This is a genomic window from Sphingomonas sp. GC_Shp_3 (assembly GCF_026540945.1).
In the GTDB taxonomy this organism is placed as follows: Bacteria; Pseudomonadota; Alphaproteobacteria; order Sphingomonadales; family Sphingomonadaceae; genus Sphingomonas.
Window position 1 is genome coordinate 56184 of sequence record NZ_JALNUT010000005.1, and the last position, 56508, is coordinate 112691.

The following is a 56508-nucleotide window of genomic DNA, read 5'->3' on the forward strand; positions in this document are numbered from 1 at the left end:
CGCCGCCGATTGCCAGTCGGGATCGTTGACGAGGATGACCACCGTCTTGCCCTTCACGTCGAGCCCGGCATAGTCGTTCCAGCCGCGTTCGGGCGCGTTGATGCCGTAGCCGACGAACACGACATCGCTGTCCGTGATCGCGATATGCGGCACGACCCGGTAGCTTTTCAGCACCACGTCGCTGCGGAACGCGAGCGCGAGCGGCGCACTGCCGCCGGTGATGGTGAGCGGCGAGACGTTGGTGGCGGTGATCTCGACCAGCGGCACCTTCTGGAACCAGCCGCCGTCGACGCCCGGCTTCAGCCCCGCCGCCTTGAACTGCGCGACGATGTAGGCGGTGGTCTTGTCCTCGGCCGGGGTGGTTGGCTTACGCCCTTCGTATGCGTCGGACGACAGCGTCTGCGTAACGGACTTGAGCGTATCCACCGAGATGGCGGGCGTCTGCGCAAGCGCAGGCGTGGCAAGCAGCGACAGGCCGAGCAGAGAAGCGCGCATCAACATTCCCCCGAAGTGTTATCCGGCGGTTGTGGCAGTGCGCTCGCAAGCGCGCAACCGGTGGCGATCAGAACAGCTTGATCTCGGCGAGGCGGACCTGCGCGCCGGGCGCCTTGCGGATGACGAGGCGGACCGCGGTCGTTCGGACCGGCTGGAAGGTGACCGCAGCGGTCGCGTTGGCGCGCGGTGCGCCCCGCTGCGTCGGAAGCGGTCGCCACTGGCCGTCTGCCTGGTATTCGAGGGCGTAGCTGTCGGGCGCGGCAAACGCGCCGCCGGCGAAGAACGACAGTTCCGCGCGGGTGAGCGTGACGGGCTTGCCGAAATCGACCGCAAACCATTCGTCGCGGGTCGCGCCGGTCGACTCCCAGCCGTTGGGCAGTTCGGGCATGAACCACACGCGCCCGTCGATGCCCTGATGCAGCCGTTCGGGGTCGGTGCCGCTCGATGCGGTCGGCCTGGGATAGTCGCTACGGACGAGGCTGATCGATTGCGCGCTTGGCCGGACGATCACGGGGTTCGGCGCGGCGGGAACCGGTACCACCAGCTTGCCGAGCTCCGCGCGCGACGCGACCAGTGCCCCATCGAGATAGACGCTCAAACCCGCGCGCCCACGATAATGCCGCCCGTCGGCATCGTAGAACAGCGAGAGCAGCCGCCCGTGATACGGCACGTCCTGCACCGCGAACCAGCGCAGTCGATCCCTGCTGCGGTCGTTCACCGGCAGCAGCGGGTCGATCACCACGCTGTCGTCCGCCTGCGGCTCTATCCCGGCGAGGCCGGAGATCACCAGATCGTCGAAGCCGCTGTGGAAATAATGGTGGCTGCGCGGCAGGCCGACGATCGGCTTGCCGGTGGCGGGATCGTAATCTTCCTCCAGATCGAGCTTTCCGCCCTGATAATGCATGCCCGCATATTGCCGCAGCAGCCGCAGGTAATCGCCGCGCCCGATCGCGCCGTCCGGCCCGGCGTGGAGGCGGTTGGCGAGGCCGGTCAGCACCTGTGTCGTCTGGAACGGCCAGATCGGGCCGTTCCACTGGCATTCGCGCGATCCGGTCGCCGCGTCATAGCGGTACTGACGCATGTAATATTGGTAGCTCGGCTCGGTCGTGCGCAGGCCCGCCGGGCCGCCGAGCTGATCGGCGGCAAGGATGTGTTTCCACGCGCCGTCATACTTCGGTTCCGCGCCGATCAGGCCGAACGTCCACGGCAGATACCCGACCAGTTCGCGCGCGCGGATCTGGTCCCAGTAATGCACATACTGATCGTCGACCTTGTACCGGTCGATGAAATGATCCTGCCGGTCGCTCCACAGCGCGTCGAGCACACGGCCACGCAGTCGTTCCACGCGGGCGGCGTAATCGGCCGCGGTCGCGCGGTCACCGGCGAGCGCGGCAAAGCGGCTGATCGCCAGTGCGTTGGCATATTGATAGCTGTTGATCGACGGGCGGAACGCATCGCCGCCGCGAAAGCCGTCCTTGCCGCCCGAAGCGTCGATCGAGGAGACGGTGTACTCGGTCGCGTCGAGCAGCGGCTCGATCCAGTACAGCCCCTTGGTGAAATCGAACCGATCGTCCCACAGACCATAGACGTGGCGCATCGCCGGCAACAGCGCGAGCGCGGCTTGGCTGTCGTGATCGACCAGATACCGACCCCATGCGGCATCGGCGATCGCCTCGCTGAAATGCCGGTCATTGCCGCCATCGAGATAGAGGAAGCGCAGGTAATCATCGGCAAAGCGGCGGTCGCGCAGCCAGCGCCCCTCGGCGATGTGGAAGGCGGTGGCATCGTTGAGGCTGGCATAGGGCTCGCGCTGCCAACCGACATCGTTGAGAAATTCGGTGGAAATATAGCCTTTCGCACCGAGATCGCGCTGGTGTGCGCGGAACACCTGCCAGCGGTAGTAATACACCGCGTTCAGCGTCTCGTCGGAACTGTCGAACAGCGGGATGCGATCGCGATACCAGTCGGCGTCGTTGCCGTAGCGGTGCTGGAGGATGGTGTCGCGCGCCAGGCGCGGAGTCGGCGGCGAAGGCGCCGCCGCCAGCAACAGCGGGGCTGCGCACAGCATCGCCGTGCGCACTGCCCGCAGCGACGATCCGGCACGACCGATCGCCCGGATGAGCGAGGTACGTCGGCCGGATCGCGCGAGCATCACCGGAACCCGTATCGCACGCCGAGCGCGAAGGTCCGCGCCAACAGGGTGGTAGCGAGATTGTCCGTCACCGGACCACCGGCATCGCCGAACTTGTAATAGGTCTGCTGCGTCGAGTTGGTCAGGTTGGTCGCGTCGAACGTGACGCCGAGCCGCTTGGTGAGCGCATAGGTAAGCTGCACGTCGAGGCTCTTTTCAGGCGTGCGCCACACGCCGATCGGGTTGGCGAACAGCCGCGCCTCGTTGTTGGCGAGGAACTCCTTGCGCCACACGTACGAAACGCGCGCGCCGACGGGCCCGCGATCATAGGCGAGCGTCGCGTTGTACGACAGTTTCGACACGCCGAAGAACGGCGACTGGAACTGCCCGATCAGCGTACCCTTGGCATCGAACTGCGGAATGTTCTGGCTCGAATCGAGCACGGTCAGGCTGCCAACGAAGCCGAGGCCATCGAGCGGGCCCGGCAGGTAATGCGGGAAGTAGGTGACGCCGACCTCGACCCCCTTCAACACGCCGTTGGACGCATTGAGCGGCCGCGTAATCGCGAACGTGTTCGTGGCGCCCGCGACGATGCCATTGTTGGGAATGTTCTCGATCTGCGTGACCGGCACCACCAGCCCGTCGATCTCGCGACGGAAGCCGGTGACGGTGATCGCGCTGTCGCGGTCGAAATACCATTCCAGCGCGACGTCGTAGTTCCTCGACTGCGTCGGCCGCAGGTTGGCGGTGCCGGCGGAGCCAGACCCGTAGCCGACGTTGGTGAGATCGCCGGTCAGCGTGTAGTTGGGGTTGAGATCGGTGTAGTTCGGACGGCGCAGCGTCTCGCCGAAATTGGCGCGCAGCCGTAGCTTGTTGGTGATCTCGTAGCGCAGCGTCGCGCTCGGCAGGAACTTGCTGGTGGCGACCGAGGCGTCGGTCTCCGAAAAATTGTCGAGCCGGTTGAAGAACTGCGAATTGGTGTCGACCGTGACGAAGCGGACGCCCGCCTCGATCTGGAGCGGCCGACCGAAGATCGACAGCTCGCCGTCCGCCATCGCATAGGCGGCCATCGTCACCTCGTCGGTCTGGAAGACGCGGCCGAGCGTCAACTGGTCCGAGGTCTTGAGCTTGTAGAGCGAGCGCACCGTATCGGCATTGGCGTTCAGCCAATAACCGTTGGCGAGCACCCAGCTGCTCGGCACGTCGGCGCGGCCGTCAAAGAAGCCCGAGTTGGTGAAGGTCGCCCCGTCACCCAGCGAAGACAGCGGCATGCCGAGGTTGGCGGCGTCCTGCGTGCGGGTCGACACGTCCGCCTTACGATCGTCGATGCGCCAACCACCCTTGATGCGGCGCAGGAAGCCGCTGTCCCAGGTATATTCGCCGTCCAGCGTCGCGGTGATCGCGCTGCCGTGATCGCGCTCGGCATTGTCGTACAGCTGCGCGACGTTCCAGATCGCCGGGTTGGTCAGCAGCGAATCATCGTCGAAATGGTAGGACGGGATGCCGCCGCCGTGGTTGAAATCGACGTTGATCTGCTTGGCGGTGCGCTCGGTCCGCATCGCGATAAAGGAGGTGTTGTAGGTGCTGGTCTGATACGCGATGTCGGCGACGATCTTGCCGCGACCGCCGGCCACGTCCCACTTGCCGTTCAAGGCATAGACGAAGCTGTCGGTCTTGTTCTGGGTGTAGTCGCCGCTGTTGAAGCCGTAGACGTTGTTGGCGACGCGCGACTTCACGATGTTGGTGCCATCGTACAGCGTCGGTGCCTGCGGGTTGTCCCAGAAATCGACGAAGCTGAATTGCAGGCTGTTGAAGGTATTGCCGCGGAAGCCCGAGTAGAACGCCTCGGCGGTGTAGACCGAGCTGCTGTTCGGCGCCCACTGGAACGCGATGTTGGCGGACGGCCGCTCGCGCCGGCCGTACAGGTCGGAGCTGAACACCGCGTCGCGCGACAGGACGTAGGGCGTGGACACGCCGTTCACCAGCATGGAGGAGCCGGGCGCCGTTGCCAGCCCCGCATCGGTGCCGACCTGCCATGCGCCCAGCCCCGGCGCGGTGATGAACGCGCCAGTGGTCGGGTCGGTCGCCGCCGGGAAGATGCGCTGGAACGGCACGAGACCGGTGCCCGCCGCCGGGTTGAGCGTCGCGAACGGCACCAGCGCGCCCGCCGTTGCCGTCATGTCGCGGTAGTTGGTCTTGCTGTAGCTGCCGTTCACCAGCACGCCGATATCGCCGATGCCGGTTGTCCAACGATCGCTGACCAGCAGCGCGGCGTTCGGATTATAGCTGTCGGCCTGTTCGTTGTAGATGCCACGTGCGAGACCTGAAATAGCGAAGCCGTCGAAATCGAACGGGCGGCGCGTCTTCACATCAACCTGGCCAGCAAGACCGGTCTCGATCTGGTCGGCGGCGCGCGTCTTGTAGACGTCGACCGACTTGATGAGGTTGGCCGAGATATCCTGCAACGAGAAGGACTGGCCGGCGGCGGTGAAGATGTTGCGTCCGTTCAACGTCGTCAGCGCATCCGGCAGACCGCGGATCGAGATGCCGGCCGCCTCGCCGCCGCTGCGGTTGGTCACCTGGACGCCGGTGACACGCTGAAGCGCCTCGATCACGTTGTTGTCGGGCAGCTTGCCGACATCCTCGGCGACGATCGAGTCGACGATCTGCGTCGAATTCTTGCGCACGTTAAGCGCGCCGACGATCGACGCGCGCACGCCCTTCACGACGATCTCGTCTGTCTCGGGATTGCTGGACGGGATCGCCGTGTCCGCAGGCGCGGCGGTATTGTCGCCCGAGGCGGCGGTGGTGCCGCCGTCGCTTGGCGGTGTCGACTGCGTGGTGCTCTGCGCGAACGCCGGTCCGCCCGCGAGCAGCGCCAGCACCGAAACCGTGCCAAGGATCGTGCGATTCGTAGCCATGTCACATCCCCTCTTCAGACCGTTCTATGCGGTCATTAGTCCAACAATTAATCGATAGGCATTTGCCGCTGTCGCGCGGTGTCGTCAAGCATGGCGGCGCGATTTCAAAGCGGTGTGACGCAAAAGCTACCATGCGCTCACAACATATCTTGCGAGCCCTTATAATATGTCAACTTAAGTCGGAGTAATTAGTTGTCGGTTGCAACCTTTAACAAGGCTGCGCCGTGGGCAGATACCTCGGTGGCAACCACGCCGCGCATCGGGCCGAGCGGTACGCGCGCCCAGAGATCGCGCACATTCGCAGCACCCGCGATGCCAAGCCTGTCGAGCGGCAAGGCAACGCGCCGCTCCGCCTTCGAGGTGTTGAACAGCGCGACGTAATATCCCCTGCCCGGTGCCGCCGCGCTCCAGATCCGCGTGCCGTCCTCCAGATAATGCGGGCGGTTGTCGCTGCTCGCCTGGTTGACCGCGATCACCTCCGGGTTGGTGAGCAACGCGAGCGTCGCCGCGTCGAGATGGCGCAGGTCGCCACCCATGATGAGCGGGGAACGCGCAATCGACCACAAGGTCATCAGCGTACGCTGCTCGTCGGGCGTGAAGCGCGTATCGCGCGCGCCAAGCGCGAGCCTGCCAAGCGGCAGCATGTCGCCATCCGGCCAGCGTCCGTTGCCGGCATACGGACTCCAGTTCTCCAGACGGGTGAACTGAGCCTCCAGTTGCGGCCACTCGTCCCAGAAATCGTCGGCGATGCGCCACATCTCGGCATGGCGGCGGACGTGATCGGCGCGGACCAGCGGGGTTTCGCCGGGCGACAGGCTGAGAATCATCGGCCGCCCGGATCGCTCGATCGCACGCGCGACCGCCTCGATCTCGGGCGCGTGCGCGTCGTACGGGCGGCTCATGTCGTCGACCTTGACGAAATCGACGCCCCAGCGGGCGTATTGCGCATAGACGCTGTCGTAATAGGCCTGCGCGCCGGGCTTGCGCATGTCGACACCGTACATGTCTGGGTTCCACGCGCAGATGCTGGTCACGTCGGCGATATCGCGCGCGCGATAGGGCGTGCCGAGCACCGGCAGGTTAAGCTCCACCGCGAGGCGCGGAATGCCGCGCATGACGTGGATGCCGAAGCGCAGGCCGAGCGCGTGGACCTTCGCCGCAAGCGCCGCAAACCCCTGCCCGTTCGCCGCGGACGGAAAGCGGTTGGGCGCGGGCAGCACCCGGCCGTTCGCGTCCATCGTCGGCATCGGCTTGGCGCTGTAGGCGTAGCTGCTCGCGTCCGGCTCGTACCATTGGATATCGATGGTGAAGACGTCGTAGCCGGCGGGCAGCAGCTTGGCCGCCATGATCCGCGCGGTCTCGAGCGCCTGCGCCTCGGTGATCGTGGTGGCGAAGCTGTTCCAGCTATTCCACCCCATCGGCGGGCGCGGCGCGAGCGAGGGCCTGGCCCGCTCCGCCGCACCGGCGACCGCCGGCAGCGCCGCCGCCGCAACCCCGGCGGCGAGCAGTTCGCGGCGGCCTAGCCCGCTCACGCGCGCAGCGGCCCGTTGGCGACGGGCGCGCCAAAGTCGGGCACGCCGTCCGCCGTATAGCGGAACGGCTGGACGCGGGTGTGGCGATTGGGATCGAACAGCGGATCGCCCTTGATCTCGGCGTAATCGCGCGCGTGATAGACCAGCATGTCGCGGCCGCGTTCGTCGGTGGTGAAGCTGTTGTGGCCGGGGCCGAACACCTTGTGTTCCGGCGACGACTTGAACACCGGCGCCGGCGATTTCGACCAGTTCGCCGGGTCCATGATGTCGGCATCGTCGCGGCAGGTGAGCATGCCCATGCAGTAGCGCGCATCGGTCGCGCTGGCGGAGTAGGTCATGAACAGCCGGCCATTGCGCGCCAGCACCGCCGGCGCCTCGTTGACCTTATAGCCCCGCACCTCCCAGTCGAGCGTCGGCACCGACAGCCGCACCTGTTTGGCGGCGAGCGTCAGCGGCGTCTTCAGCGGCGCAAGATACAGGTTGCTGTTGGTGTCGATGCCGGGCTCGCGCTGCGCCCAGGCGAGGTAGCGCTGCCCTTTGTGCACGAACGAGGTCGAATCGAGGGTGAAGCTGTCCCAGTCGGTCTGCAACTGGCCGAGCACTTTCCAGGTGCCGGTCATCGGGTCCAGCCCGTCGCACACAACCGCATAGGTGCGGATGTGGAACACGTCGTCGCCACCACCGCTTGGGCCAGCGGCGTAATACATCGTCCAGCGGCCATCAACGAGATGCAGTTCAGGCGCCCAGATGAAGCCTGACATCGGCCCGGTCTTCTCATGCCGCCACAGCACCCGCTCGGGCGCGGTGGCAAGGCCAGCGATCGTGCGCGAGCGGCGCAGCACCAGTCGGTCGTACTCCGGCACCGATCCGGTCATGTAGTAAGTGCCGTCCGTATGGCGGAAGACCTGCGCGTCGGCGCGGTTCCTGACCAGCGGATTGACGATCACGGGCTTCGGCGCGACGCGCGCCAGCGCTGGCGTAGCGGTGAGTGCAGCGGCGGCGGCAACGAAGCCGCGTCGATTCAGGTCGGTCATGGTTCAATCCTCCGCTTGCGGCCAGCCGTCGGCGCCCCAGCGGATCGGGGCGATCCGGAGCGTCGGGGCACCATTCTTGTCTTTGTCATAGGCGTGATAGACGACGTAATCCTTGCCGTCCGTATCATGCAGGAACCCGGGGTGGCCGGGTCCGCGGAAACGCCCCTTCTCGGGCAGGTCGGCGCGCAGGAACACGGTACCGCCGCCGTTCAGCATGCTGCTGCCGTCCTTGCCGAGATACGGCCCGGTGATCTGCTTCGCGCGGGAGACCACGGTATAGTAGGTACTGTTCACGCCCTTGCAGCAATAATCGTAGCTCGCGAACAGCCAGTAGGCGCCGCCATGCCGGATGATGAACGGCGCTTCCACCGGAGCCGGCGCGCCGGCAGGCGCAGGCCGGTGCGCGATCGCGATCGGCTGGGCGGCGGGGTGGAGCGGCTTGCCGGTCGCGGGATCGAGTTCGACCAGCTTCAACCCACTCCAGAAGCTGCCGAAGCTCAGCCATTGCCGTCCGTCAGCGTCGATCGCAAGGTTCGGATCGATCGCGTTATAGTCGTTGGTGACCATCGACATCAGCACCAGCCCCTCGTCGCGCCAGCCGTAGCCAGGCGCGGCGGGATCAAGCGTCGGGCTGGTGGCCAGTCCGATCGCCGAGCGGTTCGAGCCGAATGTCGATACCGCATAGTACAGCCGCCAGCGCCCATTCACGAACGCTATGTCGGGCGCCCACATCCCTTTCGCCCCCGGCACCGCCTTTGTCGCCCAATCGGGCAGCGCGGTGAGCGGCGGCGACGCCTTCGTCCAGTGCACCAGATCGGGCGAGGTCTTCGCCGACAGGCCAGTGCCGAACACGTAATAGGTGCCGCGTTCCTTCGCGATCACCGGATCATGCGTCGGCACCAGATCGCCGGTCAGCCGACTGTTAAGCGTGGCGCCCGTGGGTGCCGGCGACTGCTGGGCACTCGCAAGACCTGCGAGTGCCAGCGCCGCCATGCCGAGAACGGCTCTCCGCATGGTCTTCTCCTGTTGCTCGACCGTTATTGCAGGTCGAGCATCACCACCGACTTCGCCGGCAGCGCGACGCTGAGCGTCGAACCGTCGATCCGCGCGCCGGTGAAGGCCGCTGGAGCCACCGCGTTCGGCGTGTTGAAGTCGTTATACGCGTTGATCGCCCCGGCGGTGAGGATCTGGCCCGACACCGCGCTCGCCGTGACTCCGGCGAGCCCGACGCTGACCGTGATCGGCTGGTTCGGGTTGAGGTTGGACAGCGCGACATGCACCTTGCCCGCCTTGTCCCGCACCGCCGATGCGCTGATCTGCGGCATCGTCCACTTGTCCTTGCCGTACCACGGCGACTTGATGTCGAGCGGCAGCACGGTCGCGTCCATGTACGGCTTGTACATCTGGTAGACGTAATAGGTCGGCGTCTTCACCATCTTGTCGCCTTCGGTGAGGATCATCGCCTGCAGCACGTTGACCATCTGCGCGATCGCCGTCACCCGCACGCGGTCAGCATGATGCGCGAAGATGTCGAGGTTGATCGACGCCACCAGCGCATCGCGCAGCGTGTTCTGCTGGCGCAGGAAGCCGGGGTTGGTGCCCGGGTCCGCCTTGTACCAAGTGCCCCATTCGTCCACCGCCAGGAAGACGCGCTTCTTGGGATCGTATTTGTCCATCACCGCGGCGTGCTTGGAGATCAGCTCCTCCATCCGCTCGGTATCGGACAGCGTTTCCGCCCAACCCGCTTCGTCGAACTGCGTCGAGGATGCCTTGGGCGGCCAGCCGCCGCCGCCGGGCACGGTGTAGTAATGCAGCGAGACGCCGTCGATCTGCCCGGCGGCGTCGCGCATCATGGTTTCGGTCCATTTGTAATCGTCGCCATTCGCGCCCGACGCGATCTTGACGATCCTGGTGCCCTCTGGCGCGACGATGAAGGTCGCGTAACGCTTGGTCTCGTCGGCGGCATATTCGGCGCGCATGTTGCCGCCGCAGCCCCACAGTTCGTTGCCGATGCCGAACAACGGCACCTTCCACGGCGCCTTGTGGCCGTTCCTGGCGCGTTCGTCGGCAAGGCTGCCGGCCGGTGCGGTCATATATTCGACCCACTCCGCCATCTCGCGCGGGGTGCCGTTGCCGACGTTGCCGGAGATGTACGGTTCGGACCCGAGCTGGTCCATCAGGTCCATGAACTCATGCGTGCCGACCGCGTTGGGTTCAGTCACGCCGCCCCAGTGGGTGTTGACCTTGACCGGGCGCTTGGCGGGCGCGCCGATGCCTTCCCGCCAGTGATATTCGTCCGCGAAGCACCCGCCGGGCCAACGCACCACCGGCACGCCGAGCTGCTTCAGCGCACCAACCACGTCGTTGCGGAAACCGTGCGTGTTGGGGATCTTGGAGTTCGTGCCGACCCACAGGCCGCCATAGATGCCGTTGCCGAGATGCTCGGCGAACTGGGTGAAGATGCGGCGATCATAGACCGGGCCGGGCGTATCGGCATGCAGCGTCACGCTGGCGGTGCCCGCCGGCGGCGGCGTCTCGGTCAACGGCACCGGTTGTTGCGCCACGCTTCCGGTGGCGCCGGCGACCAGCGCCGCGCCGGTCAGCATCATCTGCAGGAACTTCCGCATTATCATCCTCCCAGTTTTAATCGTTAAATGCTTCTACGCTCTCGCGTCGTGCCCGCAGGAATACATCGGCGACGAGCTTGAGCGGGCGTGTGTCGATCTCGCTGCGGCCGGTTCTTACCAGTGTGGCGAAATGTGCATAGAGGCCGGAATATTCGCGGTCCTCACCGTGAACGGCGCTGCCTGGCAGCGTCAGCACCGCGCCGCCGTTAGAGAGCGTGCAGGTACCGGCATCGGTTTCAACCACAATGTCCCAGCGTTGCGGCCCCGTCTGCCGCCAGTCGAGATCGACGTGGATGGTCATGCCGGCGGTACCGCAGAAGGTGAGGTCGGCGGCGATCGGCGCGGCGCGGTTGGCGGGAATCGCGAGCGTGCCGGCGCGCAGGAAGAACGGGCGCGGCAGGATATGCGTCGCGATCGACAGCGCATTAATGCCGGGATCGAACACGCCGAGGCCACCCGGCTGCCAGATCCAGGCCTGCCCCGGATGCCAGACCCTCACGTCCTCGCGCCACACGATCGACACGCTGTCGATCCGGCGTTCCGCCAACCATGCCCGCGCCGGCGCCACCCCGGCGGCGAAGCGCGAGTGCCATGCCGCGAACAACGTTACGCCGGTCTCGGCGGCTTGCGACTCCAACGCATCGACTTCGGCGAGTGTCGCGCCTGGTGGTTTTTCTAAAAAGACGTGAATACCGTGCGCCAGCGCCTGCGTGGCAAGATCGTAGCGCACCTGCGGCGGCGTACAGAGCGCGATCGCATCCACCGCCGGCCCGTCCGCCAGCAGCGCGTCGAGGCTGGCGCGGTGCGGCACACCCGCGACGGTCTGCTCCGCGAGCGGACTCACCGTCGCGGCGAGGCTGAACGCTTCGTCGCCCAGGATCGCGGGCAGATGCTGGTCGCGCGCGATCTTGCCCATGCCGACGATGGCGATGCGGATCGGGTCCACGAGGTCAGAGCGCCTTGACGACTGCCGGCTTGGCCTCGGCGCGAGCGAGCGGGTTACGCAGCGGCAGCGTGAACGGCGCCGCCGCAATCTCGAACACGTCTCCCACTTGCGTTTGCACCCCCGCGCTGAACGACAGCGTGGCGGTGCCGAAGAAGTGCACGTGCACGTCGCCCGGGCGGCGGAACAGGTCGTATTTGAAGTGATGATGTTCGAGATTGGCGAAGCTGTGCGACATGTTCGCCTCACCCGACAGGAATGGTTGCTCCCACAGCGTTTCGCCATCGCGCACGATGCGGCTGGTGCCCTCGACGTGGTCGGGCAGCGCGCCGACCAGCAGTTCCGGGCCGAGCGAGGCCTGCCGCAGCTTGGAATGTGCCAGCCACAGGTAATTATGCCGCTCGGTTACATGATCGCTGAATTCGTTGGCGAGGCAGATGCCGAGCCGGAACGGCGTACCGTCCGGCCCGATCAGGTAGATGCCGGCAAGCTCGGGCTCCTCTCCACCATCCTTGGCGAACGCGGGCATTTCCAGCGGCGCGCCGGGCGCGACGAGTTGCGAACCGTCACCCTTGTAGAACCATTCGGGCTGCTGGCCTTCCGCGCCGCCGGCGGGCTTGCCGCCGGCAACCCCCTCCTGAAACATGCGCATCGAATCGGTAAGCGTCTCGGCAGCAGCGGCTGCCTTGTGCATCTTGTCACGTCCCTCGGCCGAACCGAGGTGGGTAAGCCCGGTGCCGGCCAGGATCATGTGTGCGCTGTCGTCATGGTCGATCGGCGCGATGATCTCGCCGGCCGCGAAGGCTGCGGCGAGGTCGACGGTGTCGCCGGTGCCCAGCGCCGCCACTGCGGCCGCCAATCCGGTGCCGCTCTCGATCGCCTGCAACGCCAGTGCGCGGATCGACGCCACCCCGTTGACGAACGCTGCGCTGTCACCATCGGCGGCGATCACCGCTCGCGTGCCGGATGGTGTACGGTGCTGCAACAGGCGAAGCGCCATGCGATTAATCCTCTCTTCGGTGCGCGCACCGGGCGCGTTCTGCCGTCAAAGTACCTCGGCGCACCCAAAACCCCGACCAGACTCCCGCCTGGTTGGCGCGGTCAGCCCGACCGCTCGTGTCCGCCGTTCGATTACTCCTACTTATTTTTGCCAGCCGGACAATGCAATCTTTCGTTTTGAAACGGCGAAACGGCTGGTACGGCTGGCAGCGGGAGATAAGGATGACCGAACAGGACCAAGGCGTGGAAGGCGCGGTCGTAGAACGCACGCCGCGCGGCACCGGGCGCCGGCTAAACGGCGCGATCGCACACAAAATCGGCATAGCGATCGTCTCGGGCGCCTATGCGCCGGGCGATATCCTGTCGAGCGAGGTCGATTTCTCCGAAGCGCTCGACGTGTCGCGCGGCGCCTACCGCGAGGCGATCCGTGCGCTTGCGGCCAAGGGGCTGGTCGAAAGCCGGCCCAAGGCGGGCACACGCGTGCTGCCGCGCGCGCGCTGGAACTTGCTCGATCCCGACGTGCTGACCTGGGCCTTCGCGGGCGAGCCGGACGCGCAGTTCGTCCGCAACCTGTTCGAACTGCGCGCGGTGGTGGAACCGGCGGCGGCAGGGTTCGCGGCGGAGCGACGCGATCGCGACGATCTGCGGATCCTCAAGGACGCGCTCGGCCGAATGCGTCGCCATTCGCTCGCCACCGCGGCGGGCCGCGCCGCCGATCGCGATTTCCATGACGCGATCCTGCGCGCCACCCGCAACGACGCGATGATGGTGCTCGCCGCCAGCATCGGCACGGCGGTAAGCTGGACGACACAGTATAAACAGCGCGCGCGCGAGCTGCCGCGCAACCCTATCCCCGATCACGCCCGCGTCTACGACGCCATCGCAGCCGGCGACCCGGCCGCCGCAAATGCCGCCATGCGCATCCTCGTCGATCTCGCGCTGGAGGATACCGCCAGCGCCATGCAGAACTTCGCTTAGCCAGTCGTTTTGATGTGGCATCAGGGCCTTGCCCTGCCAATTCTTGTCTGACTATACATTTCATGCACAAGGCGCCGCATCGCTGGCGCTCCAGGAAGGGACTCAGAGGATGCTGAATATCTGGCGCGCCGGCGTGGCGGCTCTTGCCGTGGCGACCGCCTTCACTCCCTACGCGGCCAACGCCGCCGAAGCCAAGCGTGAGGCGGCAGGCACGCTTGCCGACGGTTCCGCGGTGGAAGCGGTGACGCTCTCCAACGGTCACGGCGTATCGGCGCGCATCCTCAACTACGGCGCGACGCTTCAGTCGCTGATCGCGCCGGATCGCGACGGTAAGCTCGCCGACATCGCACTCGGCTATGACGATGCGGCCACGTATCAGAGCCACCCCAACTACTTCGGCGCAACGATCGGGCGTTATGCCAACCGCATCGCGGGCGGCAAGTTCACGCTCGACGGCAAGACCTACCAGCTGCCGCTCAACGATAAGGTCAATTCGCTGCACGGTGGCGGCAAGGGGTTCGACAAGCAGGTCTGGAAGATCGTGTCGGTCAAATCGGGGCCGACTGCCTCGGTGGTGCTCGCCTATTCGAGCCCGGATGGCGACGCCGGCTACCCTGGCGCCCTTGATGCAACCGTCACCTACGCACTCGACGAGAGTGGCGCGCTGAAGGTCAGCTACGACGCGAAGACCACCAAGCCAACCGTCGTCAACATGACCAATCACAGCTTCTTCAATCTCGCCGGTGAAGGTGCGCCGGCCGGTGCGACCTTCCATACGCTGATGATCCCCGCCAAGGCGTACACCCCGGTCGACGCGCACCTGATCCCGACCGGCGAGCGTCGACCGGTCGAGGGCACCGTGTTCGACTTCCGCGCACCCCGCGTCATCGCCGAGGGCATCCGCGACGGGCGCGACGCGCAGATCCGCTTCGGCCAAGGCTACGATCATAATTTCGCGCTCGACAAGGGCCTGACCAAGACGCCGGAACTCGCCGCACGGCTGGAAGACCCGGCCTCGGGCCGCGTTCTTGAAGTGCTGAGTACCGAGCCTGGCGTGCAGTTCTACACTGGCAACTTCCTCGATGGCACGTTCGTCGGCAAGCATGGCCACGTCTATCGAATGGGCGATTCGGTCTCGCTCGAGCCGCAGAAGTTCCCGGACTCGCCCAACCATCCCGATTTCGTGTCGGCACGTGTCGATCCCGGCAAGCCGTACCACAGCGAGATGATCTTCAAACTGTCCGTCGCACCGCGCTAACGGCAGCAGCTTCGTTCCACGTGAAACCGTCCCGTTTGCGCATTGGAGCAGGCGGGACGGTTGCGTTTTGGCGACCGCTTTACGACGGTGCGTGACGAAGCTACGCCTTTCCCCGGGGACGTTTTGGGGAGCGGGATGAAACACATAGCATGGGCGGCGTTGGCCGTAGTGTCGCTGGCATCGCAGGCTGGGGCGGCGAGCGACGCCGCTACGCATTTCGGCGCGCGCGAGGATGTTCGTCAGATCAGCATTTCGCCTGACGGCAAACGTATCGCGTATATTGCTCCAACCGGTGCGCGTGGCGACGCCATCATCATCGCCACGGTCGCAACCGGCGAGCTGACTGCGATCTCATCCTCATCAGGCAATCCCGATCGGCTGCAATCCTGCCATTGGACCACCGATACCCGACTGGTCTGCAGTATCTACATGGTGGCGACCGACGCGCAGCAGCGCGTGCTACCGTTCTCGCGTATCTTCGCGCTCGATGCCGACGGCAAGCGTGTCGTCATGCTAAGCGCGCGCACCAACGATCGATCGCTGAACTACGCGCTTGGCGGTGGCGAGGTGATCGACTGGCAGGCCGACCGAGCCGACGGCAGCGTGCTGATGACACACACCTACGTACCCGAATCGACCACGGGCAGCCTCGTCGCCAGCACACAGGAGGGGCTGGGCGTCGACCGTATCGACACGGTCACGCTTAAACGCACGATGGTCGAGCCCCCTCGCAAGGGCGCCGAGGCGTATATCAGCGACGGCCACGGCATCGTGCGGATCATGAAGCTGCGCGGCGAGAATACCGCCGGTTATATGAAGAATTCCGTCAGCGTGTTCTACCGCACGCCGAATAGCCGCCAGTGGAAACCGCTTGGCGTCGTCAAGCAGAACGACACGACCAGCATCGGGTTCGATCCGGTCGCGGTCGATCCTGACAAGAATGTCGCTTATGGGTTTGATTCAGTCGATGGTCGTACCGCGCTCTATGCGGTCGCGCTCGACGGATCGTTGAAGCGAGAGCTGGTTCTCGCCCGGCCAGATGTAGATATCGATGCCGCCATATCGGTCGGGCGACAGGATCGTCTAGTTGGCGTCAGCTTCGCCACCGACAAGCGCCAGACGGTGTATTTCGATCCAGACCTCGCCAAGCTGTCGACCGCGCTTTCAAAGGCGCTGCCGGGCCTGCCGCTCGTCAACATTGTCGATGCCACCGCCGACGAAAGCAAGCTGGTGATCTTTGCCGGCAGCGATATCGATCCCGGCCGCTATTACCTCTACGATAAAGCAACCCGCAAGCTGGCGGAGCTCCTGCCGGTACGCAAGGCACTCGCCAAGACCACGCTGGCAACGGTCAAACCGGTCAGCGTCAGCGTCGCTGATGGCACGACGATTCCCGCCTATCTGACGCTGCCGCCGGGAAGTTCCGGCAAGGGTCTGCCTTCGATCGTCATGCCGCACGGTGGGCCGGACGCGCGTGACGAATGGGGCTTCGACTGGCTGGCGCAATTTTTCGCGAACCGCGGTTATGCCGTCCTTCAGCCCAATTTTCGGGCTTCGACCGGGTACGGGATCGCCTTCTTCGAAAAGAACGGCTTTCAATCCTGGCCGATCGCGATTGGCGACGTCAACGATAGCGGGCGCTGGTTGGTCAAGCAGGGCATCGCGGATCCAGCTAAACTGGCGATCGTCGGCTGGTCATACGGTGGCTATGCGGCGCTACAATCCGCCGTGGTCGATCCGCAGTTGTTCAAGGCGATCGTCGCAGTGGCGCCGGTCACCGATCTCGAAAGCCGCCGGCAGGAATGGCGCGACTTCACCAACTTTCCCCTTATCGACGCGCAAATCGGTCATGGCCCTAATGTCGCCGCCGGATCGCCGGCGCAGCATGCCGATCGTTTTGTCGCGCCGGTGCTGCTGTTCCACGGCGATCTCGACCGTAACGTCTCAGTCGCCGAATCGCGGTTGATGGCGGCGCGGCTAAAGAGCGCGCATAAGCTGGTGACGTACTCCGAAATCCCGACGCTCGACCATCAACTCGAGGATAACGCGGTGCGCGCGACGATGCTCGATACGATGGACGGGTTTCTGCGCAAGTCGCTGGGGTTGCCGGCGACGCCGTGAGGGTGGGTTTGAGGCTAGAATATAAAAAAGGGCGGCCGTTGCGGGCCGCCCTTTTTGTTTCTCGGGGTGAGCGAGGCGGGCGAAGCCCGCGTCGTCGGTCGGCGCCATGGCGCCGCCGGCCGCTCGCGCTGAGGAACCTCGATTTAGCTTCGCTAAATCTCGATCAGCGCGAGTAGAACTCGACCACCAAGTTCGGTTCCATCTTTACCGGATACGGCACTTCGTCGAGCGTCGGCACGCGCGTGAAGGTGACCTTGGCGGCACCATCCGGAGCGACGTAATCGGGGATCTCACGCTCGGACAGCGCCTGCGCTTCCATCACCAGCGCCATTTCCTGCGCCTTCGAACCCAGCGTGATCTCTTCACCAGCGAACACGCGACGCGAGGCGATGTTGCACTTCACGCCGTTGACGCGGACGTGGCCGTGCGAAACGAGCTGACGCGCGGCGAACACAGTCGGCGCGAACTTGGCGCGGTACACGATCATGTCGAGACGCATCTCGAGCAGGCCGATCAGGTTCTGGCTGGTATCGCCCTTCATGCGTGCCGCCTCATGGTAGCATGCGCGGAACTGCTTCTCGGTGACGTCGCCGTAATAGCCCTTCAGCTTCTGCTTGGCGCGCAGCTGCAGACCGAAGTCCGAAACCTTGCCCTTGCGGCGCTGGCCGTGCTGGCCGGGGCCGTACTCACGCTTGTTCACCGGGGACTTGGGACGGCCCCAGATGTTCTCGCCCATACGGCGATCGAGTTTATGCTTGGCGCTGGAACGCTTCGACATGATATTTCCTTAGACACTTGCCAACAACAAGACCGGCGCGTTCTGAAAGACCGTGCCGATCGATACCCGGTCATCGCGCCGACAAGACATACCGGGGCCACCGCTTCACCGGGGTGCGGGACCAAATGCGAAGGCGGGCGGTTAGCGGCGGGCCGCACAAGAGTCAAGGCGATCATCCGCCGAGACGAACCTTGTGGATGCGGCTATGCGCACCCCACTTGACGCCACCCGGCCTAGCCTTTCACCCTCGTGCGTACACGTAAGGATGTGACCGAACCGCCATGCAGCTAGTTATCGTCGAATCGCCGGCCAAGGCGAAAACCATCGAGAAGTATCTCGGCTCCGACTATCGCGTGCTGGCGAGCTACGGCCACGTCCGCGATCTGCCGCCCAAGGACGGTTCAGTGAACCCCGACGAGGGGTTCGCGATGGAATGGGAAAACTACGCCGACAAGACCAAGCAGCTGAAGGCGATCACCGATCTCGCCAAGACCGCCGACCGCCTGATCCTCGCCACCGATCCGGATCGCGAGGGCGAGGCGATTTCGTGGCACGTGCAGGAGGTGCTGAAGAACCGCAAGGCGCTGCCCAAGGACGTGCAGCGCGTGACGTTCAACGCCATCACCAAGGCGACCGTGACGGAGGCGATGAAGCACCCGCGCGAACTCGATACCGATCTGATCGACGCGTACCGCGCGCGGCGTGCGCTCGACTATCTGGTCGGCTTCACGCTGTCGCCGGTGCTGTGGCGCAAGCTGCCCGGCGCCAAATCGGCCGGCCGTGTGCAGTCGGTCGCGCTGCGGCTGATCGTCGAGCGTGAGCGTGAGATCGAGGCGTTCCGCGCACAGGAATACTGGTCGGTCGCCGCGCAGATGGAGCAGGACGGCACGCCGTTTACGGCTCGGCTGACGCGCTGGAACGGCGACAAGATCGACCGCCTGTCGATCGGCGACGAAGCCACCGCGATGCGCGCCAAGGCCGATGTCGAGGCCGGGCATTTCACCGTTCAGTCGGTCGAGACCAAGCCCGCCACGCGCAACCCGCCGCCGCCGTTCACCACCTCGACGCTCCAGCAGGAGGCATCGCGCAAGCTCGGTTTCTCGGCCGATCACACGATGCGGATCGCGCAGAGCCTCTACGAGGACGGCGCGATCACCTATATGCGGACCGACGGCGTGCAGATGGATTCGAGCGCGATTTCCGCCGCGCGTCTCGCCATCGCCAACCGCTATGATGCCGGTTACGTGCCGGACAAGCCGCGCCACTATACCTCCAAGGCGAAGAACGCGCAGGAAGCACACGAGGCGATCCGCCCGACCGATTTCGGCAAGGATCGCGCCGGCTCGGGCGATCACGGCCGGCTGTACGATCTGATCTGGAAGCGCGCGCTCGCCAGCCAGATGGCGTCCGCGAGACTGGAACGCACGACCGTCGAGTTGGCCGAGGGCACCGGCCGCACGGCTTTGCGCGCCACCGGCCAGGTCGTGCTCTTCCCTGGCTATCTCACGCTGTACGAGGAAGGCACCGACGACAGCGCCGACGAGGACGCGCGCCGCCTGCCCCGCCTGCGCGATGGCGATGCGCCCGCCAAGAAGGCGGTCGACGCCGAGCAGCACTTCACCCAGCCGCCGCCGCGCTTTTCGGAAGCGAGCCTCGTCAAACGGCTGGAGGAACTCGGCATCGGCCGGCCTTCTACCTACGCATCGATCATCAAGACGCTCAAGGACCGCAGCTACGTCCGCACCGAGAAGAACCGCTTCTTTGCCGAAGAAAGCGGGCGGCTGGTGACGGCGTTCCTCGAACGCTTCTTCGAACGCTATGTCGGCTATGATTTCACCGCCGGCCTTGAGGACGAACTCGACGAGGTGTCGGGTGGTCGCGCCGAGTGGCAGGCGGTGCTGGAGGCGTTCTGGAAGGACTTCAAGCCGCGCACCAGCGAGGTGATGGAACAGAAGCCCTCTGAAGTGACCGCGGAACTCGACAAGTTCCTCGCGCCCTATCTGTTCCCGGAGCGCGCCGACAGGGCCGACCCGCGGCTGTGCCCGAATTGCGGGGTCGGCCAGTTGGCGTTGCGTGGCGGCAAATTCGGTGCGTTCGTGGCGTGTTCGAACTATCCGGAATGCAAATACACCCGCCGCTTTGGCCAGGGCGGTGCGGCGGAAGACGGTGCCGCACTCGAGAACGAGATTCTCGGCAACGATCCCGACACCGGCCTGCCGATCGAGCGCAAGTCCGGGCGGTTCGGCCCGTACGTCCAGCTCGGCGACGGCAAGGAGGCGAAGCGCGCCTCGATCCCCAAGGACATACCCGAACTCGATCTGGAATGGGCGATCAAGCTGCTGTCGCTGCCGCGCACGATCGGCACGCATCCGGAGACGGCAGAGCCGATCCTCGCCTCGATTGGGCGCTATGGACCGTATCTGCAACATGCCGGCAAGTACGCGCGGCTGACCTCGACCGAGGAGGTGTTCGAGACCGGCATGAACGCGGCGGTGGTCAAGCTCGCCGAAGCAGCGGCGGGTGGCGGTCGCCCGCAGCGGGGGGCTGCGCGCGAACCGCTCAAGGTGCTCGGCAAGCATCCCCGCACCGAGGCGGAGATCAAGCTGATGGAGGGTCGCTACGGCGCCTATGTCACCGATGGCGAGACCAACGCGACCTTGCCCAAGTCGATCGAGAAGGATGCGCTGACGCTTGAAGAAGCGGCGCAACTGATCGATGCGCGCGCGGCGGCGGCCCCCGCCAAGCCGAAGAAGAAGGCACCAGCCAAGAAGGCCGCACCGAAGAAGGCGGCGGCGAAGGCTCCGGCCAAAGCGGCAGCCAAGAAGGCGCCTGCCAAGAAAGCCGCACCAAAGGCCGCAAAGGAGGCTTGATCGCCTGACCCGCTAAGCCCGTTCGTCCCGAGCGAAGTCGAGGCATACGCCAAGGCTGCGCTCGGCACGAACGGACGGTGGTGCGCTTTCAGGCGGCGTAGCGCGGGCGTGCGCCGCTCATCGCCAGCCAGGCGCGCGCGGCCTTCTGTGCGACCGAAATTTCGCGTGGCGACATGTCCTCGGCGATCTCGCTACGGCAGGCCATCGCCTCTTCGCTGCCGGCGACGGCGGCGAGATTGAACCATTTGTGCGCCTCGACGAGATCGATGCCGACGCCGGATGCGCCGCTCGAATACACCATGCCGAGATCGTACAGCGCACCCGCATCGCCGCGTGCCGCATCGGCGATGCGACTGTCGATGAGAAACTGCGCGCTTTTCAGGCTGCTGCCCATGTTCCGTGAACCCCCGTTTTTAACGATCAACTCTGTGACGTCAGTGTCGCGCATGATCGTTAAAGAATCGGTTAACGGCGATTAAGCATAAGTCCGGAGCGGGATATCGCGCAGGTCAGCAACGATGACCCGATTCGGCGCTTTGCAGCCCGGGATCAACTCCGCAGGATTACAGGGTTTTGACTTCGCAGCGCAGGCTACGACACCGCGCCGGCTCGTCCGCCAAACGAATCGATACTGTATCGAAACGCGGAAGCGGGTGTTCAGATCGCTTGCATGTCCACCGCGACGTTGTCGATCAACCGCGTCGAGCCGAGCCGCGCCGCGGCGAGCAGGCGTAGCGGGCGGCCAGGTTCGGGATGCTCGGTCAGCGTCTCGGCATCGACCAGGCAGACGTAGTCGATCGCGAACCCTGCCCCCGTCAGCATATCGTGCGCGCTGGCGATCGCGGTCGACACGTCGCCGCCCCGCCCGATCTCGCGCGCCGCCACGCCGAGCGCACGCGGCAACGCCACCGCGCGCACCCGCTCGCCCTCGTCGAGGTAGATGTTGCGGGATGAGAGCGCGAGCCCGTCATCCTCGCGCTGGGTCGGCACGCCGACGATCTCGATATCGAAGTCGAGATCGGCCACCATGCGGCGGATCACCGCGAGCTGCTGGAAATCCTTCTCGCCAAACAAAGCCACATCGGGGCGGACCTGATTGAAAAGCTTGGCCACGACCGTCGCCACCCCGTCGAAATGCCCCGGCCGGGCCGCGCCGTCCATCCCGGCGCTGACCCCGCCGACCGAGACGTTGGTGGCGAAGCCGGCCGGATACACCTCCTCGACCGGCGGCGCCCACAGCACGTCGCAGCCTGCGCGGGTCAGCATTTGCGAGTCTGTAGCCTCGCGTCGCGGGTAACGCGACAGGTCTTCGCCCGCCCCGAACTGGCGCGGATTGACGAAGATCGACGCGACGATCCGCCGGCCCGGCCGCTTCGCCGCCTCGATCAGCGCCATGTGCCCGGCGTGGAGCGCGCCCATCGTCGGCACCAGCGCCACGCTCTCCCCCGCCGCACGAAAGGCGGCGATAGCGTCTCGCAACGGGACGATCTGACGGATGGTTTGCACGGGCGTCTAGCCTCCGGTAAGAATGGCCCGGCCTTCTATGGGCGATGGCCGATACGGGCAACACAAGGATCATAAGACATTGCCGGGCGACGGAAAAAAGCCGCACATCATCGTGTTCGCAAACGAAAAGGGCGGCACGGGTAAATCGACGACGGCGGTGCACGTCGCCATCGCGCTGGCGGCGAAGGGCGGCCGCGTCGCCGCGTTCGATCTCGACCACCGGCAGCGCACGGTCGGGCGCTACCTCGACAACCGCGCGACTACCGCCAAGCGCACCGAGCGTGACCTCATCATTCCGCGCCACGCCACGCACGACGGCAAGACGCCGGAACGGTTCGAGGAGCTGTTCGCCGATCTGTCGGAGGGCAGCGACTTCCTCGTCATCGATACGCCGGGTCGCGACGATCCGTTCGCGCGGCTGGCGGCACAGCGCGCCGATACTTTGGTGACGCCGATGAACGACAGTTTCGTCGATTTCGATCTGATCGGTCAGGTCGATCCCGACACCTACAAGGTAACGCGGCCGAGCTTCTATGCCGAGCTGATCTGGGACGCGCGCAAGATCCGGGCGCGCGCGGATGGCGCGACGATCGACTGGGTGGTGTTGCGCAACCGCGTTCAGCACATCGAGGCGCGCAACATGCGGCGCGTGTCCTCCGCACTCGACCAGCTTGCCAAACGGGTGGGCTTCCGCATCATCCCGGGGCTTGGCGAACGCGTGATCTACCGCGAACTGTTCCCGCAGGGGCTGACTATGCTCGACGCGGGCGCGTTCGGTGAGATGGGGCTGAGCCACGTCGCCGCGCGGCAGGAGCTGCGCGAAATGATGAACGCGCTGTCGCTGCCCGACGTCGCCATCCCACAAGTCGCATAGTGGCGAAGGTCCTCGTCCTGATCGCGTTGATCGCGTTCGGCTGGTATTATTTGCGTCGCAAACCTGCGCCCGCGCGCATCGACGAGGCAGAGGCGCGCGCGATCCTCGGCGTCAGCGCATCGGCCGACGCGGACGCGATCCGCGCCGCACACCGCCGGCTGGTCTCGGCGGTTCATCCCGATCGCGGTGGCTCGGCCGATCTGGCGCGGCGGATCAACGCCGCACGCGACGTGCTGCTCAAGCGGTGACGCACCGCATCGACCCTGCCATCCTGCGCGAATATGACGTGCGCGGCGTGGTCGGCGAGACGCTGCACACAGCGGATGCGCATGCGCTCGGGCGTGGCTTTGCGAGCGTCGTGCGGCGCGGGGGCGGCCAGCGTGTCGCCGTCGGTTATGACGGGCGGCTGACCTCGCCCGCGCTGGAGGCGGCGCTTGTCGCCGGGCTGACGACAAGCGGCATCGACGTGGTGCGCATCGGCATCGGGCCGACCCCGATGCTGGCGTTCGCGGAGGCGACGTTAGCGGTGGATGGCGGCATACAAGTAACCGGCAGCCATAATCCCGCCGATCAGAACGGCCTCAAGTTCACGCTGCACCACGCGCCGTTTTTCGGCGACGATCTCCAGCAGCTTGCCCGCCTTGCCGAGACGGGCGACTGGACCGAGGGCGCGGGCGCGGTAACCGAAGCGGACGTGCTGCACGCCTATCTCGACCGGCTGGTCGCCGGGTTTGGCGGGGCGGCGTACCGGATCGGCTGGGATGCCGGCAACGGCGCGTCCGGCACGGTGATCGAGCAGCTCGTGCAGCGCCTGCCGGGTGAGCATCACCTGCTGTTCACCGATATCGACGGCAATTTCCCCAACCATCATCCCGATCCTTCCGAAGAACCGAACCTGGCCGATCTCAAGGCGCTGGTCGTGGACAAGCAGCTCGATTTTGGCGTGGCTTTCGATGGCGATGGCGACCGGATCGGTGTGGTCGACAGTCTCGGTCGCACGCTCGCGGCGGATCAGATTCTGTCCGTTCTGGTCGAAACTGCGCTAAGCCGCGCGCCCGGCGCGAGCGTGATCGGCGACGTGAAGACCAGCAGCGCCCTGTTCGAGCGGGTGCGTACGCTCGGCGGCGTGCCGGTGATGTGGAAGACCGGCCACAGCCTGATGAAGACCAAGATGCGCGAGACCGCTGCGGTCATCGGCGGCGAGATGAGCGGGCATATCTACTTCGGCGGCGCGTTCGGCGGCGTGGACGATGCGCATTACGCCGCCGTCCGGCTGATCGATGCGGTGGCGGCGAGCGGGCGCACGCTTGCCGATCTGCACGATGCGATGCCGCGTATGGTCAACACGCCCGAACTGCGGTTCGCGGTGCCGGCCGCGCAGAAATTCGCGGTGATCGAGGAGGTTCTCGCCCGGCTCACCGACCAAGGCGCAGCCGTGAACCGCACCGACGGCGCGCGGGTCGATACGGCTGATGGCTGGTGGCTGCTGCGCGCGTCGCATACGCAGGACATGCTGACCGCGCGTGCCGAGGCGCATGATGCGGCGGGGTTGGAGCGGCTGCTCGCCCAAATCGACGCGCAGTTAGAGGCGAGCGGGATCGTGCGCCCGACGTGATCCGGCGGCAGGGCTGGCTTTTCCCCGCCCGAGCCGCCACCTAGAGGGCATGCCGCCACCCCCGCCCCCGCCCATGATCCGTGTCGTCGATCTCGAAACCACCGGCCCCGCCCCGCCCGCGCACGGCGTGTGTGAGATCGGCTGGCAGGATGTCGCGTTGCAGGCCGACGGCAGATGGGAACTGGTTGGCGAAGGCGGTTCGCGGCTGGTCAACCCCGGCCGCTCGATGCCGCCAATCACCCAGGCGATCCACCATATCCTCGATGAACAGGTGGCGGATGCGCCGCTGTGGCACGATGTCGCCCGCGCTGCGCTCGATCCGTGGCCGCGCCGGCTCGCGCTCGCCGCGCACCGCGCCGACTTCGAACAGCAGTTCTGCACGCCCGCGCTGACCCGCAGCGCCGAATGGATCTGCACCTGGAAATGCGCGATGCGGCTGTGGCCGGACGCGCCCAGCTTCTCCAACCAGGTGCTGCGCTATTGGCGCAAGCCGGAGGGTATCGAGCATGAACGCGGCCTGCCCGCGCACCGCGCCTTCCCCGATGCCTATGTCACCGCCTTCCACCTGCGCGACATGCTGAACGAGGCGAGCATCGAGCAGTTGCTCGAATGGTCAAACATGCCCGGCCTGTTGCCGCGCGTCCGCTACGGCCCTGATCGGGGCAAGGAGTGGCACGAGATCGAGGATGACTCGCTCACCAAGTTTCTCGGCGACCGTGACATCGACGTGCGCTTCACCGCCGAGACCGAATTGGCGCGGCGGCAGAGCGGCGGCTTCGTCGGTCGGCAGAGCCTGCAAGAACGCCTGCTCTGACAGTTCTGGGTTGATCTATATCAATTCTGTCCCACTGGTGTTTTACGGCGGCGCGCTCTACCAACCACAGCGATGATGGGACGGGTGATACGGGCCGTGGGCGGCACGCAGGAAGCGGTCGGCCGTCTGTTGATCACGTGCATGGCCGTAGGGTTCATCGCGTTGCTTGCCGCCGGTCTGGCTGCGGTGTGGGCGACCTCGCGCAACCAGGCGCATACCGACGCAGTCAACCACACATACACCGTTAAGCTCGCGATCGCGCAGACCCGCACGCTGGTTGAGCAGGGCGAAACCGCACGACGCGGCTATCTGCTGACCGGCGACGCGGATTATCGACAAAATTATATTCTCGCCGCCGCGCAGACCTCGCCCGAGATCGACCGTATCGCGGCGCTGACGTCCGACAATCCGGTCCAGCGCGCCAATGTCGCGGCGTTGCGGCCGCTGGTGCGCAACCTGGTGACGCAGCGCGACCTATCGATCGCGCTCACCGCAACCGGCCGGACGAGCGAGGCGGTGCAGCGCTTCATCGCGGAGCGGGTGGCGCGGCGCATGTACCAGATCCGGACGCTGCTGATGCGGATGGCGGACGAGGAGTCACGCCTGCTCGCGATCCGCGATGCCGAACAGCGTGCGGCCGTGCGCGCATTTTACGGCGTGCTTGGCGTCGCGGCGGTCTTGCTGCTCGTCGTCGCGCTGCTCTCGATCGCGACGGTGCTGCGCTACACGCGCGATCTCGCCAGCTCGCGCGACCAGTTGCGGGCTTTCGCCGAGTCGCTGGAGGAGCAGGTCGTGGAACGGACCACCGATCTCACCCGCGCGAACGAGGAGGTGCAGCGCTTCGCCTATATCGTCAGCCACGATCTGCGCTCGCCGCTGGTCAACGTGATGGGCTTCACCGCCGAACTTGAGGCCGCGACAGCAACCATCTCTGGCCTGATCGACCGGGCCGAGGCGGAGGCGCCCGGGATCGTCACCGAAGACATGCGGCTCGCCGCGCGCGAGGATCTGCCCGAGGCGATCGGCTTTATCCGCACCTCGACGCAGAAGATGGACCGGCTCATCAACGCGATCCTCAAACTGTCGCGTCAGGGCCGGCGCGTGATCTCGCCCGAGCCGCTCGATATGGCGGCGCTCGCCGTGTCGATCCGCGGCAGCCTGCAGCATCTGCTCGACGATCGCGGCGCCGAGATGATCGTGAAAGAGCCGATGGTCGGCATCGTCAGCGACCGGCTCGCGGTCGAGCAGATCCTGTCCAACCTCGTCGAGAATGCGGTGAAGTATCTCGATCCGAAACGGCCGGGGCGCATCGTGCTGCGCGGCGCACGCGAGGGCATGCGTGCGGTGTTCGAGGTCGAGGATAATGGCCGCGGTATCGCCGCCTCGGATCATTCCCGCATCTTTGATCTGTTCCGCCGCTCCGGTACGCAGGATCAGCCGGGCGAAGGGATCGGACTCGCGCACGTCCGCGCCTTGGCGTATCGGCTTGGCGGAACTATCGACGTGGCATCGGAACTGGGTCGGGGCTCCACCTTCCGCGTGAACCTGCCCCTGATCTATGCCGAAACCAAGAACCGAAGCGAGCGAGACCCAGCATGACCGACCAACGTTCCGTCAGCATCGTGATGATCGAGGACGATGAGGGCCATGCCCGCCTGATCGAGAAGAACATCCGCCGTGCCGGGATCCTGAACGGCATCAACCATTTCACCGACGGCACCACCGCGCTCGATTACCTGTTCAACCACGAGCACGGTCCGGCGCACAATGGTCCGGCGCTGGTGCTGCTCGATCTTAACCTCCCCGACATGAGCGGGACGGACATTCTCGCCAAGATCAAGGGATCGCCCGAGCTGAAGCGCACGCCGGTCGTGGTGCTGACCACCACCGACGACAAGGTCGAGATCCAGCGTTGCTATGATCTCGGCTGTAACGTCTACATCACCAAGCCGGTCAATTACGAAAGCTTCGCGCAGGCGATCCGCCAGCTTGGCCTGTTCCTGTCGGTCATCCAGGTGCCGGAGATCGAAGGCGACTGATGCTCAACGCGGTCCCCGCCTCTGCTGCGACGCACGTCCTGTATATCGACGACGACGAAGGTCTTCGCCGGCTGGTCGGGCGTTCGCTCGCGCGGCATGGCTTCGTCGTGACGGTGGCGGAAGGCGGCCCGCAGGGTCTGGAGCTTGCCAAGGCACAGCGCTTCGACCTGATCGCGGTCGATCACTACATGCCGGGTATGGATGGCCTTGAAACGCTGGCACATCTGCGCACGCTCCCGGACGCACCGCCGGTGGTGTACGTCACCGGTTCGGAGGAAGGTCGCATCGCCGTCGCCGCGCTGAAGGCCGGGGCGGCGGATTATGTGGTGAAGGCGGTCGGCCCGGACTTCTTCGATCTGCTCGTCAGTTCGTTCTCGCAGGTGCTGGAGCGCACCCGGCTCGAGCGCGACAAGCTCGCCGCCGAACAGATGCTGCGCGCCAGCAATGCCCGGCTCGAGGCGCTGCTGCGCGAGGTCAATCACCGCGTCGCCAACAGCCTCCAGATCGTCTCGGCGATGGTGCGGCTGCAATCGACCGCGCTTGTCGACGACAGCGCCCGTGCCGCGCTTGAGGATACGCAGCGCCGCATCGCCGCGATCGCGCAGGTGCACCGCCGGCTCTACACCACCAACGATGTCGAACAGGTCGACATGCGCGAATATCTCGGCGCGCTGGTCGACGAACTCGGCGAAACCTGGTCGAGCGAGGCGGAGCCGCGCACGCTGACGCTCTCGGCCGAACCGATCCGGCTGACGACCGATCGGGCGGTGTCGCTCGGCGTGATCGTCACCGAACTGGTCAGCAACGCCTGCAAATACGCCTACCCGCTCAAAGGCGGTGAAGTGCGGATCGCGCTTTCGCATGTCGGGGACGAGCAGTTCCGGTTGGCAGTCGAGGATGACGGCATCGGCATGGACACCGCCGCGCCGGCGCGCGGCACCGGTGTCGGCACCAAACTGATCCGCGCGATGGCGCAGAGCCTGCATTCGATCGTCGAATATGATGTTGGGCAAAGCGGCGTAGGCGGCGTGCGCGCGACGTTGACGGCCGCGCTCGGCTAAGCGTCAGTCGGTGGACAGGCCATGTGCCGCGTCCGCCATCCGCTCCCCGCCTTCGGGTTCTGGACGCTCGCCGAGCACGGTGACGATGCTGCCGGCGATGATGAGCAGGCCGCCGACGATGATCGTCGCCCCCGCCGGATCACCGAACAGACCGATGCCGAGCACCGACCCGACCAGCGGCTCAATGTTGATGAACACGCCCGCCGCGGCACTCCCGACCCGCGCCGCGCCGACGTTCCACGCCACCGTCGCGAGGAAGGTCGACAGCAGCCCCTGCCCGACGATCCCGCCCCATGCCGCCGCCGACACGTGCAGCGGCGGCGCGCCATGCAGCAACAGCGCGATCGGCAGCACTGTGATCGCGGCGATGATAACCGTGACGGCCGGCACCGCCATCGCGCCTGCCATGCCGGGCGACGTTTTCGGCGCGCCGCGCAGCGCCAGCAGCCAGCCGAGGAAGATCACCAGCGATACCAGCGACAAGGCTATACCGAGCGGCGAGCCCGATCCGTCCGGCTTGCCCGCGATCAGCACCGCGCCGAGCGTCGCCCCGATCACGCCCAGCCAAGACGCGCGGCTCACCCGCTCGCGCAGGACGAACGCCGTCACCGCGATCAGCGCCGGCATCGCCCCGACCAGCAGCGCCGCCAGCGTCACCGTGACGCGCGCCAGCCCTTCAAACTGCACCATGAACGCGACGCCATAGCAAATCCCGGCCAGCACCACCGGCCCGTTGCGGAACAGCCTCCGCGCCTCGGCCGAGGCAAGCGCGAACGGCAGCGACACGATCGCCGCGACAGCGAAACGCAGCAGCACCATGTGCGCTGGCACCATTTCATGAAGCGCGATCTTCCCCAAAGGGAAACCAAGGCCCCAAAAGACGCCGGCGAGAGCGAGAAAAACGAACGGCATAGCCATGCTCGTCGCACAGCATCGACGACTTTGCCACTCGTCAGGCAGCGATTGTCCTTTGCAGGCGTACACCTGCATGCACTGCGGTTGACGCTGCACCGCAGCATCGCCACTTGCACGCTATGCCTGCAACCGCTCCCGCAATCGATGACGCTCGCCCGAACGCGCCCGTCGCGGTCATCCACTTCGCGCTGGCGATGGGCGGTTTCGCAATCGGCACCACCGAATTCGCGACGATGAGCCTGGTGCCGTATTTCGCGAAAGGTCTCGGCATCGATGCGCCGACCGCCGGCCATGTCATCAGCGCCTATGCGCTCGGCGTTGTGGTGGGCGCGCCATTGCTGGCGGTGGCGGCGGCGAAACTGTCCAGGCGTATGCTGCTGATCGCCCTGATGACCGCCTTCGCATTGTTCAACGGCCTTTCCGCGCTCGCGCCGAGTTATCACTGGATGCTGTTGTTCCGCTTCCTGAGCGGCCTACCACATGGCGCTTATTTTGGCATCGCCTCCCTGGTTGCGGCATCGCTGGTGCCGACCAACCAGCGTTCGCAGGCGGTCGGGCGGGTGATGCTCGGGCTGACGGTGGCGACGATCCTCGGCGTGCCGCTCGCCAACTGGCTGGGCCAGGCGGTTGGCTGGCGCTGGGGGTTCGGTGTGGTGGCGGTGCTCGCGCTGCTGACGGTGCTGCTCGTCGCCTTGTTCGCGCCGCGCGACACGCCGGAGCCGGGAGTCAGCCCGCTCACTGAACTCAGCGCGCTCGCCAACAAGCGCGTATGGCTGACGCTTGGCATCGGCGCGATCGGGTTCGGCGGGATGTTCTGCGTCTACACGTACCTTGCCTCGACGTTGCTCGACGTTACGCGCGCTTCTGCGGCGAGCCTGCCGCTGGTGCTGGCGGTGTTCGGCGTTGGCATGACGCTCGGCAACATCATCGCGCCGCGCTTCGCCGATCGTGCGCTGATGCCCACGGCGGCGGTCCTGCTCGCCGGCAGCGTGGTGTCGCTCGCGCTCTACCCGCTCGCCGCGCCGCATTTCTGGTCGATCTGCCTCGACGTGTTCGCGATCGGTTTCACGGGCGCCCTCGGCGCTGTGTTGCAGACCCGGTTGATGGACGTGGCCGGAAAGGCGCAGGCGCTTGCCGCTGCGCTCAACCATTCGGCGTTCAACACCGCCAATGCGCTGGGGCCGTGGCTGGGCGGCATCGCGATCGCGGCGGGTTACGGCTGGACGTCGACCGGCTGGGTCGGCGCGGCGCTGGCGCTGGCGGGCCTCGGCGTACTGGGCTTGGCGGTGCTCGACGATCGCAGGATCGCGTAACCCGCCACTGCCGACAGCAACGAGCCGAGCAACACGCCAACCTTGACCTGATCCTGCAACGCCGCCCCGCCTGGGAATGCGAGGCCGCCGATGAACAGGCTCATGGTGAAGCCGATCCCGGCCAGCAACGCCACGCCGTATAGCTGCGCCCAGGACGCACCACTTGGCCGCGCCGCAATGCCAAGTCGCGCGGCCAGCGCGACACCACCAAGGATGCCGGCCTGCTTGCCGAAGAACAGCCCGACGATCACCGCGATCACCAGCGGCGCGCGCAGCACATCCGCCGGCAGGCCGCCAAGCGCGATACCGGCGTTGGCAAAGGCGAACAGCGGTACGATGCCGAACGCCACCCAAGGCGACAGCGCGTGTTCGAGCCGGTGGAGCGGCGAGTGCGCGTCGTCCGGCGTACCGCGTGAACGGATGATCGGGATCATCGCCGCCGCCAGCACGCCCGCGACGGTGGCATGGACGCCGGAGAGCAGCACCAGCCACCACAGGCCTACGAAGGCGAGCAGATAGGGTGCCAGCGTCATAACACCACGCCGGTTCATCGCCGCCATCACCAGCAGCATCCCCCCTGCCCCGGCGAGCGCGATCCAGTCGATCCCGGTCGTATAGGCCACCGCGATGATCGCCACCGCGCCCATGTCATCGACGATCGCCACCGTGGTCAGGAATAGCTTCAACGATGGCGGCACGCGAGGGCCGAGCAGCGCCATCACGCCGATCGCAAAGGCGATGTCGGTCGCCGCAGGGATCGCCCAGCCCGGCCGCAATGCCGCATCGCCGCCAGCGACCGCGAGGAACAGCGCAGCCGGCACCAGCATCCCCGCCGCCGCCGCGATCACCGGCAGCCGCCGCCGCGCGGGGTTGGACAGCCGCCCGTCGACAAGCTCACGCTTGATCTCCAGCCCGACGAACAGGAAGAACACCGCCATCAACGCATCGTTGATCCACAGATGCACCGTCATCGCCCCGAGCGCCGGCGCCAGCACAGGTCCGGTGCGCAGGTGCAGCAGGTGGAAATAGCGATCGGCAAACGGCGAGTTGGCGACGATCAGCGCCAGCGCTGCTGCCGCCATTAGCACGATGCCGCCCGCCGCCTCCTGCCGCAGGAAGTCGCGCAGTACCGAGCCTGCTCTCGCGGTGATCGTCTTGGTCATGTCCTCGCGTAACCCATCGCTCCGCGAGACGGAACCGGTCATGCTGCAAGCCACGCAATCGCTCGTGCAACGCGCGCAAGATGAGCGATTCCGATTTCGCCCGATTTCTGGCGGGAGTATAAAGGCGATCGCAGCAAAACGTAGATCGGAGCAGGACATCAGACGGACTGGCGTGGGCCTTTGGATCGGGACGACTGCACTCGTGGTCGCCGCCTTCTGGCTGTTGCTTTTCGTCGCGCCTGCGCTGTTCAACGCGCATACGTCGACCGGCCTCTGGCTATCGATCCTGTTGCTCCTGCTCGTACCGCCCGGTCTTGCGCGCATCTTCGCGCGGGTCGTCCGCATGCTGGGCTATGAACAGGAGTGAACCATGGACTTCGAGGATGACAGGATCGGGGGCGGCGTATTGCGTCGCTTCGCGGTTCGGCGCACGGGCACGGCGGTGATGCTGGTCATCACCTTTGGCGTGCTGGCGATTTTCCTCATGGGTGCGTTCGCGCGGGTGCAGCCGGGCTACGTCGGCATCCGCGTCAACAACATCGGCGGCAACGCGGGCGTCGCGTCACAAGCTTTGCCGGTCGGCTGGTATTTCGCGCCTCCGGGTACCAACATCTACGAATATCCGGTGTTCACGCGCACCTACACCTGGACACATTCGACCACCGAGCAGAACGGCACGGATGAATCGTTCAGCTTCCAGGACAAGAACGGCCTCGGTCTGTCGGCGGATGTCGCGGTCGCCTATCACGTCGATGCCAGCCGCGCGCCGGTGCTGTTCCAGCGCTATCGCACCGAGATGGACGCGATCGTGGCGGGGCCGGTGCGCAACGCGATCCGCAACGCCGTGGTCGAACGCGCCGCGCAGCTCGGCGTCGAGGAGATCTACGGCCCGCACAAGAGCGAGCTGATCCAGACCGCCTTGCGCCACGTACAAGCCTATTTCGCGCCGTTTGGGCTCCAGATCGAGCAGCTTTACTGGGCCGGCAACATCGTCGTGCCCGACGCGGTGCTGGCGCAGATCAACGCCAAGATCGCCAACGAACAACAGGCGCTCGCCGCGCAGGCCAACGTCGCCACCGCGACCGCCGACGCGCAGGCCCGCGTCGCAAAGGCGCAGGGCGACGCCAAGGCGATCCAGGTCGAGGCGGAGGCGATCCGCACCAACCCGGAGATCGTCAACCTGCGCGCGGTGGAGAAGTGGGACGGCCGCCTGCCGACCTATACCGGCGCGAGTGCACCCTTGCCGTTCATCGGCACGAAGTGACGCAATCGGCCGGATCGTTCGCGATCCGGCCGATCATTGCTGCCGCTCACGCCCGAAATTGAGACCGCGCGTGACGTTATAGTCCAGCACCGTCATCACGAAGAACGCCGCTGCCTGTTTGATCTTCGTCCACCAGCTGGTGCGTTCGGTATAGAGTTCCGGGGTGATCCGCTCCGAATCCACCACTTCGCCGTCGAAATAGCCGCGAACATGCGCGGCGAAGGCGGCATCGTCGATCCGCAGCATCATCTCGAGGTTGAGGAACAGGCTGCGCACGTCGTAATTGGCCGAACCGATATATACCACGTTGTCGATGACGAAGAGCTTGGTGTGCAGCTTCGTCGGCTGATATTCGTAGATTTCCACACGCTTGCGCAGCAACCCGGCATAAGTGAAGCGCGATGCCCAGATCGCCGCGCCGTGATCGTTCTTCGATGCCAGTACGATCCGCACTCGCCCGCGCATGCCCACGGTATCGAGCCGCTTGAGCATCCCCGGGCTCGGCGCGAAATAGCCGGCGATCAGGGCGATGTCGCGTGCGCCATCCATGTCGTGCTTTACCGCCCGCGCCCATGGTGACAGCCGCCGCGTCGGACCGCCGAACAGCCAACGCGCAGCCCCGTGCGGCTCGCTCCAGTTCGACAGGTCGCGGCCGAGCGCGCGTAGCGGCGCCTTGGGCAGCTGCGCCCACTGCGACAACGCGTCGAAATAGCCGGTGATGCGGTGTGCCGCCGGCCCCTCGACAAGCAGACCGAGGTCGCGCCACGCCTGTTCCGCCGGCGTGCCGAAATATCCGTCCTCGACATTGAACCCGCCGATGATCGCGCGCGCCAGTTCGCGCGTCTCGCCATCGGCCAGCGCCAGCTTCTGATGGTTGCGCAGCAGGTAGCGCCGTCCCCATCGCGGCACGAAGCGGCAGACGCGGACACCGGCATCGCGCAGCGGATCGAAGAAGTGATGCTGCGCGGCATGTTCGCTGCCAAGCCCGTCGACGATCAGCGACACCGTCACGCCGCGCGCCGCCGCCCGCATTAGTGCGGCGCGCACCGCCTCGCCGACACGATCGTCGACATAGATGTAGTAGAGCATCCGCAGCGTGGTTCGCGCGCCGTCGATCAATGCGATCAGCATATCGAAACGTTCCGGCCCGGTGACGAGCATGCGCAGACGATTGCCGTCGACCATAAACGTCGGTTGTGAGTCAGACACTGCCATGGCGGCGTCGTGGCGCGCAGGAGACGGTTGGGCAAGTGTCGCTTCGATCACATATCGCCGTCACCACCGCACAAGGCTCGCGTCGCAATCGGCACCCTCAGTCGCCGGCATGGCGCGTTTCTTGACTTGGTGGCGTGACGCGCGTAGGTCATCACGCTTATCCCCAGCATTATCCACGAAGGAAGCCGTTCATGGCGCGCGTCACCGTCGAAGATTGCGTCGACAAGATCCCGAACCGGTTTGATCTGGTGCTGTTCGCCGCGCAGCGTGCGCGGCAGATTTCCGGCGGCGCCGAGCTGATGCTCGACCGCGACCGTGACAAGAACCCGGTCGTCGCGCTGCGCGAGATCGCCGAGGAGCTGGTTCGTCCCGATCATCTCGAAGAGTCCGTTATCTCCGGCATGCAGAAGGTTCAGGTCGACGACGACGACGCACCGGACGAGGTCGGCTCGCTGGCCGCATCGGCCGAGGCGCTGCGCCTCACTGCCGCTGCCCCGCCGCGCAACCAGAACCTGGGCGCCGATTACGACGGCTGAGCCGAGGTAATGGGTTTCTAAAAAGGGGCGTCCGTTCGCGGGCGCCCTTTTTCGTGGTACCTCATCTGCCACGGCTGGAATACCCGAACCACGCCAATCCGCAGCGCCGTCCAGAAGGCCGCAATGAACGGTGGCGACCGTTAGCACGGCCGCCCCTTCATCCTCAGCGCTGGCGCAGTGTGTCAGCCGCGACCGACCGACGTATAGTCCAGCCCGATCCGCCGGACGTCCGCCGGCGTGTAGATGTTGCGCAGATCGACCAGCACCGGCTCGGCTAGGATCGACTTGATGCGGTTGAGGTCGAGCGCGCGGAACTCGTTCCATTCGGTGACGATTACCAGCGCCGACGCACCCTCCGCGCAGCTATACGCGTCGGTGGCGAACTCGACGTCCTTCATCACCAGCTTGGCCTGCTCGATGCCTTCGGGATCATAAGCGCGGACGTGCGCGCCCTCGTCGATCAGCGTCTGCGCGATCGCGATCGCGGGCGAATCGCGCATGTCGTCGGTATTGGGCTTGAACGTCAAGCCGAGCAGCGCGACGGTCTTGCCGCGAATCTCGCCGCCCATTGCCTTGACGATCTTGCGCCCCATCGCACGCTTACGGCTGTCGTTGACCGCCACCGTCGCCTCGACGATCTTGACCGGCGCCTCGAAATCCTCGGCGGTCTTAAGCAGCGCGAGCGTATCCTTGGGGAAGCACGACCCGCCATAGCCCGGTCCTGCATGCAGGAACTTCGAACCGATGCGGTTGTCGAGGCCGATGCCGCGCGACACGTCCTGCACGTTGGCGCCGACAGCCTCGCACAGATCCGCCATCTCGTTGATGAAGGTGATCTTCACCGCCAGGAAGGCGTTGGCGGCATATTTGATGAGCTCCGACGAGCGGCGCGCGGTGAACATCAACGGCGACTGGTTGATGAACAGCGGACGATACACTTCCGACATCACCTCGCGCGCGCGTGCATCCTCGGTGCCGACCACGATACGGTCCGGCCGCTTGAAATCGTCGATCGCGGCGCCTTCGCGCAGGAATTCCGGGTTGGAGACGACACAGATGTCCGCGTCGGGCGCGACTTCGCGCACGATCCGCTCGACCTCGTCGCCGGTACCGACCGGCACGGTCGACTTGTTGACGATCACCACCGGCTTCTTCACCGCTGCCGCCACTTCGCGCACCGCCGCGTAGACGTAGGACAGATCGGCATGGCCATCGCCCCGCCGTGACGGCGTGCCGACCGCGATGAAGATCACGTCGGCGTCCGCCACCGCAGCCTCGGTATCGGTGGTGAAGGTCAGCCGGCCGGCGGCGACATTATCGGCGACGAGCGCGTCTAGACCGGGTTCGTAGATCGGCATGATGTTCTGGTGGAGCCGCTCGATCTTGCCGGCGTCCTTGTCCACGCACGTCACGCGGTGGCCGAAATCGGCGAAACACGCGCCCGACACCAGTCCAACATAGCCCGTGCCGATCATCGTAATCTGCATGTCGCGATCCCCCATAAGCGTCGCCAATGTCCACGCCCTTACACATTGCAATGCAGCAAACAACGTGCACGCCACGCGGATCGGCGCCGAAGCGGTGCGAACTGTAGACGCATACCACGCGGCCGCTTGTTCGGCTGCGGTTAAGCGCGTAATCGCGAGACGCAAGCATGGCCAGACCTTCCCAGACCCGTTCCCGCACGCCCGCGCGCCCGACCAAGCCGCTGTGGCGCCGCCGTCTCGTCCTGCTGATCCAGATCGGTGTGGGGCTGGCCGTGCTGGCCTTCGCGGCGATGGCGATCACCGTCTATGTCACGCGTGCGCAGTTGCCGAGTTTCGACCAGCTCAAGTCCTCGCCCAACGGACAGATGATCCGCGTGCATGCCGCCGACGGCACGGTGATCGTCTCGCTGGGGCCGAGCTACGGCGACTGGCTGACCTATGACCATATCCCGGCGGTGATGCGTGAGGCGATGATTTCGGTGGAGGATCGCCGCTTCCGCTCACACATTGGCGTCGATCCGGTCGGCATGGCCCGCGCGATCAAGCTCGGCATCGCCAACCGCGGCACTGGCAGGCGTCAGCAGGGCGCGTCGACGATCACACAGCAGGTCGCACGCACCATCTTCCTGTCAAACAAATACGATCTCGGCCGCAAACTGCACGAGGCGTTCCTCGCACTCGCGCTGGAGCGCAAGTTCTCGAAGGACGAGATCCTCGAACTGTACCTTAATAAGGTGTATTTCGGCGGCGGCGCCTATGGCATCGACGCAGCGTCCCGCAAATTCTTCGGTCATGGTGCCGATCACCTCTCGCTGGCAGAGGCCGCGATCATCGCCGGGCTGGTCAAGGCGCCCTCGGTCTATTCGCCGACTGCGGACGAAACCGCCGCCAAGGATCGCGCCGGCGTGGTGCTCTCGCTGATGGAAGAAACCGGCGCGATCACGCCGGGCGAAGCCGCCGACGCGGATATCCAGAACGTCAAGTTCGCGCCCGAGCCGAAGCAGAACAGCGTGCGCTACTTCACCGACTGGGCGCTGCCGCAGCTCGCCACGCTGATCGACGAGCCGACCCGCCCGCTCGAGGTGTGGACCACGCTCGATCTCAACATGCAGCGCGCGGCCGATACGGCAGTGCGCACCAATGCGCCGGCGGGTGCGCAAGGCGCATTGGTCGCGATCGACCGCGACGGCGCGGTCCGCGCGATGGTCGGCGGCAAGGATTACGTGTCGTCGATCTACAACCGCGCGACCACGGCGGTGCGGCAGCCGGGATCCGCGTTCAAACTGTTTGTGTACCTCGCTGCGCTTGAGGCGGGCCACAAGCCTGACGATTCGATCGTTGACGAGCCGATCACGATCGACGGCTGGAGCCCGCGCAACGATGCGCGCCATAACATCGGCCAGACCACACTGCGCACCGCCTTCGCCTATTCGATCAACACCGTCGCGGCGAAGCTCGGGCAGGAGGTCGGTTTCGGCACCGTCGCGGATATGGCGCGGCGCTTCGGCATCACCACGCCGGTGAACACCCACCCCTCAATGGTGCTCGGTACGTCGGAAGTGCATCTGCTCGATCTGACGCGCGCGTTTGCCAGCGTCGCCAACAAGGGTGTGGCGGTAACGCCCTATGGCATCACCAAGGTGACTGCCGGCGGGGAGGTCATCTATACGCAGCAGATCGACACCAGCCACGTCCTCGTCGCGCCCTATGTCGCCGCCGAGATGACCGATTTGCTGCAAACCACCGTCAACACCGGCACCGGCAAGGCCGCGCAGATCGGCCGTCCGGTGGCGGGAAAGACCGGCACCACCTCGTCGAGCAAGGACGGTTGGTTCGTCGGCTTCTCCTCGGGCCTCACCACCGGCGTGTGGATGGGGCGCGACGATGCCAAACCCGTCGCCGGCCTGCACGGCGGCACCGCTCCGGCCAGGGCGTTCCACGACTTCATGGCGGTGGCAGTCGCCAATCGTCCAGTCGAGCAGTTCGACACGCAGGTGACGCTGCCCGACATGTCGATCGAGCCTGATGAGGAAAGCTACTACGGCCAACCGGACAACGGTGTGTTCGTCGACGACGACGGCAATCCGGTGCAGCCCGAAGCACCGCAACCCCGCCCGTCTCGCGACCAGCGCGTCGATGCGGATGGCAACCCGATCGGCGACGGCGCCGTCACCCCGGACGAGGACGCGCAACCCCGCCCCGAAAAGCTCGATCAGCAGTGGATGGATCATGTGCTCGGTCGCGATCAGCAGCCGAACCGCCCGCGCGGCGATCGTCCGGTCGGCGCACCGCCGCCGGTGCGCCCGCAACCTGGCTATGCGGATCCGCGCCCGAACCAGTGAAGCGCTGCGCCGTGCGCGCGGAGCCATGCCCGCGATTCCTCGGGGTCACCGTCGTCGAGATCGGCGGCAAGCGCGTGGAAATCCGGCCCGTGGTTCATGTGGACACGGTGCGCGACCTCATGTGCCACGGTTGATCGCCGCACGAACGCCGGCGCGAGGATCAACCGCCAGCTGTAGCGGATCGCACCGCTGGACGCGCAACTGCCCCAACGCCCGCGCGGATCGCCGATACTAACCGTGGTGACCGTCACGCCGGCCCGCGCGGCATGTTCGGCGGTTTCAAGTGTCAACACGCGCAGCGCCTCGCGCCGCAGCCACAATTCAACACGCCGGGACAATCCATCGAGCGGACCGCCGCAGAGCAGCCGATCGCCGTCGAGCGTGATCTTGCGGGGGCGTCCGGGCTCCCAGTCCAAACCCACCGGCACACCGCCGATCGGGATGGTCACACCCGGTGCGAAGGGTTGCGGCTCCGGCAGGCGGGCACGCTGCGCATCGATCCAGGCCTGCTGCCCCGCCGCCCACTTCAGAGCCGCCTTCACCGGCGCGCGCGGCGGCAGCGTCAGCCGCACGCGCCCACTCGCCGGATCGACCGACAGCCGCGCCCGCCGCGCCCTCGGGTGGCGCACCACCTCGAGCGCGTCGCTCACAATTCGCGATCGATCACATGGTTTTCGAAGTCGCCGGCATCGTCCTCGGAGATCGTCCAGCCCTTTACCGATTCACCGGCGCGGTGCACCGCGTCGCGATCCCCCGAGACGAGGTAATGCCAGCCCGGCAATGGCTCACCCGCCGCACGCAGGCGGTACGCGCAGGTCGTCGGCAGCCAGTCGATCGAATAGACGTTGTCCCGGTTGAGCCGCACGCATTCGCTGACATAGGCATGGCGGTGCCGGTAATCCGAACACTGCGCGGTCCGGCGGTCGAGCAGCCGGCACGACACGTTGGTCGGGAAGAGCTCGCCAGTCTCATCGTCCTCCAGCTTGTGCAGGCAGCATTTGCCGCAGCCATCGCACAGCGCCTCCCACTGCGCGCGATCGAGCTTTTCGATCGGGGTGTTTTCCCAGAACCGGTTGCTCACTTCACCCACCGCGCCAGTTCGCCGGCCACCGCGTCAGGCGTTTTGTCGACCGGGATCAGCGCCACAGGCTGGCCCTTGGGATCCATCAGATACGCAACGCGCGAATGCTGCACCATGTACCCCCCGCCGGGGGCGGGCGGCTGCTTCTGGTAGAACACGGCATATTCCTTTGCCATCGCCGCGATCGCCTGGGGGCTGCCGGTCAGTCCGACCATGCGCGGGTGGAAGGCAGCAACGAAGGGTTTGAGCACCGTCGGCGTATCCCGCTCGGGGTCAACCGTGACGAAAACCGGCACCACCTTCGCAGCGCGCGCGGCATCCTTCGCCTCGAACGCGCGCAGGCCGGCGCCAAGCGTCTGCATGTCGGTCGGGCACACGTCAGGACAGAACGTGTAGCCGAAGTACATCACCCGATACTGACCGGCGAAGCGCGCATCGGTGACTGTGCGGCCGTTCTGGTCCGTCAGCGTGAAAGGGCCGCCGATCTTGGCACCGGCGAGCGGTGGCGACTGGGTAGCTTCGGGCGCTCGCGAACAGGCTATTGGCATGCTCGCCAGCAGGGACGCGGCGAGCAGCGCGGTGATTGCGCGGACATTTGCGTTCATGGTGCAGGCAGCCTTGATCTGATAGCGGCGCAGGCGCAAGTCCGGACCGTACAGTCAAAAGGTCGATTTCACCAATGAACGCACGTCTTGCGGGTCTTTCCCTTCTCGTCGCCGCGCTGGCGCTCCCTACCGCACCTGCCACCGCGCAGCTCAACCAGTCGGCGGGTTACAAATTCCTCCAGGCGATCCGCGATGCGAAGAACGACGACGTCATCGCGATCCTCTCCAAGCCCGGCCAGACCATCGTCAACACGCGCGACTTCAGCACGGGCGAGGGTGCGATCCATATCGTGACGAAGCGGAGCGATACGGCCTACCTCAACTTCCTGATCGCCAGCCAGGCTGACGTAAACCTGCGCGACAACAAGGGTGAGACGGCAATGCTGATCGCCGCCGGTAACGGGCGCAGCGATATCCTAGAAATCCTCAAGAAGGCTGGCGCAAACGTCAACCTAGCCAACAACAGCGGCGAGACCCCGTTGATCCGGGCGGTGCAGCACCGCGATCTGGCGACGGTCCGCACGCTGCTCAGCGAAGGCGCCGATCCCGATCAGACCGACAACGTCGCCGGCATGTCGGCGCGGGACTATGCGCATCAGGACACCCGCTCGCCTGCCATCGCCAAGCTGATCGACGAGACGCCGAAGGCTGCAAAGCGCGTCGTGTCCGGGCCGAAACTGTAAAGCGGATCAGAACCCTTCCACCGCATCCGGATCGAGCACAGCGGTAAGCCTGCGTGCCGCGCGGCGCGCAAACGCCAGTGTTATGCGCTTCCGCGCCGGGGCGGGCAGGGCGGTGGTATGGGCCTCGCGTGTGATGACCGCATCGTAGCGATCCGCGACGATGATGCCCGTACGTTCTGGCAGGAACGCCGCCCCGTCGAGCGGCGACACGTCGAAGCCGGCCGGAACCGCCCAATAGTAGCGGTCGCAACAGCCGAGATAGTCGGTCCACTTGCCATCCCCGAGCAGATCGGCACGCGACACCTTGATCTCGACGATCACGACATTGCCACGCGTGTCGAGCGCCATCAGGTCGGCACGCCGGCCGCCGTCGAGCGGCACCTCGGCGATGGCGACGAGATCGTGGCGCAGCAACATCCGCACGGTGCCGCGCGCCACGTCGGCGGCGCACAGCGACTGACGGACGGTATCGAGATCAGGCGTGGCGAGCATCACTCGACACTAGAACATTCCGCGAACAGGTCAATTCCGCCCGTTCGGTAACAATCGTTCAGCGATAGAAGATGTGGTTGCCGATCGACGCGATCTGCGTGCGGCTGGCGCTGAAGCTTGCGTGACGCGCGTGGAAGAACAGCGCCTTGGGCGCGGGGCTGTCCCATGCATCGTTGAGCGCGACGCGTGCGACGGCGAGCGCGACACGGTAATTGTGGTTGTCCGATACGTCGGGAACGCGGCCACCGCGCACGAACGAGAACTGGCCGGGCTGCGTCACCACCGAGCAGATCGACGTAGGAAACTTGCCCGACTTGCTGCGGTTGATGATGACTTCGGCAACGGCGAGTTGGCCGCTGAGCGGTTCGCCCTTTGACTCGAAATAGATCGCACCAGCGAGACACTGCAGCGCATCGTTGCGCGCGATGTCGTCAGAATGGGCGGTATCGGTTTGTGCGGCGACCGCATCGTCGAGCGAGGCGTAGCTGGGAGCGGGAGCAGGCTGGACTTCGGCGGGATCGGTACGATCAACCGCGGGAGCAGTGCTCGAATCTGGTGTGGTTTGCGTCACGAGGACGGCAGGAACCATTTTTGCCGCAGGGGCGTTGTAACTTTGATTGATTTGAACAGCAAAGCCGGGAGTGCTGGCCCCGGCGAGGCCGGTGAAGCTGGTCAAGATCGCTGCCAGTGTGGCAGCGCGATGCAGAAACGACATTCGATCGACTAATGTGCGGTAGTGCGCGCAAGCGACCCTACCCTGTTACAGGCCGGTCCCCCCGGACATCCCCCGACTGCGTAACCACTCCGGATCGCACCCGGACTGACACAACGCGAAAACGTTGTCCGCGCCATGCCAGCGGAAGCTTCAAAAGGTCAACGCGGCAGGATTGTTTCTGCGGCGACTCGTTGCGCAAACGGGATATCGAGATCGATGACCCACAGATCCGGGTCGCGGCTACGACGGCGCTGCCAGTATGCGGTCACCTCCGCCGGCGAATCGATATGACCCGGGCCGGCAGAAACGAGGAAAGGATTGCCGGAGAGATCCCGACCGGGCTCGACAAACCCGTCAAACCGGCCTTTATCGTTTAGTATTAACAAGATAGAGCCAGCTTGCTGGTGTCCTTTAGCCAATACCATGGCCATGCCACCAGCGTCGTTGACGCGCCGCAGCAGCGCGGAGACCAATATGCCGCTCGGCAAACGGTCGTTCATGAACCCACCCGGTAGCCCGGAAGCGCTGCCAACGCGATCCGGGAGCGCATGAACGTGCCGGTACCCCGCGCCACTTCGTCGCCTTGCTCGTCGATCAACCGCGCCTCCGCGACGAACACCCGCCGCTGCCCGCTGATCCAGCGGCCCTCGGCGATGACCGGCCCACTCCGCAGCGGCTTGGTCAACAGCAGGTTGAACGCGGTGGTGAGCAGAAAGCGATCCGACACCAGACTGTTCGCCGCGTAGAAGGCGGCATCGTCAAGCATCTTGAAATAACTGGTACCATGCGCTGCCCCGCCGGCGTGGAAATAGCGTTCATCCACCTGGAAGTGAATCCGTGCAACTCCAGCCTCGAAGATCTCCAGACGTGACTCGAACAGCTGATTGATCGGTGCGGCAGCATAGAGATGCTCCAGCGCGCGAAAATGCGCTGCTTCCCCTGCCGTGGCAGGATCAGGCGGCGTCACGCGCCTCGCCGGTGCTGAACAGCGCGTACAGCGCATCGGGCGATCCCGCACCGCGCAACTTCGCCACAAGCGCGCGATCGCGCAAGGATCGCGACACCAGCGCGAGCGCCTTCAGGTGTGCTGCTCCGGCATCGGGCGGCGACAGCAACGTGAAGATGATGTCGACCGGCAGATCGTCCACCGCCCTGAAATCGATCGCGTGCGCCAGCCGGGTGAAGATACCGACCACGTGGGGCAGCCCCTCGATACGCCCATGCGGCGTCGCGACACCGCCACCGAAGCCGGTGCTACCCAGCTTCTCCCGCGCGGAGAGCGCGTCGGTCACCGTCACCGGATCAAGCGCATAGGCCGACCCGGCGATCATACCGATCTGCTGAAACAGAGGTTTTTTTGCACTAACGGCAAGATCCGCCACTACCGCGCCGGGCAGTAGCAGATCGCTGAACTCAGTCATGACATTCCTTCGGCCGTTCACCGGCGCTTCTCCGCCGGCGCGCATAGACCGGAATGCGCGCCGGCGAAAGCGTCAGGCGGTGCCGTTTGTCGCGCCAGTCGCAGCGCGGTGCGGCTCGACCCAGCCGATCGTGCCGTCGCCCCGGCGGTACACCATGTTGTACGCGCCCGATCCGACGTTGCGGAACAGCAGCGCGGCGGTGTTGCGCAGGTCGAGCATCATCACCGCGTCCGACACGGTGGCGTCAGGCACGTCGACGCGCGTCTCGGCGACGATCAGCGGGTAATCGCCCTCGATCTCCTCCTCGGCGGGATTGTCCTGGAACACGGTGTAGCCGGCGTTGTCGGTCACGGTCCCATCGTCGGCGATGCTCGCGCCGCCGGCGGGCACGGCGCTGCGGTCCTTCAGGCGGCGCATGTAGCGGCGCAACTGCTTCTCGATCTTGTCGGCGGCACCGTCAAAGGCGACGTGCGCTTCCGTGCCGCTGTTGTTCGCCTTCAGCACTAGGCCCTGCATGACGTGCGCGACGATGTCGCAGGCGAACGCGCCGTGCGGAGCGGGGCTGAAGGTGACCTGCGCCGAGATGGCGCGGGCAAAATATTTGGTGGCGATCGCCTGGAGGCGCTCGTCGACATGGACCTTGATCGCCTCGCCCGTTTCGACCTGATGGCCGGAGACTCGGATATCCATGTGTATTCTCCTTGTATGTCGGGCGGGAAGGCTGAACCCTCCGTCCGCTATCGTCAACCAGATGCCGCCGCACCCCATAACGGGTCGGTGACGTTCTTTAAAAACGCGGCGTGGCGCGCAAGTTCCGCCGCGCTCGCCGTAAAGGTACGGGGCGGCCGCACCGTGACCGGGCCACTCGCGACGGCGACCTGAGGCTCGAGAACCGGCGTATCGGTGAGCAGTCCAAGGCCGATCTGCCGCCCGCCGGTGAGTTCGACATAGACCTGCGCGAGCAATTGCGCGTCGAGCAAAGCGCCGTGAAACGTGCGTGCGCTGCGGTCGATGCCATAGCGCGAACACAGCGCGTCGAGGCTGTGCTTGGCACCCGGGTGGCGCTGCCGCGCGATGACGATGGTATCGACCATGCGGTGCATGCCGACCGGCGGCCGTCCGCACCGCCCGAGTTCGCCGTTGAGGAAGCCGAAATCGAAGGTCGCATTGTGCGCCACCAAAGGCGCGTCGCCGAGGAAATCGACCAGCGCGTCGACGCCGTGGGCGAACAGCGGCTTGTCGGCGAGGAACGCATCGGTGAGGCCGTGAACGCGCTGCGCCTCCGCCGGCATCGCGCGTTCGGGATGAAAATAGGCGTGGAAACTCTTGCCGGTTTCGACACGATTGAACATCTCGATACAGCCGATCTCGACCAGACGGTCGCCGTCGGCAAAGCTGAATCCGGTGGTTTCGGTGTCGAAGACGATCTCGCGCATGGCGGTATTATCGGGGTTCGGGTGCGCTCAGGCAAGCGATCACGCGCGCGACAGCGGCTTGCGTATCGGCGAGCGTACCGCCGGTCGGGATGACGAAATCGGCGCGCGCGACCTTATCCGAGTTGGGCATCTGCCGCGCGAGGATGGCGGCGAATTTCTCCGTCGTCATGCCGGGCCGGGCAAGGACGCGGGCGCGTTGCACCTCCGGCGGCGCATCGACCACCGCCACCCGTTCGACATAACGCGCGCCACCGGTTTCGAACAGCAACGGCACGTCGAGCAGCACGATCGCGGCGTCGCGGTTGGCGGCGAGGAAGGCGGCGCGCGCCTCCGCGACGGCGGGGTGGACGATCGCCTCCAGCCGCCGCAACGCCGCAGCGTCGCCCAGCACCGCCTTGCCGAGTGCGGCGCGGTCTACTCCGTGCGGCCCGGTGGTGCCGGGGAACGCGGCTTCGATCGCCGCGACCAGCCGCCCGCCCGCGCCCTGCAACCGGTGGACCACCGCATCGGCATCGAACACCGGCACGCCGGCGTCCGCGAACATCGCTGCCACCGTCGATTTGCCCATGCCGATCGAGCCGGTCAGCCCGAGTGCGATCACGCCAGCAACAGCGCGCGCAGTTCCTCGTCACGGTCGCGCGGCGGGGCGACGCCGAAGAACAGCTCGAACGCGATCGCCGCCTGCCCGACCAGCATCTCCAGGCCATCGACCGTTTCCAGCCCGCGCGCGTCGGCCTGCGCGAGCAACGACGTCTCGATCGGCGCGTACACCACGTCATAAACCAATGCGTCGTCGGGCAGGGGGGTGAGATCCACGTCGAGATCGGGCTGGCCGACCATGCCGAGCGTGCTGGTGTTGACCAACAGCGCCGCCGCCGGGATCGCGCTGCCGAGTGGAAGCGCCTTACCCTTCAGCCCGAACGCCGACAGCAGCGCCGCGCCCTTCAGCACGTTGCGGTTGAGCAACGTCACCGGCCCCACGCCCGCCCGCGCCAGCGCGAACAGCACCGCGCGCGCCGCACCACCCGCGCCGATTACCACCGCCGGTTTGCCCGCCAGATCGCGGTCGGCGATCGGCGTGTAGAAACCGGCGGCATCGGTGTTGGTGCCGATCAGCCCGTCGCCCTGTCGCAACACGGTGTTGATCGCGCCGATCGACGTACGCACGTCACCCGGATCGTCGACGTGATCGAGCGCGGCGAGCTTGTGCGGCACGGTGATGTTGCACCCGCGCCAGTCGGGATCGGCACGGCGTTCGGCGAAATAGCCGGCGAGATCCGCCGCCAACACATGCCGGCGGGCATATGTTGCATCCAGCCCAAGCGCATCGATCCAGAAGCCGTGGATCAGCGGCGATTTGGAATGGGCGATCGGATCACCGATCACTTCCGCGTACATCGTCATGCCGGCATCACCCCTCGTATGCGCAGATAATCGAGCACCTGGAGCAGCGGCAGGCCGAGTACGGTGAACTGGCTCCCCTCGATACGTGAGAACAGTTGCGCGCCTGGCCCCTCGATCCGGTAGCAGCCGACGCAGCCGGAAATCTCCGGCCATTCCGAGTCGAGATACTGCTCGATGAACGCGTCGGATAACGTCCGGACGTGCATCTTGGCGCGATCCACCACCCGCCACACCGGCCGCCCGGCTTCGGCGATCACCGCCGCGCTGACGAGATCGTGGCGTTTGCCCGACATCCGGCGGAGATGCTCGGCGGCATTCTCACGGCTAATCGGCTTGTCGAGCATGGTGCCGTCGTCCAGTTCCACGATCGAATCCGATCCCAACACCAAAGCGCCCGGCACCCGCTGCGACACCCGCAGCGCTTTCAATTCGGCAAGCGCATCGGCGAGATCGCGCGCCGGCAAACCGTCCGCGCGCAGTGCCGCTTTGGCGCTCTCCTCATCGACCCCCGCCGACACCGCCTCGAACGGTACGCCTGCCGCCGACAGCATCGCCCGCCGCGATGCGCTTTTCGATGCGAGCAGCAGTTTCATGCGTCACCCCGTTCCGCGACCAGCGCGATGATCGCCGCCGCCGTTTCCTCGATCGATCGCCGCGTAACATCGATCACCGGCCAGCCGTTATCCGCGAACATCCGCCGCGCCCAGGCCACTTCGCGTGCGACCGCTTCCTGGTTGACGTAATCCGTCTCCGGCGCCTGGTTGAGCGACAGCAAGCGGTTGCGCCGCACCTGGATCAGCCGATCGGCACTGGTGGTCAGCCCCACCACCAGGGGCTTCTTCAGCGAGAACAACGCGCGGGGCGGTGGGCTTTCCACCACCACCGGGATGTTGGCGGTCTTGTAGCCGCGGTTGGCGAGATAGATCGATGTCGGCGTCTTGGACGAGCGCGATACGCCGGCCAGCACGATATCGGCCTCCTCCCAGTCCTCCGCGCCCAGACCATCGTCGTGTGCGATGGTGAACTGGATCGCATCGACCCGCGCGAAATAGGCGGCGTCGAGCACGTGCTGCCGCCCCGGCCGCGCCTTCGCCTGCTGGCCGAGCAGACCGGACAGCGCGTTGGTCACCCCGTCGAGCGGCGCCACCGCCGGCAGGCCGAGCGCGTGGCAGCGCATCTCCAGCGCACGCCGCGTCTCGCTGTTGACCAAAGTGAACACGACGAGGCCGGGATTTTGCGAAATTTCCTGAAGGATGCGTTCGAGATGCCCCTCGGTCCGCACCATCGGCCAAAAGTGCCGGATCGTCTCGACGTCGTCATACTGCGCAAGCGCGGCCTTGGCGATGTTCTCCAGCGTCTCGCCGGTCGAATCCGAGAGGAGATGGAGGTGCAGCCGCATCCGCGGAGCCTCAGCAGGACAGAAGTGTGGATAACATCGGGACGATCGCTAGCGGAACTTTGCTTTTGCGAAAAGGCCGATCGGGCGGTGGAAAAGCCGCGTTTTCTCCACAGCGGCGTGCACATCGCGGCGATTTGTCCACAGCCTGTGGAAAGCGGGTGCGACGGAATCGAATCCGGTGCGTTTGGCGGTGTTCGGGGCGTCAAGCTGTTGGCATTTCGGGGACGGCGGCATAAGCCCCGGCTTCCACGTGCCAATCACCTCCACATCCTTTTAGATTCTTCTTTATAGTAAGAGGTAGACCGTCCTTGAGCCCCGAGACCATCCGTTGAAGCCCTTACTCGCGACGTTACGGGGGTGGCGACAGCCGGTGCCGCCGGTGTGGCTCATGCGGCAGGCCGGGCGTTACCTTCCCGAGTATCGTGCGCTGCGAGCGGAGAAGGGCGGCTTCCTCGCACTCGCAACCGATCCTGAAGCCGCAGCGGAGGTGACGGTGCAGCCGATCCGTCGCTTCGGCTTCGATGGGGCGATCCTGTTCTCCGATATCCTGATGGTGCCGGCAGCCCTCGGCCAGACGCTGACGTTCGGGGTGGGGGAAGGGCCGGCGCTCAGCCCGCCATTGGTCGATCACGCGCTGGAGACGCTGACCGCGAACCCGGGCTTCCTGGATCCGGTGTATGAGACAGTAAGGCGGGTGGCGGCAGCCCTGCCGGCCGAGACGACGTTCCTCGGCTTCGCGGGGAGCCCTTGGACGGTCGCTACCTACATGGTTGCCGGGCGCGGCAGTCGTGACCAGAGCGAGACGCGGCGGTTCGCCTATGCCGATCCTGTGCGCTTCGCGGCGATCGTCGATGCTATCGTGGAGTCGACCGTCGCATACCTCTCGGCGCAGATCGAAGCCGGAGTGGAGGCGGTGCAGTTGTTCGACTCTTGGGCAGGCTCGCTCGCGCCCGCACAGTTCGAACGTTGGGTAATCGCCCCCAATGCGGCGATCGTCAGCGCCTTGCACGCCCGCTACCCGCATGTCCCGGTGATCGGCTTCCCCAAGGGCGCGGGCGGCAAGCTGCCGGCGTACGCGCGCGAGACCGGGGTCGATGCGGTCGGCGTGGACGAGACGGTTGATCCGCACTGGGCGGCGACACACCTGCCCGCCGACATGCCGGTGCAGGGCAATCTCGATCCGCTCGCGCTGATTGCCGGCAGGGAGACGCTGGAGAGTGCCGTCTCGAACGTGCTTGAGGCGTTTGCGGATCGGCCCCATATCTTCAATCTCGGGCACGGTATCCTTCAGGATACGCCGATTGCCCATGTCGAGCGCCTGCTGGCGCTGGTTCGGAGCGCGCGATGAATTTCCTCGGCAACGCCTATCCTTGGGTGAAGGCAGCGCACCTGATCTTCGTGATCTTCTGGATGGCGGGCTTGTTCATGCTGCCACGCTATCTAGTCTATCATCAGGAGGCGCTCGGACAGCCCGAGGACGCCGCGCGCTGGGTCGAACGCGAGGGCAAGCTGCGATCGATCATTCTCACCCCGGCGATGGTGCTGGTGTGGCTGCTGGGCCTGCTGCTGGCGGCGAACGCGGGGTTGTTCAAGGGTGCGCCCGGGCTGGGCTGGCTACATGCCAAGCTCGCGCTGGTGGTGATCCTGACAGGCTATCATGGTTGGGCGGTGGGCTATGCCAAGAAGCTGGCGCGCGGACAGGCGATGCTGGCGGGGCGCACTTTGCGCATGGTCAACGAGGTTCCGGCGATCCTCGTCACGCTGATCGTCATTCTGGTTATCGTCCAGCCGTTCTGACTTGACTTGCGGCAAGGCGGGACCTAGCTCTTCGTGGCATGTCGCTGCGCGGCGCCGTCCTGGCGTTCGTTTTACGGCATCCTCCCTCCAGCATCGTCGTGCGATCCTCGCCGACCGACGCGTACCCATCCAGCACATCCTGCGGACACGCCCTCATGCATCTCAAAGACCTCAAGAACAAAAAGCCCGCCGAACTGGTCGAGATGGCGGAAGGCCTCGGCATCGAGGGCGCGTCGACGCTGCGCAAGCAGGATCTGATGTTCGCGATCCTCAAGGTCGCCGCCGAAAATGGCGAGCAGATCATGGGGTTGGGCACGATCGAAGTACTGCCGGACGGTTTCGGCTTCCTGCGCTCGCCGGAAGCAAATTACCTCGCCGGTCCGGACGATATTTACGTTTCGCCCAACCAAGTCCGCAAGTTCGGCCTGCGCACCGGTGACACGGTCGAGGCGGAAATCCGCGGCCCGAAAGATGGCGAGCGCTATTTCGCTCTGGTGAAGCTCACCGCGGTCAATTTCGACGATCCCGATGCGGTTCGCCATCGTGTCAATTTCGACAACCTCACGCCGCTGTATCCCGAACAGAAGCTGACGCTCGATCCCGCCGATCCGACCATGAAGGATAAGTCGGCGCGGGTGATCGATATCGTGTCGCCGCAGGGCAAGGGCCAGCGCACGTTGATCGTCGCACCGCCGCGCGTCGGCAAGACGGTGATGCTCCAGAACATCGCCAAGGCGATCACCGACAATCACCCGGAGGTGTTCCTGATCGTGCTGCTCATCGACGAGCGGCCCGAGGAAGTCACCGACATGCAGCGTTCGGTAAAGGGCGAGGTGGTATCCTCAACCTTCGACGAACCCGCCACCCGCCACGTCCAGGTTGCCGAGATGGTAATCGAGAAGGCCAAGCGGCTGGTCGAGCATAAGAAAGACGTGGTTATCCTGCTCGATTCGATCACCCGTCTCGGCCGTGCCTACAACACCGTGGTGCCGTCGTCGGGCAAGGTGCTGACCGGCGGTGTCGACGCCAACGCGCTCCAGCGGCCGAAACGCTTCTTCGGTGCGGCGCGCAATATCGAGGAGGGCGGTTCGCTCTCGATCATCGCGACTGCGCTGATCGATACCGGCAGCCGCATGGACGAAGTGATCTTCGAAGAGTTCAAGGGCACCGGCAACTCCGAAATCGTGCTCGACCGCAAGGTCGCGGACAAGCGCATCTTCCCGGCGCTCGACGTCGGCAAGTCCGGCACGCGCAAGGAAGAGCTGCTCGTCGATCAGGGCAAGCTGTCGAAGATGTGGGTGCTGCGCCGCATCCTCATGCAGATGGGGACGATCGATTCGATGGAGTTCCTGCTCGACAAGATGAAGAACTCGAAAACCAACGAGGATTTCTTCGACAGCATGAATCAATAGCCGACAGCGGCCTGCCGCATGCTGCGGCAGGACTCGCTTCGGCTCGGCCGGCGGTGCACCGCACCGACCGACGACAGCGCGGGCTTTGCCCGCGCTTTTTTTTTGTTCAAAGCAACCGCCCCACCGCACCCTCAAACTCCAGCAACCACCGCTTGGTCGCCACCCCGTCGCCAGCCGAATACGCCCCCAGCGACCCATCCGCGTTCGTCACCCTATGACACGGCACGATGATCGGCAGCGGGTTGCGCGCACACGCCTGTCCAATCGCGCGCGCACCGGAGCCGATCGTCCGCGCCAGCGCGCCATAACTGAGCGTCTCGCCAAACCGCACCGCGACCATCGCCGTCCGCATCGCCTCTCCGCGCGGGGAGGGGGACGCCGCCAACGGCAGATCGAACGCCGTCAGCCGACCCGCAAAATACGCCGCGATCTGCGCAGCACCTTCCGCGAGTGCACCCAACCCAGCGAGCGGCTCACCCGAACCTGCTTCGATCATCACGCGCTCAATCACGTCGGGCGTGCCGATCAGCCGCACCATACCGATGGGCGTTGCGATCCGGGCGAAGTCGCGCGCATACATGGCCGGACTATAGAGCGCTCAATCCCGACGCTCAAGCCAAGGACGCGGCGATGAAGATCAATGTCGAGGTCGATTGTACCCCGGAAGAAGCGCGCCGCGTGATGGGCCTGCCGGATTTCACGCCGGTGCATGACAAATATATCGAGATGCTGACCCAGTCGATGGACGGCGTGGTGTCGCCTGACGTCATGGAAAACATGATGCGGAGCTGGGCGCCGGTCAACGACGCGGGCATGAGCTTCTGGCGCAAGATGTTCGAAGGTGCGTCGTCCAAGCCATGATGGATACGATCTTCGCGGTTTCCAGTGGTGTTCCACCAGCGGCCATTTCGATCCTCCGGATCAGCGGTACGCAAGCGCTGGCAGCAGCCACACGGCTGGCCGGCTCGCTGCCACCGCCACGCAATGCACGCGTACGATCGCTGCGCGATCCCTCTACCGGTATACTGCTCGATCGTGGATTGGTGCTGGTGTTTCCGGGGCCGAAAAGTGCAACCGGCGAGGATCTGGTCGAACTGCACATCCACGGTGGCCGTGCGACGCAGCGTGCGCTCGAGGATACGCTTGCGCGCATTACGGGTCTGCGACCTGCCGAACCGGGCGAGTTCACCCGCCGAGCGTTGGCACACGGTCGCATCGATCTGACTGAGGCGGAAGGGCTGGGCGATCTCCTTAGCGCCGAAACCGAGCAGCAACGTCGTGCGGCATTGCGCTTGTCGGAAGGTGGTCTACGCCAGCGTATTGAGGGCTGGAACGACCGACTGCTCGCGCTTGCCGCCGGGATCGAGGCAGCGCTCGACTTCTCGGATGAGGAGGATGTTCCGGCCGAGGTCACACAGTCTTCGGGGCAGATGATGGTCGTGTTGGCCAACGAACTGGCGGCGCTCGTCGCTGCGCCGTCGGTCGAGCGCTTGCGCGACGGTATCCGTATAGTGATTGCCGGTCCCCCAAACAGCGGCAAGTCGACGCTTATCAACCGTCTGGTCGGGCGCGACGTGGCGATCGTCTCGCCGGTTGCAGGGACGACGCGCGACCGGATCGAAGCGCCAGTCGTTCGCGCCGGGATTGCCTTCGTGCTGACTGATACCGCAGGTCTGCGTGACGCTGACGCGGATCAGATCGAACGCATCGGCATTGAACGAGCGGAGGCTGCGATCGCTGCAGCCGATATCGTAATCTGGCTCGACGATGCGGCACCTTCGATAGAACACGCGCTGTGGCTGCATGGCCGATCTGATCTGCCTGGACGGGAGGACATGCCAGATGGACCGGCCTTTTCGGTATCGGCGCATAGCGGCGAGGGGATCGAGCAGCTCTGGGATGTGCTTGGCCAACGTGCCGCAGAGATCGGCGGCGTTTCCAACGATATGGCGATCAACGCCCGACAGCGGAAACTGCTCTCACAAGCAGAGGTGGTCCTGCGCGAAGGGGCGGGCGAGCAGGATATTCTGCTGCGAGCAGAGGCGATCCGCAGCGCTCGATACGCCTTCGACGCGATCACTGGCCGTGCGAATGTCGAGGCGGTGCTTGATACTCTATTTGGCCGATTTTGCATCGGCAAATGAGCGTTCCACGTGGAACGCTTTGACTTGCCCGCCACGCGCGCATAGCGAGACGGCATGAGCAGATTTGACGTGATCGTCATCGGTGGCGGCCATGCCGGGACCGAAGCAGCCGCTGCGGCTGCGCGGCGTGGTGCGCGTACCGCGCTGGTGAGTTTCGATCCGACTAAGATCGGCGCGATGTCCTGTAACCCCGCGATCGGCGGACTGGGCAAAGGCCATCTGGTCCGCGAAGTCGATGCGTTCGACGGGTTGATTGCCCGTGCGGCCGACGCGGCGGGACTGCATTACCGCATGCTCAACCGCAGCAAAGGGCTGGCGGTGCAGGGGCCACGCATTCAGGCCGATCGGCGGCGCTATGCCGCGGCGATCCAGCACATGCTGGCGGAGCAACCTAACCTTACGATCGTCGCCGGCGAAGCCGCTGCGCTCGTTACGCAAGGGAACCGCGTCACCGGGGTAGCGCTGGCTGATGATAGCTCCCTCGTTGCGCGTTCGGTTGTTTTGGCGACCGGCACCTTCCTGGGCGGTAGGATCTTCCGCGGCGAAGAGCGCGCCACGGGGGGCCGTATCGATGAAGGTGCAGCAAGCCTTTTGGCTGAGCAGCTTCGTGGCGCCGGCCTACCGATGGCACGCCTGAAGACCGGTACGCCGCCGCGTCTCGATGGTCGCACGATCGACTGGGTGAGGCTCGACCAGCAGCCAAGCGACGCCGAACCTTGGACAATGTCGCCGCTCACGACCGCGCGCGTTCTGCCGCAACTGCACTGTGCGATCACGCGGACCAACACGACGACGCACGACATCATCCGCGCGGGCCTCGATCGCTCACCCTTGTTTGGCGGCGCGATTGCAGGAGTGGGACCGCGTTATTGCCCGTCGATCGAGGACAAGATCCATCGCTTTGGCGATCGCGAAGGTCATCAGATTTTCCTGGAGCCGGAGGGTTTGGATGATCCCGTCATCTATCCCAATGGAATTTCGACATCCCTTCCTCTCGACGTACAAACCGCGCTGATCGCGTCGATCGCGGGGCTGGAGCGAGCGCGCATTCTGACGCCGGGCTATGCGGTAGAATATGATTACGTCGACCCCCGCGCGCTCGCGCCGAACCTTGAGTTGCGCGCGATCTCCGGTGTGTTTTGCTGTGGGCAGATCAACGGCACCACCGGCTATGAGGAGGCAGCGGGGCAGGGTCTGCTCGCCGGGATCAACGCAGCCGCACACGCACTGGAGCTTGCGCCGGTCGTGCTGGATCGCGCCAGCAGCTACCTGGGCGTGATGATCGACGATCTTGTGCTGCAAGGTGTGACAGAACCGTACCGAATGCTGACCGCGCGTGCGGAGTATCGGCTACGATTGCGCGCGGACAATGCCGAGACGCGGTTGAACCCGATCGCGGCTGCTGCAGGGTGTCTTGGTGCAGCGCGGCTAAAACGTATGCGTCAACGTGACGAAGCGCGTGGCGAGATTATGGAGCGTTTAGAGCAACCGGCATCGCCTGCGGATCTCATCGCACGCGGCGCTCCTGTCAGCGCCGGGCCGCACAAGCGTTCTGGCGCAGAATGGCTGCGCATTGCGGGCGTGACTGTCCAACATGTCGCGGCGGACCTCCTCACCGGTACTGATGCGAACCTGTTGGGGGAGGTTATCGAGGACGTGCGGTATGCGCCTTACCTCGCACGGCAGGAGCAGGAAGTCGCGCAAGTCCGGCAAAACGACACCGTCAGCCTCGCTGCCGATCTGGATTATGCGGCGATCCCAGGGTTATCGAACGAGATGGTAGAGCGTTTGAGCAAAGCCTGTCCGGCAACCTTAGGACAGGCCAGCAGACTGCGCGGGATCACCCCAGCTGCGCTCGCCGCAATCCTGTTGCACGCGCGCGGGCGGCAGGCAGCATGACGGAAGAGGAAGCACGAAATTGGATCGTACAGCGGTTCGGTTCGACGGCACAGCATCAGATGGAGCGGTTGGTCGCGCTTGTCGAAGCGGAGGCTGGGCAACAAAACCTAGTCGCGCGTTCGACTCTGGAGACGATCTGGGCTCGCCACGTCGTAGACTCAGCGCAGTTGATTGGCTTCGCGGAAGGGCAGTCTGGGACGTGGCTCGATATCGGCAGCGGCGCCGGCTTCCCCGGATTGGTTGTAGCAGCACTGACAGACCGGCCCGTGCTGCTCGTCGAACCGCGCAAGCGTCGTGTCGCGTTCCTGCAAGAGACAGCGCAAAGTCTAGGCCTCGAAAGCCGGGTGACGGTGATCGCTAGCAAAGTTGAAACCGTCCGTGAACGGGCAACGGTGATCTCCGCCCGTGCCGTTGCGCCGCTGATCGATCTGTTTGGCGCGGCATCATACTGTGCTGCCCCAGACACTCTATGGTTGCTGCCAAAGGGCCAGTCGGCGCGTGAAGAGGTGGCAATCGCCCGGCATGCATGGCATGGAGCGTTTCACGTGGAACAGAGCCTTACCAACACAGAATCTCTGATCGTGGTAGCACGAGGAGTGGCGCGTCGATGCAAGTCATAACGGTCGCCAACCAAAAAGGTGGTGTGGGGAAAACGACCACCGCAATCAATCTTGGCACCGCACTCGCTGCGACGGGCAAGCGCGTGTTGCTGATCGATATCGATCCGCAGGGCAATGCCTCGACCGGGCTCGGCGTTGGCCGGAACGAGCGTGAGTGCTCCATCTACGATGTCCTGCTGGGCGAGGTGCCGCTGCAAAAAGCGGTCATCGGCACCTGTGTTCCTGGTCTTGATCTGGTGCCCGCTACCGTAGATCTCTCCGGAGCGGAGATCGAACTGGTCGAGTATGAGGAGCGCACGCACCGGCTCAGCCGCGCGATCAGCCGTTCGGATCAGCGCTGGGACGTGGTGCTGATCGACTGTCCGCCGTCGTTGGGCCTGCTCACGCTGAATGCGATGGTGGCTTCTAATTCGCTGCTCGTGCCGTTGCAGTGCGAGTTCTTCGCGTTGGAAGGGCTAAGCCAGTTGCTCAATACGGTCGAACGTATTCGGGAGCGGTTCAACCCCGGTCTGTCGATCATCGGCGTTGCGCTCACCATGTATGATCGCCGCAACCGTCTTACCGAACAG

Annotated in this window: 55 protein-coding genes and 1 pseudogene (2 of these 56 running past the window's edge); 25 read left to right on the forward strand and 31 right to left on the reverse strand. The window is 65.5% G+C overall.

Annotated features, from left to right (window positions below):
• The 9 genes and pseudogenes from OXR00_RS11965 to araD1 form a co-directional block, all read right to left on the reverse strand.
• Positions 1 to 495, reverse strand: the beginning of a protein-coding gene (locus OXR00_RS11965; RefSeq protein ID WP_267388441.1) for a M28 family metallopeptidase. 1131 nt of this gene lie to the left of the window's left edge; the window shows 495 of its 1626 coding nt (coding positions 1-495); the start codon lies at positions 493 to 495; the stop codon falls past the left edge of the window.
• A gap of 67 nt (positions 496 to 562) precedes the next feature.
• Positions 563 to 2647: a discoidin domain-containing protein gene (locus OXR00_RS11970; protein WP_267388442.1), complete on the reverse strand. Its 2085-nt coding sequence runs from the start codon at positions 2645 to 2647 to the stop codon at positions 563 to 565.
• Positions 2647 to 5547 (reverse strand): TonB-dependent receptor, encoded by a 2901-nt coding sequence (locus OXR00_RS11975; protein ID WP_267388443.1) that lies wholly within the window; start codon positions 5545 to 5547, stop codon positions 2647 to 2649. Before OXR00_RS11975 ends, OXR00_RS11970 begins: the two co-directional genes overlap by 1 nt.
• 188 nt (positions 5548 to 5735) lie before the next feature.
• Positions 5736 to 6965 carry a glycoside hydrolase family 27 protein gene (locus tag OXR00_RS11980; protein WP_276593066.1) on the reverse strand — a complete coding sequence of 410 codons (1230 nt, stop codon included), beginning with the start codon at positions 6963 to 6965 and terminating at the stop codon, positions 5736 to 5738.
• A 38-nt stretch (positions 6966 to 7003) separates the two neighbouring features.
• A pseudogene (locus OXR00_RS11985) lies at positions 7004 to 8113 on the reverse strand (glycoside hydrolase family 43 protein); the annotation flags it as partial.
• 3 nt (positions 8114 to 8116) lie between these two features.
• Positions 8117 to 9127 (reverse strand): arabinan endo-1,5-alpha-L-arabinosidase, encoded by a 1011-nt coding sequence (locus OXR00_RS11990; protein WP_267388446.1) that lies wholly within the window; start codon positions 9125 to 9127, stop codon positions 8117 to 8119.
• A 23-nt stretch (positions 9128 to 9150) separates the two neighbouring features.
• A complete protein-coding gene (locus OXR00_RS11995) occupies positions 9151 to 10740 on the reverse strand; it encodes an alpha-L-arabinofuranosidase C-terminal domain-containing protein (protein WP_267388447.1) in 1590 nt (529 codons plus the stop codon).
• Positions 10741 to 10756: 16 nt separating this feature from the next.
• Positions 10757 to 11686 (reverse strand): Gfo/Idh/MocA family oxidoreductase, encoded by a 930-nt coding sequence (locus OXR00_RS12000; protein WP_267388448.1) that lies wholly within the window; start codon positions 11684 to 11686, stop codon positions 10757 to 10759.
• Positions 11687 to 11690: 4 nt separating this feature from the next.
• Complete coding sequence (araD1, locus tag OXR00_RS12005) at positions 11691 to 12683, reverse strand: AraD1 family protein (RefSeq protein ID WP_267388449.1); 993 nt, start codon at positions 12681 to 12683, stop codon at positions 11691 to 11693.
• A gap of 221 nt (positions 12684 to 12904) precedes the next feature.
• Here araD1 and OXR00_RS12010 point away from each other — a divergent pair, with 221 nt between their 5' ends.
• The 3 genes from OXR00_RS12010 (at position 12905) to OXR00_RS12020 (ending at position 17039) form a co-directional block, all read left to right on the forward strand.
• Entirely contained in the window at positions 12905 to 13660 is a 756-nt protein-coding gene (locus OXR00_RS12010; protein ID WP_267388450.1) for a FadR/GntR family transcriptional regulator, read from the forward strand.
• Positions 13661 to 13769: 109 nt separating this feature from the next.
• Entirely contained in the window at positions 13770 to 14918 is a 1149-nt protein-coding gene (locus tag OXR00_RS12015) for an aldose epimerase family protein (protein WP_267388451.1), read from the forward strand.
• A gap of 135 nt (positions 14919 to 15053) precedes the next feature.
• On the forward strand, positions 15054 to 17039 hold the full coding sequence (locus tag OXR00_RS12020; protein ID WP_267388452.1) for a S9 family peptidase: 1986 nt from the start codon (positions 15054 to 15056) through the stop codon (positions 17037 to 17039).
• 163 nt (positions 17040 to 17202) lie between these two features.
• Here OXR00_RS12020 and rpsD read toward each other — a convergent pair whose 3' ends face one another.
• Positions 17203 to 17817 carry a 30S ribosomal protein S4 gene (gene rpsD, locus OXR00_RS12025; RefSeq protein WP_242151940.1) on the reverse strand — a complete coding sequence of 205 codons (615 nt, stop codon included), beginning with the start codon at positions 17815 to 17817 and terminating at the stop codon, positions 17203 to 17205.
• Positions 17818 to 18098: 281 nt separating this feature from the next.
• Here rpsD and topA point away from each other — a divergent pair, with 281 nt between their 5' ends.
• Positions 18099 to 20687: a type I DNA topoisomerase gene (gene topA / locus OXR00_RS12030; protein ID WP_267388453.1), complete on the forward strand. Its 2589-nt coding sequence runs from the start codon at positions 18099 to 18101 to the stop codon at positions 20685 to 20687.
• A gap of 88 nt (positions 20688 to 20775) precedes the next feature.
• Here topA and OXR00_RS12035 read toward each other — a convergent pair whose 3' ends face one another.
• Positions 20776 to 21081 (reverse strand): hypothetical protein, encoded by a 306-nt coding sequence (locus tag OXR00_RS12035; protein WP_267388454.1) that lies wholly within the window; start codon positions 21079 to 21081, stop codon positions 20776 to 20778.
• 263 nt (positions 21082 to 21344) lie between these two features.
• Entirely contained in the window at positions 21345 to 22193 is an 849-nt protein-coding gene (gene panC / locus OXR00_RS12040; RefSeq protein WP_267388455.1) for a pantoate--beta-alanine ligase, read from the reverse strand.
• A 37-nt stretch (positions 22194 to 22230) separates the two neighbouring features.
• Here panC and OXR00_RS12045 point away from each other — a divergent pair, with 37 nt between their 5' ends.
• From OXR00_RS12045 to OXR00_RS12075, 7 genes are all read left to right on the forward strand, one after another.
• The gene (locus OXR00_RS12045) at positions 22231 to 23067 is read left to right on the forward strand and encodes a division plane positioning ATPase MipZ (RefSeq protein ID WP_267388456.1); all 837 of its coding nucleotides are present in this window, start codon (positions 22231 to 22233) and stop codon (positions 23065 to 23067) included.
• Complete coding sequence (locus OXR00_RS12050; RefSeq protein WP_242151956.1) at positions 23067 to 23315, forward strand: DnaJ domain-containing protein; 249 nt, start codon at positions 23067 to 23069, stop codon at positions 23313 to 23315. The genes OXR00_RS12045 and OXR00_RS12050 overlap by 1 nt, the downstream gene beginning before the upstream one ends.
• Positions 23312 to 24682 (forward strand): phosphomannomutase/phosphoglucomutase, encoded by a 1371-nt coding sequence (locus OXR00_RS12055; protein WP_267388457.1) that lies wholly within the window; start codon positions 23312 to 23314, stop codon positions 24680 to 24682. The genes OXR00_RS12050 and OXR00_RS12055 overlap by 4 nt, the downstream gene beginning before the upstream one ends.
• Positions 24683 to 24755: 73 nt before the next feature.
• A complete protein-coding gene (locus tag OXR00_RS12060) occupies positions 24756 to 25496 on the forward strand; it encodes an exonuclease domain-containing protein (RefSeq protein ID WP_267388458.1) in 741 nt (246 codons plus the stop codon).
• 141 nt (positions 25497 to 25637) lie between these two features.
• Positions 25638 to 27095, forward strand: a complete 1458-nt coding sequence (locus tag OXR00_RS12065) for a CHASE3 domain-containing protein (protein WP_346731999.1) — start codon at positions 25638 to 25640, stop codon at positions 27093 to 27095.
• Positions 27092 to 27535, forward strand: coding sequence for a response regulator (locus OXR00_RS12070; protein ID WP_242151970.1), 444 nt, complete (start codon positions 27092 to 27094; stop codon positions 27533 to 27535). The genes OXR00_RS12065 and OXR00_RS12070 overlap by 4 nt, the downstream gene beginning before the upstream one ends.
• Positions 27535 to 28596 carry a response regulator gene (locus OXR00_RS12075; RefSeq protein WP_267388460.1) on the forward strand — a complete coding sequence of 354 codons (1062 nt, stop codon included), beginning with the start codon at positions 27535 to 27537 and terminating at the stop codon, positions 28594 to 28596. The genes OXR00_RS12070 and OXR00_RS12075 overlap by 1 nt, the downstream gene beginning before the upstream one ends.
• 3 nt (positions 28597 to 28599) lie before the next feature.
• Here the strand turns inward: OXR00_RS12075 and OXR00_RS12080 are convergent, their stop codons facing one another.
• Complete coding sequence (locus OXR00_RS12080) at positions 28600 to 29508, reverse strand: DMT family transporter (protein WP_267388461.1); 909 nt, start codon at positions 29506 to 29508, stop codon at positions 28600 to 28602.
• 122 nt (positions 29509 to 29630) lie between these two features.
• On the opposite strand from OXR00_RS12080, the gene OXR00_RS12085 reads away from it, so the two are divergent.
• A complete protein-coding gene (locus OXR00_RS12085; protein ID WP_267388462.1) occupies positions 29631 to 30824 on the forward strand; it encodes an MFS transporter in 1194 nt (397 codons plus the stop codon).
• Here the strand turns inward: OXR00_RS12085 and nhaA are convergent.
• On the reverse strand, positions 30725 to 31987 hold the full coding sequence (nhaA, locus tag OXR00_RS12090; protein ID WP_267388569.1) for a Na+/H+ antiporter NhaA: 1263 nt from the start codon (positions 31985 to 31987) through the stop codon (positions 30725 to 30727). The genes OXR00_RS12085 and nhaA overlap by 100 nt on opposite strands.
• A gap of 40 nt (positions 31988 to 32027) precedes the next feature.
• Here nhaA and OXR00_RS12095 point away from each other — a divergent pair, with 40 nt between their 5' ends.
• Both OXR00_RS12095 and OXR00_RS12100 read left to right on the forward strand, forming a co-directional pair.
• Positions 32028 to 32354: a hypothetical protein gene (locus OXR00_RS12095; protein ID WP_267388463.1), complete on the forward strand. Its 327-nt coding sequence runs from the start codon at positions 32028 to 32030 to the stop codon at positions 32352 to 32354.
• Positions 32355 to 32357: 3 nt separating this feature from the next.
• Positions 32358 to 33251: an SPFH domain-containing protein gene (locus tag OXR00_RS12100; protein ID WP_267388464.1), complete on the forward strand. Its 894-nt coding sequence runs from the start codon at positions 32358 to 32360 to the stop codon at positions 33249 to 33251.
• A 33-nt stretch (positions 33252 to 33284) separates the two neighbouring features.
• Here OXR00_RS12100 and OXR00_RS12105 read toward each other — a convergent pair whose 3' ends face one another.
• Entirely contained in the window at positions 33285 to 34466 is a 1182-nt protein-coding gene (locus OXR00_RS12105; protein WP_267388465.1) for a phosphatidylserine/phosphatidylglycerophosphate/cardiolipin synthase family protein, read from the reverse strand.
• A gap of 191 nt (positions 34467 to 34657) precedes the next feature.
• Here OXR00_RS12105 and rpoZ point away from each other — a divergent pair, with 191 nt between their 5' ends.
• Positions 34658 to 35002, forward strand: coding sequence for a DNA-directed RNA polymerase subunit omega (gene rpoZ, locus OXR00_RS12110; RefSeq protein WP_242151992.1), 345 nt, complete (start codon positions 34658 to 34660; stop codon positions 35000 to 35002).
• 182 nt (positions 35003 to 35184) lie between these two features.
• On the opposite strand, the gene OXR00_RS12115 is transcribed toward rpoZ, so the two are convergent.
• On the reverse strand, positions 35185 to 36489 hold the full coding sequence (locus tag OXR00_RS12115; protein WP_267388466.1) for a UDP-glucose/GDP-mannose dehydrogenase family protein: 1305 nt from the start codon (positions 36487 to 36489) through the stop codon (positions 35185 to 35187).
• Between the two features lie 167 nt (positions 36490 to 36656).
• On the opposite strand from OXR00_RS12115, the gene OXR00_RS12120 reads away from it, so the two are divergent.
• Positions 36657 to 38831, forward strand: a complete 2175-nt coding sequence (locus OXR00_RS12120) for a PBP1A family penicillin-binding protein (RefSeq protein ID WP_267388467.1) — start codon at positions 36657 to 36659, stop codon at positions 38829 to 38831.
• Here the strand turns inward: OXR00_RS12120 and OXR00_RS12125 are convergent.
• The 3 genes from OXR00_RS12125 to OXR00_RS12135 are packed head-to-tail and all read right to left on the reverse strand — an operon-like array spanning position 38804 to position 40517.
• Positions 38804 to 39481, reverse strand: coding sequence for a SprT family zinc-dependent metalloprotease (locus tag OXR00_RS12125; protein ID WP_267388468.1), 678 nt, complete (start codon positions 39479 to 39481; stop codon positions 38804 to 38806). The two genes, OXR00_RS12120 and OXR00_RS12125, sit on opposite strands and share 28 nt — an antisense overlap.
• Entirely contained in the window at positions 39478 to 39921 is a 444-nt protein-coding gene (locus OXR00_RS12130) for a YcgN family cysteine cluster protein (RefSeq protein WP_267388469.1), read from the reverse strand. The genes OXR00_RS12125 and OXR00_RS12130 overlap by 4 nt, the downstream gene beginning before the upstream one ends.
• Entirely contained in the window at positions 39909 to 40517 is a 609-nt protein-coding gene (locus OXR00_RS12135) for an SCO family protein (RefSeq protein WP_267388470.1), read from the reverse strand. The genes OXR00_RS12130 and OXR00_RS12135 overlap by 13 nt, the downstream gene beginning before the upstream one ends.
• A 74-nt stretch (positions 40518 to 40591) precedes the next feature.
• Between OXR00_RS12135 and OXR00_RS12140 the strand changes: the two genes are divergently transcribed.
• Positions 40592 to 41200, forward strand: coding sequence for an ankyrin repeat domain-containing protein (locus OXR00_RS12140; protein WP_242152011.1), 609 nt, complete (start codon positions 40592 to 40594; stop codon positions 41198 to 41200).
• A gap of 6 nt (positions 41201 to 41206) precedes the next feature.
• Here the strand turns inward: OXR00_RS12140 and OXR00_RS12145 are convergent, their stop codons facing one another.
• The 11 genes from OXR00_RS12145 to OXR00_RS12195 form a co-directional block, all read right to left on the reverse strand.
• Positions 41207 to 41692 (reverse strand): MmcB family DNA repair protein, encoded by a 486-nt coding sequence (locus tag OXR00_RS12145; RefSeq protein WP_267388471.1) that lies wholly within the window; start codon positions 41690 to 41692, stop codon positions 41207 to 41209.
• Positions 41693 to 41750: 58 nt separating this feature from the next.
• Positions 41751 to 42281, reverse strand: a complete 531-nt coding sequence (locus OXR00_RS12150) for a cell wall hydrolase (RefSeq protein ID WP_346732000.1) — start codon at positions 42279 to 42281, stop codon at positions 41751 to 41753.
• A gap of 284 nt (positions 42282 to 42565) precedes the next feature.
• Complete coding sequence (locus OXR00_RS12155) at positions 42566 to 42907, reverse strand: DUF1491 family protein (protein WP_267388473.1); 342 nt, start codon at positions 42905 to 42907, stop codon at positions 42566 to 42568.
• Entirely contained in the window at positions 42904 to 43410 is a 507-nt protein-coding gene (locus OXR00_RS12160) for a PaaI family thioesterase (protein ID WP_267388474.1), read from the reverse strand. The genes OXR00_RS12155 and OXR00_RS12160 overlap by 4 nt, the downstream gene beginning before the upstream one ends.
• A complete protein-coding gene (locus OXR00_RS12165) occupies positions 43361 to 43828 on the reverse strand; it encodes a PTS sugar transporter subunit IIA (protein ID WP_267388475.1) in 468 nt (155 codons plus the stop codon). Before OXR00_RS12165 ends, OXR00_RS12160 begins: the two co-directional genes overlap by 50 nt.
• Positions 43829 to 43900: 72 nt before the next feature.
• Positions 43901 to 44518, reverse strand: coding sequence for a ribosome-associated translation inhibitor RaiA (gene raiA / locus OXR00_RS12170; RefSeq protein WP_267388476.1), 618 nt, complete (start codon positions 44516 to 44518; stop codon positions 43901 to 43903).
• A 53-nt stretch (positions 44519 to 44571) separates the two neighbouring features.
• Positions 44572 to 45264, reverse strand: coding sequence for a DNA polymerase III subunit epsilon (gene dnaQ, locus OXR00_RS12175; RefSeq protein WP_267388477.1), 693 nt, complete (start codon positions 45262 to 45264; stop codon positions 44572 to 44574).
• Positions 45265 to 45271: 7 nt separating this feature from the next.
• Positions 45272 to 45865, reverse strand: coding sequence for a dephospho-CoA kinase (coaE, locus tag OXR00_RS12180; protein WP_267388478.1), 594 nt, complete (start codon positions 45863 to 45865; stop codon positions 45272 to 45274).
• Positions 45862 to 46668 carry a shikimate dehydrogenase gene (locus OXR00_RS12185; protein ID WP_267388479.1) on the reverse strand — a complete coding sequence of 269 codons (807 nt, stop codon included), beginning with the start codon at positions 46666 to 46668 and terminating at the stop codon, positions 45862 to 45864. Before OXR00_RS12185 ends, coaE begins: the two co-directional genes overlap by 4 nt.
• Positions 46665 to 47261 (reverse strand): nucleoside triphosphate pyrophosphatase, encoded by a 597-nt coding sequence (locus OXR00_RS12190; RefSeq protein WP_267388480.1) that lies wholly within the window; start codon positions 47259 to 47261, stop codon positions 46665 to 46667. The genes OXR00_RS12185 and OXR00_RS12190 overlap by 4 nt, the downstream gene beginning before the upstream one ends.
• Positions 47258 to 48067, reverse strand: coding sequence for a pyruvate, water dikinase regulatory protein (locus OXR00_RS12195; protein WP_267388481.1), 810 nt, complete (start codon positions 48065 to 48067; stop codon positions 47258 to 47260). The genes OXR00_RS12190 and OXR00_RS12195 overlap by 4 nt, the downstream gene beginning before the upstream one ends.
• A gap of 328 nt (positions 48068 to 48395) precedes the next feature.
• On the opposite strand from OXR00_RS12195, the gene hemE reads away from it, so the two are divergent.
• From hemE to rho, 3 genes are all read left to right on the forward strand, one after another.
• Positions 48396 to 49415, forward strand: a complete 1020-nt coding sequence (hemE, locus tag OXR00_RS12200; protein WP_267388482.1) for a uroporphyrinogen decarboxylase — start codon at positions 48396 to 48398, stop codon at positions 49413 to 49415.
• A complete protein-coding gene (locus tag OXR00_RS12205; RefSeq protein WP_267388483.1) occupies positions 49412 to 49864 on the forward strand; it encodes a CopD family protein in 453 nt (150 codons plus the stop codon). Before hemE ends, OXR00_RS12205 begins: the two co-directional genes overlap by 4 nt.
• A 155-nt stretch (positions 49865 to 50019) precedes the next feature.
• Positions 50020 to 51276, forward strand: a complete 1257-nt coding sequence (gene rho, locus OXR00_RS12210; RefSeq protein WP_242152071.1) for a transcription termination factor Rho — start codon at positions 50020 to 50022, stop codon at positions 51274 to 51276.
• Positions 51277 to 51382: 106 nt separating this feature from the next.
• On the opposite strand, the gene OXR00_RS12215 is transcribed toward rho, so the two are convergent.
• Positions 51383 to 51856, reverse strand: coding sequence for a methylated-DNA--[protein]-cysteine S-methyltransferase (locus OXR00_RS12215; RefSeq protein WP_267388484.1), 474 nt, complete (start codon positions 51854 to 51856; stop codon positions 51383 to 51385).
• Positions 51857 to 51906: 50 nt separating this feature from the next.
• On the opposite strand from OXR00_RS12215, the gene OXR00_RS12220 reads away from it, so the two are divergent.
• The 5 genes in view from OXR00_RS12220 to OXR00_RS12240 are tightly spaced (at most 54 nt apart) and all read left to right on the forward strand, a layout consistent with a single transcriptional unit that may run on beyond the window.
• Complete coding sequence (locus tag OXR00_RS12220) at positions 51907 to 52137, forward strand: DUF6489 family protein (protein WP_242152076.1); 231 nt, start codon at positions 51907 to 51909, stop codon at positions 52135 to 52137.
• Complete coding sequence (mnmE, locus tag OXR00_RS12225; RefSeq protein WP_267388485.1) at positions 52134 to 53420, forward strand: tRNA uridine-5-carboxymethylaminomethyl(34) synthesis GTPase MnmE; 1287 nt, start codon at positions 52134 to 52136, stop codon at positions 53418 to 53420. Before OXR00_RS12220 ends, mnmE begins: the two co-directional genes overlap by 4 nt.
• Before the next feature lie 54 nt (positions 53421 to 53474).
• On the forward strand, positions 53475 to 55319 hold the full coding sequence (gene mnmG / locus OXR00_RS12230; RefSeq protein ID WP_267388486.1) for a tRNA uridine-5-carboxymethylaminomethyl(34) synthesis enzyme MnmG: 1845 nt from the start codon (positions 53475 to 53477) through the stop codon (positions 55317 to 55319).
• Positions 55316 to 55939: a 16S rRNA (guanine(527)-N(7))-methyltransferase RsmG gene (locus OXR00_RS12235; protein WP_267388487.1), complete on the forward strand. Its 624-nt coding sequence runs from the start codon at positions 55316 to 55318 to the stop codon at positions 55937 to 55939. The genes mnmG and OXR00_RS12235 overlap by 4 nt, the downstream gene beginning before the upstream one ends.
• Positions 55927 to 56508, forward strand: the 5' portion of a protein-coding gene (locus OXR00_RS12240) for an AAA family ATPase (protein WP_242152331.1). It continues 219 nt past the right edge of the window; the window shows 582 of its 801 coding nt (coding positions 1-582); it begins with the start codon at positions 55927 to 55929; its stop codon lies beyond the right edge, outside the window. The genes OXR00_RS12235 and OXR00_RS12240 overlap by 13 nt, the downstream gene beginning before the upstream one ends.

Bases quoted from the DNA above. Each gene is read 5' to 3' on its own strand.
- OXR00_RS12145 (WP_267388471.1), bottom strand. From the start codon at position 41,692: ATGCTCGCCACGCCTGATCTCGATACCGTCCGTCAGTCGCTGTGCGCC.
- OXR00_RS12015 (WP_267388451.1), top strand. From the start codon at position 13,770: ATGCTGAATATCTGGCGCGCCGGCGTGGCGGCTCTTGCCGTGGCGACC.
- raiA (WP_267388476.1), bottom strand. From the start codon at position 44,518: ATGGATATCCGAGTCTCCGGCCATCAGGTCGAAACGGGCGAGGCGATC.
- rpsD (WP_242151940.1), bottom strand. From the start codon at position 17,817: ATGTCGAAGCGTTCCAGCGCCAAGCATAAACTCGATCGCCGTATGGGC.
- dnaQ (WP_267388477.1), bottom strand. From the start codon at position 45,264: ATGCGCGAGATCGTCTTCGACACCGAAACCACCGGATTCAGCTTTGCC.
- OXR00_RS12205 (WP_267388483.1), top strand. From the start codon at position 49,412: ATGAATTTCCTCGGCAACGCCTATCCTTGGGTGAAGGCAGCGCACCTG.
- OXR00_RS12075 (WP_267388460.1), top strand. From the start codon at position 27,535: ATGCTCAACGCGGTCCCCGCCTCTGCTGCGACGCACGTCCTGTATATC.
- OXR00_RS12195 (WP_267388481.1), bottom strand. From the start codon at position 48,067: ATGCGGCTGCACCTCCATCTCCTCTCGGATTCGACCGGCGAGACGCTG.
- araD1 (WP_267388449.1), bottom strand. From the start codon at position 12,683: ATGGCGCTTCGCCTGTTGCAGCACCGTACACCATCCGGCACGCGAGCG.
- OXR00_RS12115 (WP_267388466.1), bottom strand. From the start codon at position 36,489: ATGCAGATTACGATGATCGGCACGGGCTATGTTGGACTGGTGTCGGGC.
- OXR00_RS12235 (WP_267388487.1), top strand. From the start codon at position 55,316: ATGACGGAAGAGGAAGCACGAAATTGGATCGTACAGCGGTTCGGTTCG.
- OXR00_RS12105 (WP_267388465.1), bottom strand. From the start codon at position 34,466: ATGGCAGTGTCTGACTCACAACCGACGTTTATGGTCGACGGCAATCGT.
- OXR00_RS12095 (WP_267388463.1), top strand. From the start codon at position 32,028: ATGCTGCAAGCCACGCAATCGCTCGTGCAACGCGCGCAAGATGAGCGA.
- OXR00_RS11990 (WP_267388446.1), bottom strand. From the start codon at position 9,127: ATGCGGAGAGCCGTTCTCGGCATGGCGGCGCTGGCACTCGCAGGTCTT.
- OXR00_RS12135 (WP_267388470.1), bottom strand. From the start codon at position 40,517: ATGAACGCAAATGTCCGCGCAATCACCGCGCTGCTCGCCGCGTCCCTG.
- OXR00_RS12065 (WP_346731999.1), top strand. From the start codon at position 25,638: ATGGCCGTAGGGTTCATCGCGTTGCTTGCCGCCGGTCTGGCTGCGGTG.
- OXR00_RS11975 (WP_267388443.1), bottom strand. From the start codon at position 5,547: ATGGCTACGAATCGCACGATCCTTGGCACGGTTTCGGTGCTGGCGCTG.
- OXR00_RS12155 (WP_267388473.1), bottom strand. From the start codon at position 42,907: ATGAACGACCGTTTGCCGAGCGGCATATTGGTCTCCGCGCTGCTGCGG.
- OXR00_RS12185 (WP_267388479.1), bottom strand. From the start codon at position 46,668: ATGACGATGTACGCGGAAGTGATCGGTGATCCGATCGCCCATTCCAAA.
- OXR00_RS12035 (WP_267388454.1), bottom strand. From the start codon at position 21,081: ATGGGCAGCAGCCTGAAAAGCGCGCAGTTTCTCATCGACAGTCGCATC.
- OXR00_RS12080 (WP_267388461.1), bottom strand. From the start codon at position 29,508: ATGCCGTTCGTTTTTCTCGCTCTCGCCGGCGTCTTTTGGGGCCTTGGT.
- OXR00_RS12140 (WP_242152011.1), top strand. From the start codon at position 40,592: ATGAACGCACGTCTTGCGGGTCTTTCCCTTCTCGTCGCCGCGCTGGCG.
- rpoZ (WP_242151992.1), top strand. From the start codon at position 34,658: ATGGCGCGCGTCACCGTCGAAGATTGCGTCGACAAGATCCCGAACCGG.
- OXR00_RS11980 (WP_276593066.1), bottom strand. From the start codon at position 6,965: ATGGGGTGGAATAGCTGGAACAGCTTCGCCACCACGATCACCGAGGCG.
- OXR00_RS12060 (WP_267388458.1), top strand. From the start codon at position 24,756: ATGATCCGTGTCGTCGATCTCGAAACCACCGGCCCCGCCCCGCCCGCG.
- OXR00_RS12220 (WP_242152076.1), top strand. From the start codon at position 51,907: ATGAAGATCAATGTCGAGGTCGATTGTACCCCGGAAGAAGCGCGCCGC.
- OXR00_RS11970 (WP_267388442.1), bottom strand. From the start codon at position 2,647: ATGCTCGCGCGATCCGGCCGACGTACCTCGCTCATCCGGGCGATCGGT.
- OXR00_RS12120 (WP_267388467.1), top strand. From the start codon at position 36,657: ATGGCCAGACCTTCCCAGACCCGTTCCCGCACGCCCGCGCGCCCGACC.
- topA (WP_267388453.1), top strand. From the start codon at position 18,099: ATGCAGCTAGTTATCGTCGAATCGCCGGCCAAGGCGAAAACCATCGAG.
- OXR00_RS12165 (WP_267388475.1), bottom strand. From the start codon at position 43,828: ATGACTGAGTTCAGCGATCTGCTACTGCCCGGCGCGGTAGTGGCGGAT.
- OXR00_RS11995 (WP_267388447.1), bottom strand. From the start codon at position 10,740: ATGCGGAAGTTCCTGCAGATGATGCTGACCGGCGCGGCGCTGGTCGCC.
- OXR00_RS12020 (WP_267388452.1), top strand. From the start codon at position 15,054: ATGAAACACATAGCATGGGCGGCGTTGGCCGTAGTGTCGCTGGCATCG.
- OXR00_RS12190 (WP_267388480.1), bottom strand. From the start codon at position 47,261: ATGAAACTGCTGCTCGCATCGAAAAGCGCATCGCGGCGGGCGATGCTG.
- OXR00_RS12070 (WP_242151970.1), top strand. From the start codon at position 27,092: ATGACCGACCAACGTTCCGTCAGCATCGTGATGATCGAGGACGATGAG.
- OXR00_RS12215 (WP_267388484.1), bottom strand. From the start codon at position 51,856: ATGTATGCGCGCGACTTCGCCCGGATCGCAACGCCCATCGGTATGGTG.
- OXR00_RS12045 (WP_267388456.1), top strand. From the start codon at position 22,231: ATGGGCGATGGCCGATACGGGCAACACAAGGATCATAAGACATTGCCG.
- OXR00_RS12085 (WP_267388462.1), top strand. From the start codon at position 29,631: ATGCCTGCAACCGCTCCCGCAATCGATGACGCTCGCCCGAACGCGCCC.
- mnmG (WP_267388486.1), top strand. From the start codon at position 53,475: ATGAGCAGATTTGACGTGATCGTCATCGGTGGCGGCCATGCCGGGACC.
- OXR00_RS12100 (WP_267388464.1), top strand. From the start codon at position 32,358: ATGGACTTCGAGGATGACAGGATCGGGGGCGGCGTATTGCGTCGCTTC.
- OXR00_RS12160 (WP_267388474.1), bottom strand. From the start codon at position 43,410: ATGCGCTGTACGCGCTGTTCAGCACCGGCGAGGCGCGTGACGCCGCCT.
- rho (WP_242152071.1), top strand. From the start codon at position 50,020: ATGCATCTCAAAGACCTCAAGAACAAAAAGCCCGCCGAACTGGTCGAG.
- OXR00_RS12010 (WP_267388450.1), top strand. From the start codon at position 12,905: ATGACCGAACAGGACCAAGGCGTGGAAGGCGCGGTCGTAGAACGCACG.
- OXR00_RS12150 (WP_346732000.1), bottom strand. From the start codon at position 42,281: ATGGTTCCTGCCGTCCTCGTGACGCAAACCACACCAGATTCGAGCACT.
- nhaA (WP_267388569.1), bottom strand. From the start codon at position 31,987: ATGACCAAGACGATCACCGCGAGAGCAGGCTCGGTACTGCGCGACTTC.
- mnmE (WP_267388485.1), top strand. From the start codon at position 52,134: ATGATGGATACGATCTTCGCGGTTTCCAGTGGTGTTCCACCAGCGGCC.